This is a genomic window from Salinivibrio sp. SS2, from assembly GCF_001722075.1.
GTDB classification, from domain to species: Bacteria; Pseudomonadota; Gammaproteobacteria; order Enterobacterales; family Vibrionaceae; genus Salinivibrio; species Salinivibrio proteolyticus.
On the sequence record NZ_MEBP01000086.1, the window covers coordinates 1 to 57,671 of the forward strand.

The following is a 57,671-nucleotide window of genomic DNA, read 5'->3' on the forward strand; positions in this document are numbered from 1 at the left end:
CGGGGCAAGAAGAGGGGGTTGAAAAGGGGGGGAGAGAGGAGAGGAGAGGGGGCAGACAAGAGATGAGAGAGGAGAGCCAAAGGCGGGAGAAACAAACAACGGTTCAAGACAGCGATACTGTTCTATTTTGGGGGGCTTGATATGACTTTCCACCATGAACGATGAAGAGCCATAAATGAACAGTCTTCATCTTTTCTAGCTAGAGTTTTGGTGACAGTGCAAGAAGTGGTGTAATTATGAGAGTTGTTATTTTCTTAACATGTCTGTCCCAAGAAGTACTTCTCGAGAATAGTGAGTAGTGATGGCGTAGGAAGTCATAACAGGGACAGTCACTACAGAGTGCCTGTCCTGATAGGGGAAAAGGTTCGAACGTTGGAGAAAAACGACGAGGATAGTCATCAAGAGGTGACTGTCCTCGCTAGAAATCAATTATGGATGCGTAAAGGTGTCTGTCCTGGCAGGAAACTGTCCTCGCGAGAAATAACAAGTGCCTGTCCCTATAAGAAGAAGCTAAGCAGGGGCGCCGCTATGAAAGCGGAATTGGCTGTCGGGCGCTTGGATCAACTCGGCTTCGCGCTCGCCGATGGCTTGAATGCGGTCGCGAATGTCTCCGCCGGCGATGGTTTCTGCAAGCGTGAGGTAATCTTGATAATGGCGTGCTTCCGAGCGCAGTAGCGAGATGTAGAACTTTTGCAGTTCATCATCAAGATGTGGGGCGACTTTGGCAAAGCGCTCGCAGGAGCGTGCTTCAATGTAGGCACCAATAATCAGTTTGTCGACCAAGGTTGCCGGCTCGTGAGTGCGTGCCGCACGCATTAACCCTTTGGCGTAGCGACCTGCTTCTAACGGTTGATAAGGAATGCCGCGTGCGTCCATGATTTCAATCACTTGCTCAAAGTGATGAAACTCTTCTTTGATTAACCGGATCATTTTATCAATCAAGGCTTGGCCGTGGGCAAACCCCGCTTTAGGGGTTAAAGGCGCACTGAGACCGTTTTTGCGCGCGTGGAAGATCCCATCGCGAACGCCGCGATAGACAAAGTCTTCATAGGGTTTGGCCCATGCTAGCAGTTGCTCGCCACTCGCTGCGTCAACCGCATATTTACGGATCAACCACATCGCGGTTTGGCTGGCTTTTAATTCGCAGTTTGCGTGATCGCGTAAAAGAATCGATTGATTGTCAGGCTGAATGGCCGCGTCAATCCAACTGTCGGGGGTTTGACAGTGCAGAAAACCATGAATAGGGGTGAGTAGGGTATTAATTTCTTGGCGTAGCATGCCGGAAACACTCTCAGACTGACAACAATGGCTGGGCATTATAAACAGATGGGATGCGAGCGCAAAGAGCTGGCAGCGCAGGAGGCGCTGCCAGGTGGGCGAATTCGGCCTACTTGTTCGATGCCCAAGGGGAACGGTATTGAATACCGAACTTGTCTAAACGCGGTAACTGCGCTTTGAGTCTGGCCAGATAATCGAGCCAGTCACGGCGCTCACTGTGGCTCCAAGCCGCTTCTGCAATGGCGGTAAGTCTTGGAAATACCATGTAATCGAGCCTGTCCTGATTGGTGATCAGTTCACTCCAGAGTGCACATTGCACGCCTAGCATATGCTCACGGGCGGGGTCGTCACTGGCAAGACTTGCCAGCGGCTCATATTGGTAGGCTTTCTCTAATGGCGTGACGCCCGCCCAGTCGAGGCCAGGCTCGGTGGCAGCATAATCTTGCACCATATCGAGATAGGTCGCCTGACCGGGGGTTAAAATCACATCAAAGCCATGCTGCGCACAATGTAATGCGGCGTCTTCGCTTTGCCATGAATAGATCACGGTGTTTTTGCTGACTTTATCGCCGTGCTGCACTTCTTCCCAGCCAACCATACGTTTGCCCAAGGCGCGTAGCTTTTGCTCTGCGTAGGTCAGTATCTGCCCCTGTAGCGAAGCGGTCGTTTCTCCGTTCATGCGTCTGTCCCGATAAATTGGGCTATCGGTCCATACCCCGTCAGGGACTTCATCGGCACCAATATGGACCCATGAGGCAGGAAAAAGCTCGGCGACTTCACTTAATACCGTATCTAAAAATCTATACGTGCCATCGAGGGCTGGCGATAATACGTTATCGGTGTAGTGTTGTACGCTACGGTAAGTAGAGCGGTCGTCGGCATCGTGTAGCCAATCAGGCAGTGCTTTGATGGCTGCGCGACAGTGACCGGGAATATCAACTTCTGGAATGACGGTAATACCGCGGGCTGCGGCGTATTCAATCACGTCACGTACGTCTTCTTGGCGATAATAACCTTCGTGACGTTCTGCAATATGACTGAATTGCGGGGCAAGGCGGGTATTGGGGCCGCGTTGACTCCCATAGCGCGTCAATTCAGGCAGGGCTTTAATCTCCAGTCGCCAGCCTTCATCGTCGGTTAAATGCCAGTGAAAGGTATTGAACTTAAAATAGGCTAACTGGTTAATCAGTCGCTTTACCGTGTCCACCGAATGAAAATGGCGCGCGCAATCGAGCATCATCCCTCGGTAAGCAAAGCGTGGTGCATCGCTGATTTTGATTGCCGGTATTCGAAGCTGTGTGTTTTGCTCTTGGCAAAGTTGTAACAGCGATGCGCAGCCGTGAATAAACCCGCGCTCAGCACAGGCTTGGATGACCACGCCTTGGTCGGTGACGGTGAGCTGATAGGCCTCATCACGGTGTGCGATATCTCGAAGTGCCGAGTCGGGTAAAGGCCGTAAGATAATAGCATGATCGCCAGTGACTGCATCTTGGTGGCGCGGGTCGAGTGCAATATCAGCTTGCGGATACATGCGAACCCATTCGTTGCTTAGCCACTGCGCGGCGGGAAGGGCCTGTGAATCCACCGCGATTAACGGTGTTGTGGGTGAAAGCGTAAAGTATCCTGGCTGGTGGCGCACCGATTTGGGCACCGGAATAATGGCGTGCTCGGCGGGATGAACATCTGGAATCGTTGATCGTGTGGTATGAGTGTGTGCCAAGTTAATGGGAGTGAGCATCACTGAATATTGCTCGCCATTGGCATAGAGCAGTGCATCTTTAAAGCCCGCACAAAGAAACCGCAATGGCGGCGTGTGGGCATCAAACTCGATGTATAAGCTTTGATTGGCATCGAGAGTTTGATGTGCCGGTGTAATGACGCAATAGCTGCCAACTTGCTCAATACTGCCTTGTGACAGGGTATTGGGGTTGATGAAGCGATCAAACAGTACCGCAATGGACAGCGCTTCCAACGAACGGTCGGTGAGGTTATGTAAGGTTAACCCCATTCGGCTGCGCGGCGGGGTGTCATTGGGATACTCGTTGATCACACTAAGATCGAGGCGGTAAGTCATCACGCGTTCTCCTTGTTCGAGTGGCCGTTGCCAATCAGTGTTTGCGCACTGATGGCGAGCATAAACCAGCTTGCATGTGGCAACCACTGCTCGCCCCATCGCCAGTTTTGCGCCATATCATCGCAATTTGGCGCGGGGTTGAATGCAATCTGTGTTTCATCCTCCATTCCTGAAGTAATGCCATTGCAGATCCCCCCTTTGGCATTAAAAAAGCCCAAGTGCGGTAGGTAATCTGGGTTGTTGTGGCCATGTCCATCGAGCATACAGATGTCAAATGGGTTTAAACCGAGGATCCAATTAAGCGCCCGTTGGCTAAAGGTCTGGAGGGCAGTATTCAGCGTATCGTCATGAATATGGCGTGTGGCATGACACGCAAAAGTCGCCAGTGATCCCAAGCGTGCATTCTCGCCTTGCCACCAATAGCCGGTTTCATTGTGGTGAGGAATAAAATGACGCACCTGTTTGACGCCATCGACGGGTTTGACGTACTGACGCGGATACGCGAATGGATTATCAGCGGTTTGTGTTAGGTTGAGCTCAAACTGGCAGGCGCGTTCCAGGGCTGTTTGTGCAATAGCTTGATGGCTGGGGTCGGTTTCCACATCGAGGTAGCGAACTAATGCCAACCCGGGCAGACCCGCATCGGCGGCATGGTAAAACGGGCGACTCCCATCAGCATTTGCCGACCAATAATACTGACAGGTTTCATCACTGCACTGCCGTGCGACCAGCTTTTGCATCCAGCCTCGAGCCTCGCTCAAAAAGGGACAGTCACCGTTCGCACTAATGTGTCTGTCCCCAGAACCTAAAGGTGCCTGTCCCATTAAATAAGCGTGACTGTCCCCGGTAGATTGCTCCCCGGTAGACTGCCGAGTGGCGTGATGTAACTCGCATGCGGCGAGAAGAGCGCAGGTTTCGTCAATAATGTTTGGCTCACCGTCATCAAGATAACGGTGGTTATGTTCAACCAAATGCCAGTAGCCGCGAATGGCGGCGTCTAAATAGCGTGTTTGTTGGTCTGGCTCCGCGTAAAGCGGGGCTCGGCTTGCGGCGGCAAGGGCAGCAATCGCCATGCCGCCGCCTTGCCGAAAACCGGCTTGGTAAGCCTCACTCATCACGCCATCTTGCGTCGCGTAAGCGCAAAGGGTGCGGCGCTCCGGGTCTTTCGACCATTGATCAAACACCGTCATGTAAAAGAAGCCACTGGGGTGTTGCATACGGAGAAGAAAATCGGCGCCGTGTTTCGCTTCATCGGCTAAGCGCGTGTGCACAAACGCGGGCAGCGTGTCCGAGTTAAACTGGCTGGTAAGATCGGCCAGCCCCCAAGCCAACAGCGGGATTTGTTGCGGATTGAAGTAATTGGCATAGGAAAGGTGGCTCAGGTATTTGCTCACATCGCCAGAGGCATCGTACCAACCGCCGGACACATCCATGCGTTCATCAGAGCCAAATACCTTGGCGCGCTGATCCGCGTGCTCGTAGATACCGCTACACCGCTGCGATTTAAAGTAATGGAGCAGATCAGAGAACGTGGTGTGAAACAGACAATTATCCCTTATCTCAAACGGATGGGAATATACAGGTGTGTCTGTTAACAGCATGAGTTGATAGCGTCCGCGATGTGCAAAGGCAGAAAAATCGAGGGTATAAGCCGTGCCTATCTGCCAGTTGTTTAACTGTGTGCCTTGCTGTAATGCAAACTGCGCGACCACGTTATCGAGTGGTGCTGTGTCTGTCCCACCAACAAAAGTGTCTGTCCCGGTACTTTTTTTTGCATGTTCTGCGGCATCGTTAAAGTGTCTGTCCCCAGAAGGGGAGGCAGTTTTATCGGCAGTGTTAAATGTGCCTGTCCCCCTAAGAGGGGGCAGAGAAATCAGTGCCACGGGCGTGCCGGTGAGGCGGTCGCTGTCACTGACGATCACCGCGTATTTGTCACCGTGTAACGAGTAGCCAATGTGATTGGTCAGCACTTGCATGATGGTATCCTTATTGGTCGCTATTGCTCGTACAAATAGCAGCGCACATAGTGGTTGTCGGCGAGCTTGGTCACGCCGGGTAACTGCTCAGTGCATTTGGCCGTCGCATGTGGGCAGCGGCCAGCAAAAGGGCAGCCGACAGAATCCGGCGTCCACAGAGGAATTTCACCCTTGTTGCCCTTTAGTTTTTCGTGAATAGACTTGCTCGGGTCGGGTACGGCCGAGACCAACAGCTGGGTATAAGGGTGTTGGGGATGGTGAATAATCTCTTCGGTGTCTCCCCATTCGACCATATGGCCGACGTACATCACCGCCAAGTCTTCGGCAATGTAGCGCGCGGTGGCGATATCATGGGTGATGTAGAGCAGCGACATTTGCTTCTCCACTTTCATCTCTTCCATGAGGTTAAGCACACCGGCACGAATCGACACATCCAGCATCGAGGTCGGCTCGTCGGCGAGTACCACTTCCGCGCCCACGGCGATGTTTCGCGCTAGGTTTATCCTCTGACGTTGACCGCCCGACAGCTGATGGGGGAATTTCTCCGCCGTTTCTTTGGCCGGAGTCAGGCCCACTTGCTCGAGCAGCTCGAACACCCGCTCTTTCAACTGAGCTTTATCGCGCTTGGCGACTTTTTTGTGGATCAATAACGGGCGCGCAATATGGTGAAACACATTATGCGTGGGGTTGAGCGAGCCAAAAGGGTCTTGCCAGACCATTTGCAGGCCTTCGCGATAGCGCATCAGCTCATCACGTTTTTTAATGGTGGTAATATCGCGGCTCCGATATTCAATGCAGCCGTCGGTCGGGGCGTACATTTTTGCGATCATTTTCGCGGTGGTTGATTTGCCCGAGCCCGACTCACCCACCACGGCAAGTCCACGGCCTTTGTACATTTTGAACGAGACATCATTGATCGCTCGCATCATGGGTTGTTTAAGGGCATGACTGTTAATGGGAAAATCTTTCACCACGTTTTTCCCTTCAACCAGCAGTTCTCCAAAACCTGTACTCATCACTGACTTCCTCACATTGGCGCGTTATTAGAGTTTTTGTTGGGCGATGGGCTCGCCGTATAGATGGCAGTTGGAATACCGGCCCGGTTCGATTTGGCGCAGCGCCGTTTGCGTGGTTCGACACCGCTCATGCACCTGAGCACAGCGCGCTTGAAAGCGGCAGCCGGTTGGGATTTCGAGCAAGTTGAGCGGGTTGCCTGGGATCCCAGTGAGCTGGCGCTTAGGTCCGGTGAGTGAGGGGAATGAGCTGCCTAGTCCTTCGGTGTAAGGGTGGTAGGGATTGTTGAGCACCTGTTTGGACGGCGCGACCTCAATCAGCTCACCGGAATACATGATCCCAATCCGATCGGAAAACTCGACCATGAGCGATAAATCATGGGTGATAAACAGAATCGAAAAGCCAAACTCTTCTTTTAACGCGTAGATTTTTTGCAAGATCTCGCGTTGCACCACCACATCTAATGCCGTGGTGGGCTCATCCATGATGATCATTTTCGGGTTGAGGGCCAGTGCAATGGCAATTACCAAGCGTTGACGCATCCCGCCCGAAAACTGATGCGGATAATCGGTCAGACGGCTGGGATGAATATCGACAATTTCTAGCAAGCCTTGAGCCCGCTTCACCGCCTGTTTGCGGGTCAGGTTGGTGTGGCGCATCAGCACATCGCAAAACTGCTCTTCGAGCGTCAGCACTGGGTTGAGGGCATTCATGGCGCTTTGAAACACCATCGACATCTCGCGCCAGCGAAAGTCGCGCATCCGAGCGTCGCTGTAATCGAGGGTATTCTCGCCGTTAAAGATGACTTCGCCGCCGGTGATAAAGGCAGGTGGCTTATGCAGGCGCATCAGCGAAAAGGCAACGGTGGATTTACCGCACCCCGATTCGCCAGCCAGGCCGAATACTTCACCGGGGGCAATGTCAAAACTGACGTGATCGCAGGCTCGGACATCACCGGCATCGGTAATGTAGTCGACGCACAGGTCACGGATTGAGATAAGTGGGGTGCGACTCATGATTTATCTCCACTGATCAGCATGTGTTCGGCAACGGGATTCTCGTCGCGGGCTTTCTTTTCTTGTTGGCTGAGTTTTTTCCAGCGTTTCATCCCTTTTTGCGCACGTAATTGCGGGTTGGCAATTTCATCCACCGCGAAGTTGAGTAACGCAAGCCCCGTCACCAGTAAGGTCAGCGCAATACAAGGCGCGAGTAGCTCCCACCAAGCGCCAATCAGCATGGATGAGGAGGTTTGTACGTTGTAGAGCATGATCCCCCAGCTGATGGTGTTGGGATCGCCAAGGCCCAAGAAAGAGATAATCGACTCCATGGCAATGGCATACATCACCGAGCCAATAAAGCTAGCACCAACAATGGGCACGAGGTTAGGCAAGATCTCGACAAAGGTGATACGAAAGCGCGATTCACCCAGCACTTCGGCGGCTTTCACGAACTCTTTTTCGCGCAGGGCAAGGGTTTGTGAGCGAACCACCCGTGCTCCCCAAGCCCAGGAGGTACAGCCAATAATGATGGCGATCGTCAGCGGTCCGGCTTCGCCGATAAACGCGGCGAGCACGAACAAGAGCGGGTATTGCGGGATCACCAACATAATATTCATTGCGGCGGTGAGCACATCGTCAACCCAACCGCCTAAATAGCCGGCGGTAATGCCGATTAAGGTGGCGAGGACACACACGGTGATGCCAGCCCCAAAACCCACCGCCAACGAAACTCGGGCGCCATGTACCAACTGTGACCAGACATCGCGGCCCATACGGGTAGTGCCAAGGACATGGTCGGCCTTTTTCGACATCAGTAGGGTGCGACGATCATCCGCTAAGTGTGTGGCGACCCAGCCGTCTGGGTTGGCTTGCGCCGCTTTGACGATAAAGCTGGGGTATTCATGCGGGTTACCCGTGCGTTTGTCTGGCGCATGCTGGGTCAACAACGGCGCGAAGACCGCCATCAATATAAATAGGCCAACAATGATGGAACCGGCGCGGGCAATCTTATTGCGCACGATAAGCGTGAGGAGATCTTTCATATTATTTGCCTCCTTTGCGCAGGCGTGGGTCAAGGACCACGTACAGCATGTCAGCAATTAAGTTAAACGAGAGCATAAACAAGGTCATAATCAGTAGCTGGCCTTGTAGAACTTGATAGTCGCGCGCGTTGATCGCATTCAAAAGCACCGAGCCAAGACCGGGGTAGTTAAAAATGATTTCCACAATCAGTTGGCCCCCGATGGCAATACCCAGCGACATCGATAGCGCGGTGACACTGGGTAAGAGCGCGTTCCGCGCCGCATAGTTAAACACCACGCGGTTTTCGCTTAACCCTTTGCCGCGAGCCATGGTGATGTAGTCTTCCGCAAGCAGGTTAATCATGTTGTTACGCATGTTGACCAAAAAACCGCCTACTTGAATGATGGAGGCACAAAAAAGTGGGAGTACAGCGTGATAGGCCACATCCTTAATAAAGGTCCAGCTGGTCCAGTCTGGGGTCACGCCTGGCGTGTAGGCGTATCCGGTTGGAAACCATTTCAGCCCAATGGCGAAAATAAACAGCGCCAGCATCGCGATAACCACTTGAGGCACCGCTTGGATAATCAGCATGCCTGGGGTGATCACAGCATCGTATTTACCGCCGCGCTTCCAAGCGGCAAAAATGCCCAAAATCGAGCCCAGCGAGAACGACAGCAGCACCGCACTGCCGGCGAGAAACAGTGACCAGCCAAAGGCTTTGCCGAGGAGCTCGTTAACCGACAACGGATAAAATTGGATGGAAGTGCCTAAATCCCAGCTCAGCACGTTTTTCATGTAGGTGAAATACTGCATATAGAGGGGGCCATCGACAAAGCCCAGCAGTTGTTTCATTGCCTCAATTCGCTCTGGAGTGACTTGCACCGAGGCGTTGGCAAACATCATGGTGACAGGATCACCGGGCATGGCACGAGGAATAATAAAATTGAGTGTTGCTGCCACTAAAAGGGCAATCATGTAAAAAGTTAGCCGTCGGAAAAAATAACCCATAACCCACACCTTACACAGCGAAGTGGTGATGTTCGTGGCGTGAACACCGTGGAAAAGCGGGCGCGCAAGGCGCCCGATAGTGGTTACTGGACGGGCTTAAGGTCCAGCACGTGAAGAAGACGCTCAGGAATGCCGGCCCAGATAGAGGGGCGACCCTTCGGATTGTCTTCGTTCCACCAACCGGTGAAGCGGGTTGTGTTGTATTGATACATTTGTGCACCAGAAAGCACCGGAATGGTGACCTGATCCTTGGCGATAATCGCTTGGATTTGGTGGGCAATTTCCAGTTGCTCGGCTTTATCCGCGGTTTTGTAGAAGCTGTCTAACAGCTTGTCGAGCTCAGCATTTTGGTAATAATGCATCGCGAACCGCGGCATGCCATCCCCTTTCTGTAGGTTGGAGTTATACGCGCTATTCCAATAGGTGTAAGGGTCCGCACCGTGGAAGTAGTTGGTGTAGGCGACGTCGTAGTCGGCTTCAAGCATCGCTTGGTTATACACTGAGAAATCAGGCGTACGTGCCTTGGCTTTGATGCCGGCCTCGGCAAGTTGCTCAACCGCAAGCTGAACGGTGTTGTTGAAGTCGGTCCAGCCATTGGGAGATTGGATCTCGAGCTCAAACGACTTACCTGATGGCGTTTCCACAAAGCCATCGCCGTCTTGATCTTTAAAGCCGGCTTTCGCAAGCAGTGCTTTGGCGCCGTCTAGATCGTACGTATTGTATTGGCGATATTTTTCATGCACCGCTTCGTCGGACCAAGACTCAAAGGCATAACCTAAGCCAGACGCGAAGTCGTTTACCGTACCACCGCCATAAAATGCGATATCAATGATGGTTTGACGGTCCAGCGCCATCGAGAATGCACGACGGAAGTCGACATTGGTTAGCGCTTCACGCTTGGCAGGGTCTGGGTCATTAAAGTTGATCATAAAGGCTTGGGTGCCGGCGGCAGGATACCAATAGTGATGGTTTCGGTTGGCGGCTGCATAGGTGCGGTCAATGTCAGGAATAAACGAGGAGGTCCAGTCCATTTCGCCACTGATCACTTTACTTAAAAACTGGTCGTTATTGGCAATTTGCGGCACGCGCAGACAGTCAACATCGAGGTTGTCGTTGTCCCAATAATAGGGGTTACGACATTGAATATAGAGCTGTGATGTGAAGGTATCGATGGTGGTGAAGGGGCCAGAGCCTACTGGGTTCTCGTTGGTGTAAGATGCTGGGTCTTCGATGTTTTTCCATACGTGCTCGGGCACCACTGGCACTTTGACGATCTCATACGGCACATTGGAATTGGCCTCGGTGAGTTCAAAGCGGACGGTATAGTCGTCAACTTTTTTTACATCATCAATCCATTTATTAATCCCAGACTGATCGAGTTCAGGGTGGTTTTTGACCAAATCAAATGAATACACCACATCATCGGCGGTATAGGCCTCACCGTCTGACCATTTCACCCCTTCACGAAGAGTGAAGGTGACACTTTTCAGGTCATCCGCCATTTCATAGCCACTCGCGATACGAAAGACAGGCTGGTTGCCTTTCATTTCGTTAAACACCACTAAGGGCTCATAGACGAAATCAGTGGTTGTGTGCAGATAGGTGGCGCCAAGGAAAGGGTTAAAGTTACGGACAAAGGTATTGAATTCTTTCGGGTGGATAGTGAGCTCACTGCGCTCGGCGGCACTGACGCCAGCACTTGCGCTCAGCGCACCAATAATTGCAGAGGCAAGTAGGGTCTTGCTGGCAAATCTAATGTTACTCGAAAACATAGCCATTCCTTACTGTTGCTTTCAGTTCACGTGATGGATAGTGAGCTCGTTGCTTACAACCTTCGCGAGCTCAAGCTTGCCGATGCACCGGCATCTAGTTGTCTGTTGTCTGGTCATCGTATACATCAGCAATCGATAACACAGCGACCAGTGAACCTCTTCAAATAAGCATGCCGATAGAACGCCTCGCAACGCCATTAATCGTTAAAATCGTAAAAAACCACTTTCATGACGTTAAAACCGTTAAAATCGATCGGGATAAATTGAAGATGTATTCTGACTCGCTTTCTCTTCTGAGATAAAAACCAGAAACGGAACTAGATTATACCAATAAATATCAATGACTTATTTGTTACCTTCTCAAGGGCGACACATGTCACATGTTTCTTTGAGCTTATTTTTAATCAAGAATTTAATCTTGCCGTTTTGTTGTGATACCCCCCACAATCTTGGTTTTTAGCTCCAACTATCGCTCAGGCTTGGACTGATATCGGCATCAAAGCCCCCGTTTATTTGCGTGAATTATTATCTCGTAGGTTGGTGAATCCTTGTTGGGACAGGCACTTTAGATTTATGGGGACAGACACTTTTGTTGCTTTTGTTGGAGTGCTTAATGGGACAGGCACTTTAAATGAGTGCTTAATGGGACAGGCACTTTAAATGTATAGAGTCTGAATATTTAAAGTGTCTGTCCTGATTAATTGCTTATTGGGTAAGGAAAGAGAAAAGTGCCTGTCCTCAATAGGAGAGGCACGTTGGGGAGAAGGTGGTACAGGTTGCGTCAGTCTTCTAGCAACAGCTGACGCAGCTGTCGGTAGTAGGCCTCTAACTGAGTACGATCGGTATTGTGTTTGTCACAGTGGTCAAGGATGTAGCGAATAGAGCTGAGTACTGTGCGCCATCTCGGTGTTTTGGGTAAGGTTTCCAACAATAAGTATTTATCCAATGTGCGCGTTTGCAGGCTACTGCGGTCGAGGTATACCCGCCACAGTCCGCTTTGCTCGGCGAAGTCGAACTTACTCTTGCCTGTCGTTTTTTCCCAGTACTCAAGCCCAGCCACCATCGCATCGACAATGAGTTGTCGGCGCGCTTGCGCTTTATCCTCTTGCTGGCTCTGAGCTTGGCTCACTAAGGCTTCAAACTCACCGCCCATGGCTTTTAATTTATCCAGTTGGCGCGTATCACCACGGAACGCATAGCCAGACAAAGCCTCAATCGCACTTTCTAAACTTTGGATCCGTGCCAGCGAGACGGGTGTATCACTGTTCATCACATATAAGGTGGTGATTTCAGAAGCCGTCGGGAAACGCAAAATCATCCCTTCTAGGTCACGATGCTGGTCGCCGATATAGACAGTCAACTTACCTTGATAGCGTTCGAGCTGTTGACTCTCATCCGGTTCGTGGATCAGGGCATGACTATGCATACGTTTGAGATTGGCATCTTGCTGTTGAAATAACGTAGCGGCAGACGCATTGGCAAAGCGGATTTGACCATCGCTGCCTGCCCCGATAATCGCTTCAGGGGCGAGGGATAATTGTGAAATTAGCCATGACTGGGTTTCAAGTAGGCTCGCCTGTCGCTCAGCACTTTGCGCTAATGCGGCTTCCAATCGCTGATTTTCTTTCTGACGTCGTTCGGCATCACAGGCGGTAAGATGCGTGGCAATACGTGCGGCAAGTTCTTGCTTATTAAACGGTTTACTCAAGTAGTCATTGGCACCCACGTTAAAGCCATGAATGCGGTCATCGGGTTGATTAAGTGCCGTGAGCATAATGATGGGAAGCGCCCCATGATGATACTGCTGGCGTAATCGTTCACAAACTTCAAAGCCACTCATCCCGGGCATGAGTATATCGAGCAATACCAGCGCGGGACGTTCTTTTTCGACCTGTTGTAACGCGCTTTCGCCATCGCTAGCGGTAATAACCCGATAACCTTCCATTTGTAAAAAGCTGGTTAATACTTGCTGATTGGTGGGTTCGTCATCAACCACCAAGATCAGTAAGCCATCATCGCAAGTCACAGTGGCAGCGTGCTCCTTATTCTCGACGTCCTGTGGGGTAAGGGGTTGCCAGAGGGGAGAAGGCTGCTCGTCATGGGGTAAATGAACAACTGGTTCGTCAGGTGTTTGGGTCGCGGGTAAGGTAAAACTAAATGTGGTACCGATTTGTGGCTGACTGCTTACATAAAGCTGACCGCCCATAAGCTCAATTAGCTGACGTGTGATCGACAAGCCCAACCCGGCACCATGCTGATAGTGGTAGTGGTAGTGGTCACTGACCGCTTGAGTGAGTGGCTCAAAGATCACGTTCAGTTGCTCGGGCGGGATCCCTTGCCCGGTATCGACTAACTGAATGCGAACCCTGTCATCAATTTTTTCGGCACTCAATACTATCTTACCGGCATCGGTAAACTTAACTGCATTACCAATCAGGTTATACATCACTTGCTCAAGGCGCTGGGTATCGGCACAGACCCACAAAGAGGACGAGGGGAGCTGATTGATGATACGGATGGGCTTATCTTTTTTAAGATGTTCAGCCAAAGAAAGTACAAGACGCGCTAGGCTGGTGATATCGACCGCTTCGTTTTCAAGCGAGAGCTGGCCATAGCGCATTTTATGATAATCGAGCAGATCATCGACTAATTTCGCCAATCGTTGGCCGCTGTTAACAATGATCGAAAGCTGGTATTGGTGATCACGACTAATTGGACCATTCGCACCAGCGATCAAGGCGTCGGCAATCCCAATCATGCCATGCAAAGGCGTGCGTAATTCATGCGAGGTGGTAGCCAGAAATTCGTCTTTGAGCTTGTTAGCCAGCTGCAACTCTTGGTTTTGCTCTTGAATTGTGGCCAAACTTTGTTCAAGTGTTTGATTTTGCTGGTGGATAAGCTGAAGCTTTTCACGGATAGCGCGCCGCATACGAGAAAAGCTGACCGCCAACCGCCCAATTTCATCATGCCGACGCGTATGGTGAATTTTGGTATCCAGATCTCCCGCACTCACTTTCTCTGCGGCCCATGTCAGCTGCAACAAAGGACGAGTAATAAAATTCGACATACTGTTCGATGCGACCAACACGGCAAAGCCGGCCAACAGCATCGCTACGACGAACAGTTGTTCGAGTTGGCGAACTCTCGCAAATGCAATGTCGATAGGCACTTCGGCGACAAGCGCCCAATGCAAGCCATGGGTTGAGATAGGTGCAAAGGCCGCCAGCATGGTGTCGCCGGACGCATTGTCATAGCGTTCAACCCCTGTGTGATTATCCAGTGCCTTTTCAATCACTGCCAGACTGTTGGCAATCGTCTCTGGGTTAGATGAATGGCCACGTACTTGCAGATCGTCTCCGACTAACAAGGTTTGAATGTCGGATGAAGAGGAAGGGGTCATTAACGCGGTCAGCGCGTGATTGGGAAGCCGAAACAAGGCATAACTGTGCAGGTAGCCTTGCTGAATAATGGGGGCGCCGAGCCATGCATAGGCGTTGCCATCCGGATCTTGGGCAAAGTCTGACATTACGACATTAGGGTGAGGATCGCGCTTACCTTTCACCTGCCTATCTTGGCGCTTTAGTGCGGCAAAGGTGTGACCCAGCTCGGTATCTTGGTAAGGGCCCGTCAATAAGTTGGTCCCATAGTTCGAATGCTTTTTGACTGAATAGGTGACATTACCTTGTTTATCGACGAGTAGCAGATCGTCAAAGTCTGCACGTGCCAATAGTGCCAAATAGGCGCGATGATAACGTTTGTGCAGTAAGCGGTAGCGTTCTACACCGGGGTAGTTCGGCGAACCTTTGCTGACGGGCGTTTTTATCGCGTGACCTGAACCGGGATGGTAGCGAGTTTGTGCATACTGCCGGGCGGAATCCATGTCAGGACCTAGGCTACGGAAGGCGTTGACCAAACCATAAAAGTGGCCGCCACTGGCATAGGCGAGCTCTGATGCGACGAACCCTAACACTTCAGATTCTTTAGCATCAAAGTAATCACGCACTTGTTGTTGCTTGCTGTCGCGTATAGAAAGTAGGTGTGCGGTGCTTTGCTCTTGCAAATCCTTGCTGTGAGCATTAAGGAAAAAAAGTGCCACGAGAATCAGAGGCAATAAGCTCAGTAGGAGAAAAGCCAACATCAAGGTGTGATGAAGGCGCTTAAACGGGGGAGCGATAAACAGCTTTCTCATGATCAACAGCCTTGTCCTTAAAGCAGCTATTTAATGATTCTGTCTGCAACGCTAAACAGGCAGAAGGAATGCTACACAGTGACGTTACTTCCTTTTTTTGCTTTGACAAGCAAGTTGGTCGAGAAGCGTGTGGATCGGCGCATTTTTCTCACTTTTCCCCGATAGTTAATGGTTTTATTGAAAAAAAAGCCCCAGCGCTGCTGGGGCTTTCTCATCACGTTTAAGCGTTAGTATCGGTTTAATACTGAGGCTTGGTTGCCGGTGCTTGAGCCGCGGCTCGCGCTTCTGCGCCGCCAGCCGCTTTCGCGTTGGCATTGGGCACTTTAAAGGCGGCGATGCGCACTGGCGCATGATCAACCACTTGGTTTGGCGCAGGCGCTTTCATCATTGGTGATGTTGCGCGACGATAACGAATGGTTGATTGAGGCGCTGTGATAACCGCTTCACGCTCAATCACTTTCTCCGTCACCAAGGCCACATTTGGATCATGTTCTGGCGTGGTCGCTGGTGCCGGTGATGCGGCTACCGATGGCGTAGCCTCAACCACAGGGGTAGTTGGCACTGGCTCAACGACTGGCTTCTTCTCTGGCGTTGGCGTTGCGGCGACACTCGGTGTGCGCATCACAATCACTTTACCCATCGCCATTTCAGGGCGTGCAACACCGCTTGCAATCACAGATGCGGCTTGGCGTTTGTCTTGGCGACGACGGTCCTGTTTTACTTTGATAGGTTGCTCGGCCGACCAGACTTTACCCATCGCCATTTCTGGCGAGGACATGCCGGTGGTGAGTGGCATCGGGCTTTTCACCATTGGACGGCGACGACGACGTTGGCCGCTGGCACGCAGGTGACGAGGAGAACGACGATTGCGGCGCTTCTCTTCACGTGCAGGCTTGTCTTGCTGACTTTGGCCGTTGTCTGTTTGTTGCTGTTTGGCTTGCTGCGCCACATCGGCACCGACTTGTTGGAGATCTTTTCCTTTCGCCGGTTCTTGTGGTTGTGCAGATGCGGTTACAGCATCGGGCTGGTCTTTGTTGACACGCACGCTGCGGTTTAGCTTACGGCGTTGGCGACGTTGTTTCACCTTCTCCGTTTTTTCTGCCTTGTTATCCGCGTTATTGTCCGCTTTCTCAGGCTGTTTCTTCGCCGTTTCTACCTTGTCAGCTTGGGCTGACTTTGGTTTCTCGTTACGGTTTTTCTTGCCTTTACGGTTATTGTCGCGACGCTCATCTTGCGACTTGCTATTACGGCGCGGCTTGTTGTTATGGTTGCGATCTTGCGCGTTATCATCTTGCTCGTCTTTTTGCGGCGCGGCCTGATTTTGACGAGGCTTGTTACGTCCACCTTGATCGCGTTTGCTACGTTGTTGACGCGTCGACGAACCCGATTGACGGTTGCTCGATGGCGTGCTCGCTTGGCTTGGCGTTGCCTCAGACGTGTTATCACTTGCAAACAGGCCAAACAAGAACTTACCCAACTTGGCCAACAGGCTTGGCTGTTTAGGTGCTGTCTCGGTGGCGGGCTTTGCGGTTGGCGCTGGTGAGCTTGGCGCGGCAAATCCTTGTAAAACAGGTTCTTCACGCTTTTTCGCCGGACGCGCTTGTTGTGGTTCTTCGCGCGTTTCCGCTTCTTTTAGCGACTCAAGCTGGCTTGGCAGGTGGTACGACAAGCTTGCCATTTCTTCGCCGCCACGGATGCGCACCACATCGAAGTGTGGGGTTTGCAGATCCGCGTTTGGCACCACAACCACTTTGACATTGTGGTACTTCTCAATATGTTGTACCGACCGACGCTTTTCGTTAAGCAGGTAAGAGGCGACAGGCACAGGGACAATACCCAGAACTTGCGCTGTGTTTTCCTTCATGGCTTCTTCTTCCATGAGACGCAGAATCGACAAAGAAAGCGATTCGTTGTCACGGATAACACCCGTCCCTTTACAGCGTGGACAAATATGGTGGCTGGCTTCGGCGAGAGACGGGCTCAAGCGTTGGCGTGACATTTCCAATAGACCAAAGCGTGAGATACGGCCAATTTGTACCCGTGCACGGTCCATGCGAACCGAATCACGTAGTTTGTTCTCCACTTCACGTTGGTGGCGCACTGGCGTCATATCGATGAAATCGATAACCACCAAACCGCCCAAATCACGTAAGCGAAGCTGGCGAGCAATTTCTTCCGCGGCTTCTAGGTTGGTTTGTAGCGCTGTTTCTTCAATGTCACTGCCTTTGGTGGCTCGTGCCGAGTTGATGTCGATAGACGTCAAGGCTTCGGTCGGGTCAATGACAATAGAGCCGCCTGACGGGAGACGAACTTCGCGTTGGAAGGCCGACTCAATCTGGCTTTCAATTTGGTAGTGGCTGAACAGCGGCACTTCGCCTTCATAGAGTTTGATACGGCTGACAAAGTCTGGACGTATTAACTGGATGTGTTCTTGCGCACGTTTGAAGACTTTTTCGCTGTCGATCAAGATCTCACCAATATCGCGACGTAAGTAGTCACGAATCGCACGTGCAATCACGTTACTTTCTTGATGGATCAGGAAAGGGGCAGGGTTGGATGATGCCGCTTCTTTAACCGCTTGCCAGTGGTTGAGTAGCACTTTCAAGTCCCACTCTAACTCTTCGGCCGATTTACCGACACCAGCGGTACGTACAATCAGGCCCATACCTTGCGGTAATTCAAGACCTGACATGGCCTCTTTAAGCTGGTTACGTTCTTCGCCTTCGATACGACGCGAAATGCCACCGGCGCGCGGGTTATTTGGCATCAAGACCAAATAGCTACCTGCTAGAGAGACAAAGGTCGTCAGTGCTGCGCCTTTGTTACCGCGTTCTTCTTTGTCCACTTGGACAATCACTTCCTGACCTTCTTTCACCACATCTTTGATGTTAGGACGGCCTTGATAGGTATAACCGGAAGGGAAGTATTCGCGGGCGATTTCTTTTAGCGGGAGGAAACCGTGTCGTTCAGCGCCGTAATCAACAAATGCCGCTTCCAGGCTAGGTTCAATACGGGTGATACGTCCTTTGTAGATGTTAGCTTTTTTCGATTCATGGCCAGGGCTTTCGATATCAAGATCGTACAGCCGTTGACCGTCAACCAATGCGACGCGCAACTCTTCCTTTTGAGTTGCGTTAATCAACATTCTTTTCATCAGATTGTTCTCATTTATTTATCGTTGTTATTAGCGGTTGATGACGAGAGCAGTCGCCAATGTTGCCTGACCCCAAGTCTGATATGGTGCAGCCTCTCGGCTGGAGAAAATCAGGGGTGCGCTCGGGCAAATTTTTATCGGCCAGCTGCGACGGTTATTGTGGCTCACCGGATTATGCAGTTGGCGTCCGCCGTGTTTAAACTCATGGCGGATATCTCTGACACTGGCAAACAGCCATCGTGTCAACACACTAACGGGTGCTTTTGGCTTACGTCTTACGCCGAGTGCTGCGTAAAGCACGAAAAGCATTCGAAATTATGGATATTTTAACAGGCAAGCCCGTTATGTCGCCGAAAAGTGATTCCCTTTTCTGACTAACGCCGCAACTATAGCAGCCAGACCAGAGTCCAGCAATCGGCTTTCGCTGCTTGTGTCGGGTTGGTAGAAAAAGCGGACGAATGTGCGCGTTTTTTGCACGATTATCTTTGCTGCCATGTATTCAGCGGCGTTGAAGGCGGGGTTTAGATAGGTGCATGTCCCGTCGCTTAGAGGTACAATCACTCGCTATGACAGAACAAAAATCAAAAGTGCGATTTATCGAAATTGACGATGACATCGCCGGCCAACGTATCGACAATTTTCTGCGAAATCAGCTGAAAAATGTCCCAAAAAGTATGATTTATCGCGTTCTTCGTAAAGGAGAGGTGCGAGTTAACAAAAAACGAATAAAACCAGAATATAAGCTTCAAGCGGGCGATCTGATCCGCGTGCCGCCTATTCGGCTTCCTGAGCGCGATGAGCAAGTGGCGCCAAGTACAAAGCTAGACAAAGTGGCAGAGTTAGAAAACTGCATTCTTTATGAAGACGAACATCTATTGGTGTTGAATAAGCCATCGGGCACTGCGGTGCACGGCGGAAGTGGGCTACAGTTTGGCGCTATCGAAGCCATGCGTGCGTTACGCCCTAAAGCGCGTTTTTTAGAGTTGGTGCATCGTATTGACCGTGATACATCTGGGATCTTGCTGATTGCGAAAAAACGCTCGGCATTGCGCCATCTCCAAGCACAATTTCGTGAAAAGACAGTGCGGAAAGATTACTACGCGCTCGTGATGGGGGAGTGGCCTGCGAAACAGCGTAAAGTCACGGCACCTCTATTAAAAAATGAAGTAAATAGCATTGTGCGTGTGAACCCCAATGGTAAGCCATCGGAAACCCGCTTTAAGGTGATCGAGCGTTTTGCGGAGGCAACACTGGTGCAGGCTAGCCCAGTGACGGGACGAACGCACCAGATTCGCGTGCATGCGCAGTACATGGGTCATCCACTCGCGTGGGATGATCGCTATGGTGATCCGCGCTTTGATGCTTACACCAAACAAGTCGGGCTTAATCGACTCTTCCTGCATGCGGCGAAAATTCGCTTTGTGCATCCGGGCCGTGAAGAGACCATGGATCTCGACGCGCCGATGGAAGCAAAGTTACAACGTGCGCTTGAGGGGTTGCGGAAGAAAACCGGTAAATAAGCGCAACCGGACGGTCCCTATCAGACAATTTCCGATAATAAGTAGTGGAATAGTGAGGCATGCATGAGTGAAAGCGGACAAGTGATAGTGCAAGAGATGACGGCGATGAGTGAGGGTGAGCAATCACTCTCGGTGCATCCGTTACTTAGACCCTATTCGCTGCTTATCTTTGATTGGGATGGCACCGTCATGGACTCTATCGGACGGATTGTCTCGAGCTTAGAGGCCGCGGCTGCGCTCACCGGTCATCTACCCACGCTTGCGCCGGAACAACTCAAACAAATGATTGGGTTGAGTTTAGAGAAGGGCTATTCGTTGTTGTATCCAGACGCGGATCCTAAATGGTATCCGCACTGGACTGCACATTACCGTCAACAGTTTGTGCATGATAACCCAACCCCGTGCCAGCTTTATTCTGGGGTGAAGGCCACACTCAGAGCATTAAAGGCAAACGGATTCAAACTCGCCGTGGCCACTGGAAAATCACGTGCTGGGCTTGACCGAGCGTTAGCCGAAACAGGAACGGCTGACCTGTTTGAAGTGACACGCTGTGCCGATGAAACAGCCTCTAAGCCTGATCCGCAGATGATCGAAGAAATATTGACGCAAACAGGTGTCAGCGCAGCGCAGGCGTTAATGGTGGGTGATACACATCATGATATGCAACTGGCAGCGAATGCGATGGTCGACCGTCTTGGTGTGACATGGGGAGTGCACGACCGAAACACCTTGCAGGCTTACGCGCCGATTGTTGTGGTTGACTCACTGAATAGCCTTATCCTATGAGTCACCGGTAAAACGGCGATCTTTCACACCATACGCCGGCGCACAGCTTACAAGGGACACCGTACCAAGCGACAGGTTTTGCGGGGGCATGCGATGGCGCCTTAGACACTTATTTGGGCAAGGCGCCACTTTTCTGCAGGGTTAAATAACCGAGACGCCTTCTTTTTCGAGCATTTCGCGCACGCGGATCAGTGGCAGTCCAATTAAGGTATTGGGGTCGCGGCCGTGCATGGCATTAAACAACGCGATGCCCAACCCTTCGCATTTGAAACTACCGGCGCAATCTAACGGCAATTCTTTATCGATATAACGTGTGATCTCGGCTTCGCTGAGATCACGAAAGTCGACATGAAAGGGCTCGACATCGGATTGATGGTGGCCCGTTTTACTGTTAATGACCGCAACACCAGTGTAAAAAGTGACTTGCTTGCCACTGGCTCGCAGCAATTGCTCAATGGCCTTTTCACGTGTGCCGGGTTTACCGAGCACCTCTTCATCAATCACACAGACTTGATCAGAGCCAATGATCAACGCGTCACCATACAAAGGCATACCCGCCATGGCTTTCTCTAATGCGAGACGTTCGACCAAGTCAGTCGGGCGCTCATTTTCTTGCCGGCTCTCATCAATGGCGGGTGAAAATGCGGTAAAGGGTAGGGCGAGTTTCTTAAATACCGCTTGTCGATAAGGGGAACTGGATGCCAACACGATTTTAGGTTGCATGACATGTCCTTTAATGTGTGTGAGTCTTAATGCGCACAAAAAGCTTGGTTTATCTTCATGTTTCAGTCTAACCTGAAAGTCGTCAACGTGCGATGTGCATGATGCAGTATGGTCGGATCTCGGCCAGAACCAAGGCGTTGATGGGAAGACGGTGAGAGGAAAGCCTTCTTACTATCGTGATTCGTTGTGTCTTTTGCCAAGAAGACAATAAAGGGCCTGAGCACAGGCAACATTTTCTTTGACTCCAGCGCATTTGGAGGCTAATATTCGCGCCCTATGCAGAAGGTAAAGCTACCGCTGACGGTTGATCCATTCCGCAGTGCACAAAAGCGGCTTGACTACGATGGCATCGTAGATAAATCGCGTTTGGCGCGCCTCGGTGAGGCAGCCCAAAGCATTGATAGTGATGCTGAGGTCACGCTTTCTTTCGACATTGATGCCCAAGGGTTAAAAACCGTGTCTGGCCATGCGGCCGTCACAGTAAGCCTTGAGTGTCAGCGTTGTTGGGAATCGTTCTCCTATCGCTATGAAACTGAATTCGTTTATAGCCCGGTTTTCAATGAAGACCAGGTTGGCAACTTACCGGATGCTTATGAGCCGGCATTAGTCGACGAAAACGGTGAGATTGATCTGATTCAGCTCGTCGAAGACGAGTTGATTGTGGCCTTGCCACAGGTCGCCATGCACGAAGACACTGACTGTAAAGTGAGTGCTGACAACATGGTGTATGGGGAAATCCCACTTGCTGATGAGCGTCCAAATCCGTTTGCCGTACTAAAAAACTTAAAGCAAAGTAACGAGGAGTAGGGTCAATGGCCGTACAAAAGAACCGTAAAACCCGTTCTAAGCGTGGTATGCGTCGTTCACACGATGCACTGGGTACTCAAGCAGTATCAGTAGACAAATCTAGTGGTGAAACTCACCTGCGTCACAACGTGACTGCTGATGGTTTCTACCGTGGCCGCAAGGTTATCAACAAGTAAGGTTGAACCTTGACTGGGCTAACCATTGCACTTGATGCGATGGGTGGGGATTTCGGTCCCCAAGTGACAGTGCCTGCCTCCGTGCAGGCATTGTCTCGTTTTGCGGACCTAAATGTGATTTTAGTGGGCGACCACGCACAAATTGTCGCACAGCTCACTCGATGCGACGCACAAAATCACTCCCGACTTTCCATCGTTCATGCCCCAGACGTGATCCCTAACGACATGCGCCCGTCAACGGCGTTACGCCGTAGCACTGGCACATCCATGCGTATCGCGCTAGATAAAGTGGCGCATGGCGAGGCAGATGCTTGCGTCAGTGCCGGAAACACCGGCGCACTGATGGCACTTTCCAAACACCTTCTAAAATTGCTTCCCGGCGTTGACCGCCCCGCGCTTGTGACCGCGTTACCCGGCGCAAACCAACAACGTAAATGGTTGTTAGATCTCGGCGCGAATGTGTCTTGTGATGCAGATACACTGTTTCAGTTTGCGGTCATGGGCGCTGTGTTGGCCCAAGCAGAGCTTGGGCGTATGCCACGTATTGGCTTATTAAATATCGGTGAAGAAGAGATCAAGGGAAACGACTTGGTAAAGCGATGTGCCGATATGTTGCAATCTTGCCAAGCAGTGAACTACACCGGCTATATAGAAGGGGATCAAATATACACGGGCCAAACTGATGTCATTGTTTGTGATGGCTTTGTCGGTAATGTCGCGCTTAAAACCAGTGAAGGCGTCGCCAGCTTGGTGATTAACCAAGTAAAAACACATCTCAATCAGCATCCCATCAAGCGCTGGATCGCGAAATGGCTATTTTCTGATCTTTTTAATCAACTAAAACAGCTGAAACCCGACCAGTACAACGGCGCAAGTTTGCTAGGATTGCGCGGCATCGTTGTCAAAAGCCACGGACGCGCTGATATCGCCGCTTACGAAAATGCTATTTGTGAAGCGGTGCACGAGGTCGAACGGCAGATACCAACCAAGATAAGTGACCGTTTAGAGGCAGTTCTTCTCGAGAGGCATTAGTAGTCTTCATGTATAGTAAGATTTTGGGCACAGGCAGCTACTTGCCTGAACAGGTTCGCACCAATGCTGACCTTGAACAGATGGTAGAAACCAGTGATGAGTGGATTGTCACTCGCACCGGTATTAAAGAACGTCGTATTGCTGCGCCAACAGATACTGTTGCCTCAATGGCTTATCAAGCTGCTGTGCAAGCAATTGACATGGCTGCCATCGATAAACATGACATCGATCTGATTATTGTAGCGACCACCAGTGGTGAACGCGCTTTCCCAGCGGCGGCCTGTGATGTGCAAGCCATGCTCGGAATTCAAGGCTGCCCGGCGTTTGATATTGCCGCAGCCTGCTCTGGCTTTGTGTATGCGCTGAGTGTCGCTGACCAATATGTCAAAAATGGGCTAGCTAAAAATGCCTTAGTGGTGGGGTCTGATCGCCTTTCACACACCTGTGATCCTGATGATCGTTCAACCATCATCTTATTTGGTGATGGTGCTGGTGCCGTGGTGCTTTCTGCCGATGAAAATGATGGCATCTTGTCCACTCACCTCAAAGCCGACGGTAAATTTGGTGAGTTATTGAAACTTAAATACCCTGAGCGTGGTCAGTCCTTACCAGCCGATGAGGCTTGGCTGTACATGGCCGGCAATGAGGTATTTAAAGTCGCGGTGACCCAGTTGGCGAATATCGTGACCGAAACACTTGCCGCCAACCAACTAGAAAAATCAGACATTGATTGGTTGGTGCCGCATCAGGCTAATTACCGGATTATTAAAGCGACAGCGAAGAAGCTGTCGATGTCGATGGATCAAGTGGTATTGACGTTAGACCGCCACGGTAATACGTCGGCAGCATCCGTACCGACCGCACTCGATGAAGCCGTACGGGATGGGCGTATTCAACGCGGACAAACCGTGTTACTCGAAGCCTTTGGCGGTGGTTTTGCGTGGGGTTCCGCGCTGGTAAGGTTTTAAAATTAATAGGAAAACAGCTATGTCTGCTACTGCGATTATTTTTCCCGGTCAAGGTTCACAAGCCGTGGGTATGCTGAGTGAATTGGCCGACCAATATGGCGTTGTGCAACAAACGTTTGCCGAGGCGTCAGAAGTCTTAGGGTACGATTTGTGGGCGCTTGTGCAACAAGGGCCAGAAGCGGATTTAAATGAAACGCATCGCACACAGCCTGCGTTGCTGACCGCATCTGTCGCTATCTGGCGTGTATGGCAATCACAAGGCGGTGCAACACCGTCATTGCTTGCAGGCCATAGCTTGGGCGAGTACTCAGCCTTGGTTTGTGCAGGTGTATTGGACTTTAAAGAAGCCGTTAAGCTTGTCGAGCTGCGCGGTCAGTTGATGCAAGAAGCCGTCCCTGCAGGTGTAGGGGCGATGTCAGCGATTATTGGCTTGGATAACGATGCGATTGCGGCAGCCTGTGAGCAAGCCGCGCAGGACCAAGTTGTTTCACCCGTTAACTTCAACTCGCCTGGCCAAGTTGTGATTGCAGGTAACAAAGAAGCGGTTGAGCGTGCCAATGTACTGTGTAAAGAAGCAGGCGCCAAGCGTGCACTGCCATTGCCGGTGTCTGTTCCATCGCATTGTGCGTTGATGAAGCCGGCAGCGGAGAAATTAGCGCAAGCGCTTGAGCAAGTGAGCTTTAATACCCCTGACATCCCAGTGATCAATAATGCGGATGTAGAAACACCGACTGATCCGGCGGCGATCAAAGATGCTTTAGTACGTCAGTTGTATGGCCCTGTTCGCTGGACAGAAACTGTGGAGCGTATGGCTGCAGAAGGCGTTGAGCAGTTGTTGGAGTTTGGCCCGGGCAAAGTGCTGACTGGGTTAACAAAACGCATCAATAAATCGCTAAGCAGTGCGGCGGTTAACGATAGCGCGAGCTTAGCGTCTGCCAACGCGTAAGCGTTGAGCTGGCAATAACATTCTGTGACTGCCGACCGAGGTCGGCAGAATCAACTAAAAGGGTAACCGAATGAAACTAGACGGAAAAGTAGCGCTAGTGACTGGCGCGAGCCGAGGCATCGGCCGTGCAACGGCAGAGTTGCTTGCTGAGCGTGGTGCCACTGTGATTGGTACGGCAACCAGCGAAAATGGTGCAGCAGCGATTAGCGACTATCTCGCTGAAAAGGGTAAAGGGTTGGCGTTGAATGTCACCTCACCGGAGTCGGTCGCTGAGGTGCTCGACACAATTAAAAAAGAATTTGGCGATGTTGACATTCTGGTTAACAACGCAGGCATCACGCGTGATAACCTATTGATGCGTATGAAAGACGACGAGTGGCAGGACATTATGGACACCAACTTGACGTCGATTTTCCGTTTATCTAAAGCGGTATTACGTGCGATGATGAAAAAACGCTGTGGCCGTATTATTAATATTGGCTCAGTGGTTGGTGTAATGGGTAATGCGGGTCAAGCAAACTATGCTGCAGCGAAAGCGGGTGTGATAGGCTTTACCAAATCCATGGCACGAGAAGTGGCTGCACGTGGGATCACCGTTAACACAGTTGCGCCTGGTTTTATCGAAACCGATATGACCAAAGCACTGAACGATGATCAGCGTTCAGCAACACTGGCACAAGTGCCAGCTGGTCGTTTAGGCGACCCTCGAGAAATTGCTGCAACTGTTGCATTCTTAGCCTCTGACGATGCTGCCTATATCACAGGCGAAACATTGCACGTCAACGGCGGTATGTACATGATTTGATCTCTAACGTTGCAATCTCGAATGACACACGTCAAACTCCGATTGATTTGTCCCCAAATCGTGGTTTGACCAGCGGTGGGGGTCTTGCAACTTCCACATTAATGAATAAACTACAGCACATATCGCATCTGCGAATCTTGTAAGGACTAGTATTAATATGAGCAACATCGAAGAACGCGTAAAGAAAATCATCGTTGAGCAACTGGGTGTAGACGAAGCAGAAGTGAAAAACGAAGCTTCTTTCGTAGACGACCTAGGCGCGGACTCTCTGGATACCGTAGAGCTAGTAATGGCTCTAGAAGAGGAATTCGATACAGAGATTCCAGATGAAGAAGCCGAAAAGATTACCACTGTTCAAGCGGCTATCGACTACGTAGTTAGCGCTTCCGAGTAATCCCTGATTCCCACCAGGCGGTCTCCTTGACCGCCTGTGTTCTTTTTAAGCTATTCTAATTTCCAAACTTATATTCTCCGGAGAACATCATCGTGTCTAAGCGTCGTGTTGTTGTGACTGGCATGGGTATGCTATCACCCGTGGGTAACTCAGTTGAGTCGTCATGGAAGGCCCTGCTGGCTGGCCAAAGCGGTATTTCGGCTATCGAGCACTTCGATACCACCAACTTTGCCACTAAGTTTGCCGGCATGGTAAAAGACTTCAACTGTGAAGATTACATGTCGAAGAAAGATGCACGCAAAATGGACTTGTTCATCCAATACGGCATTGCTGCCAGTGTTCAAGCCATTCAAGACTCCGGACTAGCTGTAGATGACAACAATGCACACCGTATTGGTGTGGCAATTGGTTCTGGCATCGGTGGTCTTGGTCTGATTGAACAAAACCATCGTGCATTGGTGGAAAAAGGCCCACGTAAAATCAGTCCTTTCTTTGTTCCTTCTACCATTGTGAACATGATCGCCGGTCATGTTTCTATCAACTATGGCATGCGTGGCCCGAATATCTCGATTTCAACGGCTTGTACCACAGGTCTTCACAATATTGGTCATGCTGCTCGTATGATTGCGTACGGTGATGCCGACGCAATGGTTGCCGGTGGCGCAGAAAAAGCCTCCACAGAGCTCGGTATTGGCGGCTTTGCGGCGGCGAAAGCACTGTCAACTCGCAATGACGATCCTCAAGCGGCGTCGCGCCCTTGGGATAAAGATCGTGATGGTTTCGTGCTCGGTGACGGTGCAGGTATTATGGTGCTGGAAGAGTACGAACACGCCAAAGCGCGTGGCGCGAAAATTTACTGTGAACTGGTTGGCTTCGGCATGAGTGGTGACGCTTATCACATGACCTCACCGAGCGAAGACGGCTCAGGCGCTGCATTAGCGATGGAAGCGGCGATTCGCGATGCGGGTATTACGCCAGACCAAATCGGTTATGTGAATGCCCATGGTACATCGACGCCTGCGGGTGACGTGGCTGAAAGTAAAGCCGTTCGTCGTGCGATGGGTGACGCAGCAGACCGTGTTCTGGTGTCTTCGACCAAGTCGATGACAGGACACCTTCTTGGCGCAGCAGGCTCCGTTGAGTCGATCATCACTGCGATGTCATTGATTGACCAAGCGGTACCGCCAACGATTAACCTTGAAAATGTCGACGAAGGTTGCGATCTGGACTATGTTCCGCATGAAGCCCGTGACGTGAAAATGGATTACGCATTGTGTAACTCATTCGGCTTTGGTGGCACCAATGGGTCTCTGATCTTCAAGAAAATCTAATTGCGCGCTTGTTGAGCGCAAAGTGATTAAAGATTTTGATATAGTAACGGTCCGATTTATCGGGCCGTTTTTATTTGTGGAGTGACGAGGCATCATGCAGTGGGTCAATGGACAACCGAGCGCAACAGTACCGATCAGCGATCGGGGGCTGCAATTTGGTGATGGTTGTTTTACCACGGGCCAGAGTGTTCAAGGTGTGCTGCAGCAGGCTGATGCGCACTTCGAACGATTGATGGCGACCTGCCAACAGCTCGCGATTGATGGTGTCGATTGGTTACGGCTACAGCAAACGGTCGCTCACGCTTGTGCGCAGTCAAACCAAGAGCAGGTGGTCAAAATCGTGATCACGCGAGGGCAAGGTGGGCGCGGCTACAGCCCCGCAGGGTGCCAGCAGCCAACCGATATTGTGACCCTTTATGCTTTTCCTCAGCATTACTATCAATGGCAGCAGCACGGGATTTCGTTGGCGACCACAGAAAGACAGTTGGGTGCCTCCCCATTGGCAGGCCTGAAACATCTGAATCGGTTGGAGCAAGTGTTACTCAAGCACGAACTTGACCAACGCAATAAGCTGTCTTCAGCCACCGTCGACGATCTGGTGGTATGCGATCTGTTTGGCAACCTTGTCGAGACCACGGCATCGAATCTTTTTTGGCGTCAAGGCGCCGATGTGTATACGCCCGCTCTGCACTATGCCGGCGTGGATGGGCTGATGCGTCAGCGCGTTATTGCGATGCTTGAGGACATCCCTGACTATCACTGTCACGTGGTGCAACAAGGACCGGATGCGCTTTATCAAGCTGAGGAAGTCTTTATCACCAATACCCTAATGAAAGTGGTCCCTGTGAATCATATTGACCACATATCGTATTCTGATCATACGCTGGCAAGCGCATTACAGCAGAGGTTAAACGCGTGCTAAAAAAGCGAATATTCGGGCTGATCAGCCTACTCATGTGTCTGCTTGTCGCGCTGGCAGGCTGGACGCTTTGGCAGACAAAAGCCTATGTGGCGTCACCGTTAAACCTTGAGTCACCACAACTGGTGACAATTGAGAAAGGGGCGCATTATCATAAAGTTATCAATCAGTTTGAAGAAAAAGGCTGGCTGACTGCGACAGTGTGGGCCAAGGTGGCGCCTCGGGTGTATCCTGAGTTGACACGGATTCAAGCGGGTACCTTTCAAATTCATCCGGGACAAAGCTTAAGTGAGGCATTCGCCACCTTGCGTGAGGGACAGCAATATCAAGATGCCATCACCTTTATTGAGGGAAGCACCTTCGCGCAGTGGCAGTCACAAATGGTATCGGCACCACATCTCGAACAAACATTGATGGGACTCGATGAAGCTGACATCGCCAAACAGTTAGGCGCTGAGTACACCAAGCTTGAGGGCTTGTTACTCCCCGAAACCTATGTCTACGATGTGGGGGATACGGATTTGTCTTTGTTGCGTCGCGCATACCGAGCGATGCAAGCGTCGCTCAATAAGGCATGGCAAAATCGGGCTGATGACCTGCCGATCGACTCGCCGTATGAGCTGTTAATCTTGGCCTCCATTATCGAGAAAGAAACCGCGATCGATGCCGAGCGCACCAAAGTGGCTTCGGTTTTTGTCAATCGGCTGCGTCGGGGGATGCGTTTACAAACCGACCCGACGGTGATTTATGGCATGGGTGACAACTATGATGGCAATATTCGTAAGCGAGATTTACGCACCCCGACGCCTTACAATACCTATGTGATAAAAGGGCTACCGCCAACGCCGATCGCCATGCCGGGTGTGGCATCACTGATGGCGGCGGCACAGCCTGCCACCACTCAATACTATTATTTTGTCGCGACAGGGAAAGGCGGCCATCAATTTTCTACCACGCTGGCCGAGCATAATCGAGCGGTGCGTGATTACCTAAAAGTGTTAAAGAGCCAATGAAAAACCATTTTATTGTTGTAGAAGGCCTCGAAGGAGCGGGTAAAAGCACGGCTATTGCAAAGGTGAAGCAGGTGCTACACCAGCACGGCATCGATGACGTGATCACCACCCGTGAACCTGGTGGCACCCCGCTGGCCGAGCAAATGCGTACCTTGGTTAAGCAAGGTCATCCGGATGAGCCTCTCACCGACAAAGCCGAGTTATTACTTTTGTATGCGGCGCGCGTACAGCTGGTAGAGAACGTCATAAAGCCGGCTTTGGCGAATGGCCAATGGGTGATCGGCGATCGTCATGATATGTCCTCGCAAGCCTATCAAGGTGGTGGCCGCGGTATGGATGCAGCTCTGATGCAAAGCCTTAAAGCCACGGTATTGGGCGACTTTTCGCCCTCGCTGACCTTGTATATGGATATTGAGCCTAGTCAGGGGCTAGCGCGTGCTCGCGGTCGTGGCGAACTGGATCGAATTGAAACCATGCAGCTCGACTTTTTTGAACGGACACGAGCACGTTATTTAGCACTTGCTAAGGCGGATCCGAGCGTGGTGACTATCGATGCGGGACAGTCGCTCGACACGGTTTCTCGCAGCATTGAACAGGCTTTAACCCAATGGCTAACGACACAAAACACGCCATGAGTGACGCAGTAACGCTATCTATCCCAGCACCTGAGGTGTTGCCCTGGTTTGCACCAATGTGGTCTCACTGGCAACACTTACTGACGCAACAACGCTTGCCGCATGCTCTTTTACTCGCGGCGCCAACCGGCAGCGGACGTGGTGAGCTGGTGAGCTTGTTGGCAAAAACACGCTTATGCCAAACACAGACAGAGCAGCCTTGTGGGCACTGCCATAGCTGTCAACTGTATGCAGCTGGTAATCACCCGGATGTACATTGGCTGAAGCCAGAAAAACCCGGCAAACAAATCAGTATTGACGCGGTGCGCCAAAGCCAACGCAAAGCCACTGAAACGTCTCAACTGGGTGGTGCACGATTCATTATTATCGAACCGGCTGAGATGCTCGGTGAAGCTGCCGCGAATGCATTGCTCAAAACCCTTGAGGAGCCACCCTCAGCCTGTCATTTTGTCTTGCTCAGTGACTCGCTAGACACCTTACTGGCGACCATCATCAGCCGTTGCAGCGTATGGAAAGCGCCCCAGCCGGAGATGCAGGTTGCCAAGCAATGGGTCGAGCAAGCATTGCAGCGAGACGTGCCTTATCATGCGGTGGCGCTATATCGTGGCGCACCAATGGCGGCCAAGGAGTTTGTGGCCAAAGGGGGATTGGATCATCACCATGCGGTTGTGACTCAGCTAGCGGACTACTTGGTGACGCGCTCGGGCCTATTTGACACGCTTGACCAGTTGGTTTCACACTATCCCGCTTCTTTGGACTGGGCCAGCTACTTTTTGCTTGATGTGATGAAGTGGCGCCAAGGGGCGACCAATGCACTCATTCATCACCATCACCAACCCGTGGTAGTGAAAGTGGCTGAGGCGCTACAAACCCATCAATTACACAGTCAGCTGCGTGCGCTGCATCATATGCAACGGCAACTGACCAAGCATTCAGGACTAAACACTGAGCTTGTGATTAGCCAGTGGTTATTAACGATTGGAGAATAACGTGTTAATAGACTCTCATTGCCATCTCGACAAACTGGATTATGACGCACTACACCAGAATGTCGCCGATGTATTAGATAAAGCGAAGGCAAGAGGTGTCGATTACTTTCTCTCGGTGGGGGTGACGCTGGATAGCTTCCCCGCGATGTTGGAGATGATTCGTCCTTACCCCGAAGTCTTTGCCTCATGTGGTGTTCACCCACTCGATATTGAAAACGGGTTCGATTATGACCGTTTAAAGGCCCTTGCCGCTGATGATCGTGTGGTGGCTATTGGCGAGACAGGGTTGGATTACCATTACCAGCCCGAGTTGGCCGAACAGCAACAAGAGATTTTCCGCCAGCACGTGCGTTTAGCGGTAGAGCTTAATAAGCCACTGATTATTCATACCCGCACGGCACGTGAAGATACACTGACGATTTTACGTGAGGAAGGGGCTGAACGTGTTGGTGGCGTGCTACACTGTTTTACAGAGAGTTACGAGATGGCCGAGGCGGCTATTGAGCTAGGCTTTTATATTTCTATCTCAGGTATCGTGACCTTTAATAAGGCGACCGAGCTTAAAGAGGTGGTACGCCGTTTACCGCTAGAGCGCTTGTTGGTAGAAACTGACTCGCCCTATTTAGCGCCGGTGCCTTATCGCGGTAAGCAAAACCAGCCTGCCTACGTGCGGGAAGTTGCCGAGTATATCGCGTTGCTTAAAGGGGAAACGGTTGAGACGGTTTGTGATGTCACAAGCCGCAACTTTTTTGCGCTTTTTAGCGGTGCGAAAGCTAATTAATTCAAAAAGCCCGGCGACAATGCCGGGCTTTTCCTTCTTTTGCCATTTCATTGTATATCGGGCGGGTAAAATAAAATCATTTCACGCCTTATGATGTATGTGGCTTGCCTGATGACATGCAGATACGGTTGTTATTTTTTGGTCAAAATTGCGTCATATTGACGTCAAAGTGACCATGCTGACAATGTCGTTATCGATTTTTGATTTGAATCAAAAACGCCATAAGTTATTGAAATTCTATAAGTAATAGGTTTTTCCGTGTCTCTATTACGCAATGTATTAATTCGTTACGTAAAATAACTTTCCACTTTGTTCTCATTGCACTTGTTGCACTTTTTCAATTCTTGCTTTTTAAAATAAAAGTAACTTTAAAATCATTTACTTACGAGTATTTTTGCTGATTTTGTCAGCAGGTTTAATTGTGATCTATATTTACTTTTTAATCAGTAAAATCATCGTACGTAGGCAGGGTGATGATTCGCACCTTATAGTTTGGGTGAGTTCAATAATCACAAATCGCAATGACTCTCAGGCGTCCGACGTTTTCGGGCCACCTGTAGCGGGGGAGCCGAATGGTTAGCCACGAGAGCATGCATTGTTAACTTCCTTGTCAGGAGCAAGACTATGTCAAAAAACCTCTTTGCTAACCTGCAAAAAGTCGGTAAGGCGCTGATGCTACCAGTATCCGTGCTACCGGTAGCAGGTATATTGTTGGGTGTTGGTGCGGCCAACTTTAGCTGGATGCCAGATATTGTTTCTCATCTGATGGAACAAGCTGGTGGGTCTGTGTTCGGCCAAATGGCACTGCTGTTCGCCGTGGGTGTCGCGCTGGGCTTTACTAACAACGACGGTGTTTCCGGTCTGTCTGCGATCGTCGGTTACGGCATCATGGTGGCAACACTTAACGTGATGGCTCCTGTGATGGGCGCTGAAGAAATCAAGACGGGTGTACTCGGCGGTATTCTCGCCGGTGCTGTGGCTGCGTGGACGTTTAATCGCTTCTACACCATTCAGCTGCCTGACTACCTTGGTTTCTTTGCGGGCAAACGTTCGGTGCCAATTATCACCGGTTTCCTCTCTATCGCACTGGGTGTCATCCTTTCTGTTATCTGGCCACCAATCGGTGGTGCGATCGCTACCTTCTCTCACTGGGCTGCAGAGCAAAACCCTGTGACCGCATTTGGTATCTACGGTATTGTAGAGCGTGCATTGATCCCATTCGGCCTGCATCACATCTGGAACGTACCTTTCTTCTACGAAGCAGGTAGCTGTGTGAACAATGCAGGCGAGCAAGTGAATGGCATCATGACTTGCTTCTTGACCGCTAACGACGCGACTCGTGAAGCAGGCAACGGCTTCGGTCAGTTAGCCGGTGGTTACTTGTTCAAAATGTTCGGTCTACCAGCCGCTGCGTTTGCGATTGCACATTCTGCAAAACCAGAAAACCGCGCCAAAATCATGGGTATCATGGCGTCAGCAGCACTGACTTCATTCCTTACTGGTATTACTGAACCTATCGAATTCTCGTTCTTGTTCATCGCACCTGTACTGTACGGTATTCACGCGGTGATGGCGGGCTTGGCTTATGTGTTGACCAACGCACTGGGCGTGGTACACGGCCATACTTTCTCTAACGGTTTCATCGACTTTATCGTACAAATGCCACGTGCTGAGAACGTGACTACACTGGTACTGCTTGGCCTGGGTTATGGTGTTCTTTACTACATCGTATTCCGCGTGGTGATCCGTGCTCTTGACCTGAAAACCCCAGGTCGCGAAGACGAAACCACTGAAACCTCAACAGCGACTGGCTCTGAGCTAGCGGGTGACTTGGTTGCAGCCTTCGGTGGTAAAGACAACATCACAGGTCTTGACGCATGTATTACACGCCTACGTGTTTCTGTGGCAGACACTGAAATTGTTAACCAAGACAAGCTTAAGCAACTTGGTGCAGCGGGTGTTGTAGTTGTATCTGGTGGCGTACAAGCTATCTTCGGTACGAAATCAGACAACCTGCGTACGGAAATGGATGATTGGATGCGCAGTCACTAACCAGTGACATCGTCCAAGATGATCAAGGAGAGCCATTGGCTCTCCTTTTTTTATGTGTATTTGCCACGATGAAAAAAGGTGAGGGAGCGTTATGCGCCGAGCGAGAGAAAGAATAGCATTAGTACCGGAACCAGCAGACTTAAAATAAAGCCGCTGACGATCGCGATCGGCACACAGCGAATCCCGCCGGTGCTTTGAATAATGGGTAAGGTAAAGTCCATTGCGGTTGCGCCACCATAGCCAATCGCTGTGAGTGGATAACGGCTAATAATCATGGGAATCAACATAATGGCCACCAGCTCGCGGGCAAGTTCGACAATAAATGAAGCGCCACCATAGACGGGACCGAGCCCATCCCCCATTAAGATCCCTGCCAATGAATACCAGCCGAACCCGGATGCCATCGCAAGGCCGTGATGATAGGGCAGATCGAGTAACCATGCGGCTAATAAACCACCCGGCAGTGAGGTGATGACGATGAGCGCGGCGATCACCACACCTTTTTTATTCAGCACAATTTGTTTAAGGGTCATGCCACTATTGCGTAATTGAATACCAATCAAAAACAGCAGAAGTAGCAGAATGATCTCGCTGGCGGTATCGACCCAAGATAAGTCCATTTCTACGATCAGTCCAACGGCGAGCCCCACGAAGACGGCGGCTATCAGTTTGCCAGATTCAGACATCATGGTGCGTAGCTTTAGTTTGTGTTGATGGCCCTGCGTATCCGTCGGCCAGATTTTATCTAAAATCGGTAAGGCGAGGAGGTTGGCTCCCCCAATACAGACAAAGAAAGTTGCCGCGTAGACACCAATAGTGGAAATGTTACTCCCTAGGTTGTCGAGAGCAGCTAAGCTCAGGCCCATCAGCAATAAAATCACGATCACCAGTCGGACGGTTAGCGTATTAACCCAATGAACATGCTGAGGCCGCTTAAGGGGTATGAGGTAGCCCACGATAAGGGGTAAAAAGATCAGTAACATCCCTGAGAACATCGATTTTGCTCACAATAAAGAAAGAGTCCATCGAGGTTATCAATCGGTTAATAGTCTGGTCAATAAAATCAGACAGCTGTGATATGGAATCACACCACAGCGTGATAGGTGCATTGGCAGTTAGATGCTGCTCGCTTCGATGACAGCGTCAAGTTCACGGGTAAAGTCCAACTCGTTCAAGTTAGACAGTTCATAAAGGGCTTCAGCCCCGGGCGCGGTAAGCTCAACGTCATGGTCGTCAATGGCGTCATCATGGTTACGGAACATGAGCAAGTGATTCGCCATGCGTGCAATATCTAAATAGGTAATGTCTGGGCGAGCCTGTGTGTATAGCTTGGTATTAATTGCCACTTCAATGTAATCACGCTCAAAGTGCCAATTTTGAAGGATGAGTCGACTGCTATCGCCCGATAAGTTGAAGAATACTTGTTCGGCAATATCAAACTTAAGGTAGTGGCCTTCATCGAGAAAACGTTGGAATTCGCCAATGATGCTGTACAAACCAATATCAGCGAGTAGGCCAATGATTAAGGCTTTTTCTGGCTCAACCGACAAGGGCTCATCACAATAGCTATGAATTTTCTGAGTCACCAACGCCATAGCAGCCGCAAACTCACGGGATTTTTGCGCGCTTCGCTTCAAAATATGATTGCACTGAGGGCCAAATTTGGCTTGGCTTTTTAATTGATAAATGGCTGCCGCAGTCACGATCCCTAGCACACGGTCGACTCCTAATCGGGAAACCGCAGTTTGGATATCTTTGCATTTGCCGGTGGCCCGCGGTGCAAATAAAGCGGAGTTTGCTGCTTTGAGTACTGCACCACAAAGGCTAGGGTCATCGATCAACAAGTTGGCAATGTCGCGCATCGTGGTATGAGGCTGTTTGCTGGCACGCTGGATTGACAGAACGACATCCGGTAAAGGAGGAAGGGCAAGGCGATTGACACGGATGGTTTCAACGGCGCGTTTGTAAAACTCAGTTTCTATGCCGCGTAAGTATTTATCGCGATCGGGGGAGACCCAAAAGAATGACAGATGGTCCATAAGTCCTGATTCTATTTTTTACCGTCTTGTATGGTAATGCGGACGCACAGGAAAGAGAACCGCGAACACGTGGATTACTCGTTTTTTCCGTTCCTTTGTTGATACTTTGAACAACTTGGAGTAGGTGCTAGCGTTACTCGTCGTTTTCGAGCGGGTAACGTAGCAATTTATCGATAAACTCCGCGACCTGATTTGGGCTAGGTTGTGACAGCAATAGCTGTTTTTGTTTGACTTCAATAGGTAGCAGCTCGAGCCAACGCAAACACACCCACCCAAGTTCGTCATATTGCGCGAGGTTAAAATGGTGATGTAATGCAGGGTTGGAACGATAGTATTGCGCAAGTTTGTTGCTTAAATATTCATATTCCTGTGGTGTATTTTGCTGTCGCCATTGGGGGAGTGGCGAATACGTGCCTAGCTTTACGTCATTGTCACCCAGTGTAATCGATTCGACTTTTACACATTCGATGCCTTGCAGTGTTAGCGCCATATGATGGGTATCGTGGCGATCAAAATCCGCAACGTGGCAGAGGGTCACGATGGGAGAAATCGCACTGGGTGTCTCGAGCTCGCACCCTTCTTCTTGCATCGCAATCAGAAGTTCAGGCGGGTTACCCGCTTGCGATAGCACACTTAGGTAAAAGGCTTCTGGCACAATATAAGTGTGCAAGCCTCCGGGGAGTAAGTGACTGGTTTTAATTAATACGGGCTTCGTTGACATCGTATCCTCGAGTAGAAAACATCCTTTCTTTAAATTTAGCGCACTTAGCTAACTTGGTTAAGTCTTCATCACTATTCCTGTCTGTTTAAAACGAAATACGAATGCTTGTTAAAATACCCTTGATAATTCCATGTCTTTTTAGGGGTCAAATTTCTGTACAGTGATCTAATGCATAGAATTTCATATTCACATCATGCACTATTTCGCGTGTCGAATTATTAGGCTTAGTGACCGTTTTTTTGGTCACCACTTTTTCGCTCAGGAGAGAAATAGGAGTTACCGATGAGTGTGGTATTTAAAGCCCATATTGTTAAGTACTTGAGCAACTTCGGTGCGATGGAACAACGCTCAATGTTTGGCGGAACAGGGTTTTTCTACGACGGCGCGATGTTTATGTTGCTGACAGATAAGCGACTGTATTTGCGAGGCGGTGGCGCGTTATCAGAAAGACTACTCGATAAAACCTGTCGCAAATTTGTTCATGTCAAAAAGAGTTCAACCGCGGTTGTTAATTATTACGAAATTACCAGCTTATACATCCAAGACGATCCCGAATTAGGTCAGCTTGTCAAAACATCGATTGATATTGCGGTGGCAGATAAAAAACGTAAAGAGAGCTTAGATAGCCGACGACTTCGCGACCTGCCTAACCTGCGATTGACCATTGAGCGCATGTTGAAGAAATCGGGCGTTGAAGATGTGCGCACATTTAATCAGCTTACGCCCGAGGAGCTGTTTCGTCGTGTACAGATGACTCATGGCAAAGATGTGGACGTCAGTCTGTTGTGGAAATTTGCTGGTGCGCAACAAGGTTGTCACTGGAAGCTGATTGAAAAAGAAGAGCGCGATCGTTTACTTGCCGCTGTTTAATACCCATTTTTCGCGTATACAGCCGACCGAATAGGTCGGATTTTTTATGTTTAGGGTCTAGCAAAGTGAGGCGGGTGGCGCGAATATACTCAGATTGTGCGAAAAATGTGACGCTTGGATAAATAATCGACGGTTAAACCATAAAAGTGCAATTTATACGTGACAGGCGAAAAAAGTTATGTAGAATTCAAACCACTTAGCCGAGAGGTGAAACGTAAAGGCGCGTTGGCAGAGTGGCTATGCAGCGGATTGCAAATCCGTGGACCTCGGTTCGACTCCGGGACGCGCCTCCATGCACTTGGCTAAAACAATACGGACGCGGGATGGAGCAGTTTGGTAGCTCGTCGGGCTCATAACCCGAAGGTCGTCGGTTCAAATCCGGCTCCCGCAACCAATGTTACAAAGCGTTATTAAACGCTTGTTAAAAAGCGACATTAGCTCAGCTGGTAGAGCGCAACCTTGCCAAGGTTGAGGTCACGAGTTCGAACCTCGTATGTCGCTCCAAATTACAACAGTGGCGTAAGCGGCTGAAAGAATTGTGTGCCCCGGTGGTGGAATTGGTAGACACAAGGGATTTAAAATCCCTCGGCGTTCGCGCTGTGCCGGTTCAAGTCCGGCCCGGGGCACCATTAAAAAAGAAAACGGCGACCAGATTGGTCGCCGTTTTTTCGTTTAACGGACAGCGAGTTTGCACGCTGTGTTAAAAGCCCTATCCCAGTCACAATATTGTCTAACTGATAAACATATCACCATTGAATTTAGATGCTTTTTTGCCTAAAATTTAACCATAACGAACGAGGGCAGTATGCACAGGCCAGTGATGCAAAAAAAAGCAAAACAAGTCACACAAAAAATGATTGATCGCGCGGTGGCAAGCTCGACGGCAATCGAAACGCAAGCAACCACGGAAGAAGTAGAAGCTAAATTAAAAGAAAACCGACAAAAGTACCAAGCGCTCGCATTGGCGGATTAGCCATTCACTGCAATAAGGATGGCGAGAAGCCAATGGTTATCGGCAATAGACGATGACCTTGTTAACCCTGTGGGGAGCTGGGTGGCAATACATCTTTTACCAAGCGTTCCATATGCTGGTAATCATGACCGACGCCTGCCTGAATAGCGGCAATATAAAAATCTTTGTTTTCCTCCCATAGCCGGTAATCTAGCAACCCTATCCCTGCCTTTTGACACATCACATCAATCAATAAGCGAGAAATGCGTCCATTTCCCTCTCTGAATGGATGGATAAGAATGAATTCAACATGGCTTTGCGCTAAAAATTGAATGAGCTCTGTGCGTGTCATCGTTGGTAAATTGGGATAATCCGTTAAGTAATCTCGTTCAAACTGAGTGAGACAAGGACCAATTTGTTTCGGTGAGGTGAAGCGAAATCCCGCCTTACTCAGTTCGACATTTCGTACCTGTCCGGCCCACAAATAGACGTTCCCGAGCCATTGCCGGTGCCAACTGGCCATAGTGTTAAAGCGCAGTGCGCGAGGAAAGTGTCCACCGGTAAAAACCCTTTCGTAGAGTTTAGACAAAAGCACTGCCTCAATATCTTCTATGTCGTGCAATTGCGTGATACCGAGTAAGTTACGCAAGACTTGCTCATTCGAGCCAGGTTGATATTGCGCCTCTGAGGCTTGCGTCTCATAACGTGTCATACCTGTCTTCCTTGCTTATCCACAACCATGAACGTGAGAGGATGTCACTTGCCTTTATCCGCCCTGTTACGGTGGCACTGGCTGTTATGTCATATATGTCATAGGCTTTAAGTATAGTGGATAGACAATGGGCTTTACGCTGGATACAGGAGTAAAAAAAGCAGCGTCGAAACGCTGCTTGAAAAGGGAAGGGGTTAGACCATGCTGAGACAATGGATCTCATTGTGATGTGCCAAGCGATAATGAATATCGGCCGGATCCTGACAGGGGCACTGACGAACGATGGTCCCCCGTTTTATCCACGTTTCCATCATGGCGTCCACGCCGTCCGGGGTCAGACCATACTCTTTGGCAAGCGCCTCGGCACTAATGACACCCGCCTGAGTGACACTGGCTTTGAGCTTTTGCAGGATCATAATAGGTCTCCTTAAACCAATGAGGATGCTTACCGATGTAGCGCATTGCGGCAACTACCGCGATGAGTAGCGCCGAAATACCGCCAATGTAGAGTGAAGCTGAAACCGGTGAAACACTGATCTGACTGAGTTGGAAACACAGGGTCGCACCGCTGACGGCCAGTAACATTGACCAACTGGCAATGAACATGGCGAAACGGCGACCAAACTCGCGAGTGTAAGCGCCCATCGCAGCCACACAGGGGGTATAGAGCAAAATAAACATCAAGTAGGCCAGCACGCTGGCGGTGGAGCTAAAGTGGTGATGCAGGTTATCGAATGTGGCGAGACTGACTTCTTGCTCTTCTGCTGCCAATTCGGGATTATCGATATCACCCACGCTCACTGCCAGTGGATCACTAAAATCAATATCAAACAAGTTGGCTGGAATGCTTTGTACCGCTTCTAGTAAGGCATCACCAATCGTGGTGGAGGCTTCCTCAACATCTGAGGGTGCGTAGAGGTTATTAAGCGTACCAACGACGGCTTCTTTGGCAAACAAACCGGTGACAAGGCCTACGGTTGCCGGCCAGTTATCTTCTTCAATACCAATTGGGGCGAGGGCAGGCGTCACGACTTGCGCGGCTTTAGACAGCACGGACGTATCGCTGTCTTCGTGTCCGAACGTGCCATCTGTGCCGAGCGAGTTGAAGAAGGTTAAAATGGTTACCACCAGTACAATGGTTTTACCGGCACCCAACACAAAACGGCGTAGCTTCTGCCAAGTATTGCTCATCACATGGCGTAATCGCGGCAATTCATAGTCTGGCAGCGTCATGAGCAGGCTTTCACTGTGCCCGGGGTAAAGCGTGTGACGCAAAATCAGACCGGTGATGATCGCCACCACAATGCCCAGTAAATAAAGGCCAAAAACGAGGTTTTGCCCTTGTTGTGGGAAGAAAGCGGCAGCAAATAAGGCGTACACCGGTAGTCGTGCACCACAGGACATAAAGGTAGCCATGGTAGCTGCGGTTTTGCGCTCATTGATTTGTTCTAAGGTCCGAGTTGCCATCACCGCTGGTACCGTGCAGCCAAAGCCCAAAATTAAAGGGACGAAGGCCTTGCCCGGCAAGCCGATCTTTTGCATTAAACCATCGAGTAAGAATGCGGCGCGTGCCATATATCCTGTGCTTTCGAGAACAGTGAGGAACAGGTACAAGCCCGCAATGACGGGAATAAAGGTTGCGACAGTTTGGATCCCGCCGCCGAGACCATCTGCGATAACGGTGACGATGGCGGTCGGAAGCACCCCATCCAGTAGCTGATGGGTGCCATCGACAAGAATCGCGCCAGCGGCAATATCAAAAAAGTCGATAAATGCGCCGCCGATATTAATCGCAAACACAAACATGGCGTATAGCACGGCGAGCAAAATAGGCAGCGATAAGAAGGAGTTAAGAATAACCTTATCAAGCTTTTCAGTATTATTGCGACTTAAATGGCGATGCTCACGACGGGTGTCATGCACCAAATCGCGGATATAGCTGTAGCGTGCATCGGCAATCAGAATATCAGTATCATGCTCGGCGAGCGATTGGCAGGCTTGCGCAAAGATATGTTGTTGCGCCTCGTCACTGCCATCAGGCAGGCGACCACGTTCGAGACATTCTAACAGGTGCGCGCGTTGGTTCACTTGTCCGGTCGCGGTACGAATAAAGCTGGCGCCAAGGTGGGCTTGTATCCAAGCTTCGATGTGCTCACCGTAGTTCAGTTGCATGGCGTCGCACTGAGGGATGTCGCTCACAATATGGGACAGTTGATGGCGAAATGTCGCGACACTGTCTGCTTGGCAGGCGGTGACGGTGAGGACAGGACAGCCTAACCACGCTTGCAGTTTAGCAATATCAAGCTGTTGTCCGTTCCTATCGAGCAGATCCATTTTGTTGATCAGCACCACCATAGGCACACCACGCTCACGGAGCTGCAGCGTTAAGTACAGTCCACGCTCTAGGCTGTTAGCATCCAGTACGTTAATGATGATGTCACTGTCGCGGCTATCAATCGAAAAGGTAGCGATTTGCTCATCTAAACTCGCATCAAAGCCAGCATTTAGCGCGTATAAGCCAGGCAAGTCGGTGATCTCGGCCTCAGCATTATCGAGTGAAAGCTGGCCGACTTTTTTATCTACCGTGACGCCCGCCCAGTTACCAACCTTTTGGCGAGAACCGGTTAATGCGTTAAACAAGGTGGTTTTACCGCAGTTGGGATTACCGGCGAGAAGAATGCGTGTTTTACTCATTACATGGCCTCCACATCGATCAGCTTGGCGATTTCACGACGGACGATGAGTTGTTCGTTGTCGAGGCGTATTTGCAATGGGTCGCCCAGGGGTGCACGCCGAACCAGCTCAACGGCGGTGCCTGGGATCAATCCCATAACGGCAAGACGATGGCGGATAACAGCTGGCACATGATGGACACTGGTAATGCGTGCGGCCTGGCCGCGACCGAGAGTCGACAGTTTCATAGTGCGAGATCCAAATAAGAATGGTTTGCATTGGATATTACGCTTAAATTTCACGTGGTTTTTTGCTTAGGATCAAGCAATTTTTAGTGAGCATCTTGTCTTGAAAGTAAGACGATGAAAGAAATGGTGGCAAAGAGGTAGATATATGAAGGGAAAAAGCAAAAATTAGCCGCTAACTGTGTAATAAAATATTTCACTCGCTGGCAATCAAACCACTGCCAGCGAGTGATAGGTTAGCGTGCGTGATGTGATGATGACTCTTTTTGTGCTTTACGCCGTTGATCATTTAAGTTGGCTTTGGCGGTTGCAAGCAGGTTGTCTGTGGTGATTGCATCTGGGCCAAACCCTGCGTTTTGTCCGGTAAGCAGCGAAAGCGCTTCGGCCACATGGGAGACCGCATAGATGTGAAACTCGCCTTTCTCTACCGCATGGACCACATCCTTGCGCAGCATCAGGTTTTGGATATTGGCGGCGGGAATGATCACCCCTTGCTGCTCGGTGGGACCTTTAATGGTGCATACATCAAAGAAGCCCTCGATTTTTTCGTTCACGCCGCCAATCGGCTGCGCCTCGCCAAATTGGTTCATGGAGCCTGTAATCGCCAGATCTTGACGCAAGGGCACGCCCGTAATCGCCGAGAGAATCGCACAAAACTCTGCCATTGACGCACTGTCTCCATCGACGCCTCCGTAAGATTGCTCAAAAGTGATATGCGTTTTGAGCGGGATTTGTTCTGTTTTGCCGAGTAGGGTGGCGAGGTACGCGGACAAGATCATCACCCCTTTAGAGTGAATTCGTCCACCGAGTTTAACGCTGCGCTCAATATCGAGCACTTCGCCTTCACCATAAGCGGTAGTGGCAGTAATCCGGTTGGGGAGTCCGAAGCTAAAATCTGACGTACTCAATACCGATAAGCCGTTGATTTGGCCTAGTGCAGAGCCGGTGGTATTGATCAAGGTGACGCCGTTTTCAAAGTTCTGCATCATGCTATCGCGCACGCGGCTCACCCGCATATTGCGGCTTGCTAGAGCTTTCTCGACATGCAAAGCACGAATGCTATTGGCGTTGGCTTGCGTCGCCCAGTAGTTGGACTCGCGCAAAAGATTAGCAATGTCAGCGGAGTGCAGCGACAAGCGATTTTGATCTTCGGCTTGACGGGCACTGTGCTCAATGATGCGCGCAATCGCTCCGCGACTACAGTGCAGTAAACCGCCGTCGTGGATAATGCTGGAGATAAACTTCGCGTACTGCTGCTCTGTGCTATCGTTGCGTGGCATATCGTCTTCGAAGTCGGCGGTTACCCGAAATAGCTCGCTAAACTCGGCATCATAGCGTTGCAGCAATTGATAAGTTTGGTAATCACCAAATAAGATGATCTTTACATCAAGCGGAATGGGGGCGGGATCGAGCGATACAGTGCCACTAAGGGTGACTTCGCGTTCAAGGGCGCTCACACTGAGCTGTCTTGTGCTTAGGGCGCGCTTGATGCCGTCCCAGACGTAGGGTTTCTCGAGTACCTTGATGGCATCCATCAGCAGCACGCCGCCATTAGCGCGGTGAAAACTGCCCGCACGGATCAGCGAGAAGTCGGTGAACACTGTGCCTTTAAAAGTAGCATTTTCAACATAACCAAAGAGGTTGTGATAACTGGGGCTGTCTTCCACCACGACAGGTGCTTGGTTGTCGTCTTGGCTCACCAAGACATTAACTTGGTAGCGGCGCGGTAGTTTTTTATCGAGTGCGGCATAAGCGAGCGCCGCTTGATCCTCGCTGTCTTCGAGAAAGATGTCCAAATGCTCTAGCATATCCGCTTGCATCGCCTCTAGAAATGCCAGCACGTCAGGGAGATCTGCAAACGCTTTGGTGACGGACTTCATTTGGGCGGCAATCACATCGCGCGCTACTTCTTCATCCAGCGCTTGTTGCTTTTCCGCGTAGTCTTCTTCCCATTCGCCGAGTTGACGCACAACGCTGCGCAGTTCGGTTTCGAGTTTATCAATCACCTTGCCGAATGCCATTTGCTCATCTTGAGAGAGCGCATCGAAGGTGTCCTCAGTGTGAGGCTCTTCGCCGTTAAGGGCAACAAACTGGTAATCGCCTTGCGGGGTGATCGTCAAACTAACATTGTTTTGTTCTGCACTATCGCTGAGTGCTTTTAACACGGTTTGTTGGCGCTCGGTGAGCTGGTTTTTGAGTGTTTCCGCACGCTGGTAATACATTTCGTTGTCGAACGCGAGGGGCAGCGCATTGGCGAGTTTTCCCATCAACTGCTCAACGTGCTTTTTGAGTTCATTTCCTCGCCCTGCAGGAAGCTTCAGGACTTCAGGCGCGCGGGCTTCTTGGAAATTAGCGACGTAACACCAATCATGGACCGGCGTATCATTTTTCCAATGGTGGTTTAAATAGCGCATCACCATGGTGCGCTTGCCTAATCCGTTCTGACCGATGGCGTAAATGTTATAGCCCTTTTCCTTGATCGACATGGCAAACTCAACGGCATGTCGTGCTCGGTCTTGGCCAACAATCTCATCCAACGGCGCAAGATGCTTCGTTGAGGTGATGTCACTGTGTTTAAAGCTAGATTCGCGATACAAACGTTCGCTGTTCACCACGGTAGTCGCCATAATCGATCCTATTTGGCCTTTTATCGATTGATGCTTTCAGTGTAGCGAGTGTAAGTGACTGTTTTAGTGATGCTGGTGGAGAAAGTCGCGACAGGGTCACAGTTTAATACTAGGTGGTGAATAAATGAGCAGAAAAAAGGCCCATTGAAGGCCCTTTTGAGTACGTTGTTAAAGTAGGACTGATTAGAGCGATTTTTTCATTGCGTTTATCAATGCGTCGATATCTTGGCGATTGACGTCTTTGTGGGTGACAAAGCGAGCCGGTGCGCCATTTAAACTCACTCGAAAGCCGTTATCCATCAGGCGCATATTGAGACGAACCCGATCGATGTTGTCGGCAATATCAACATACACAATATTGGTTTGCACGTCATAATTGTGGGTAGAAAAGCCTTCAATCTCATTGATTTTATTGGCTAAGTAATGGGCATTAGCATGATCTTCAGCGAGACGTTCGACATTTTCTTCGAGTGCTTTTTGTCCGGCAACGGCGAGAATACCGGCTTGACGCATACCTCCGCCCAGCATTTTTCGTAGCCGTCTAGCCTTTTCAATGAAGGCTTTCGAGCCCAATAGCAAAGAGCCAACCGGTGCGCCTAATCCTTTTGACAAGCAAACAGTCATCGAATCGAAATGGCAGCTTATCGCGGTAATATCGACATCCAGTGCCACCGCCGCGTTGTAAACACGTGCGCCATCAAGGTGAAGGCTTAGCTGATGCTTGTTGCAAAACATGCGTGCTTCGGCCAAGTAGGAAAGGGGTAGAACACGGCCGCCGATGGTGTTTTCTAAACTGAGCAATTTGGTGCGTGCAAAATGAAAGTCATTAGGTTTAATGGCTACGGCAAGCTTCTCAAATGGCAACGTACCGTCTGGGGCATTTTCAATGGGTTGAGGCTGAATAGAGCCTAATACGGCTGCACCACCGGCTTCATATTTGTAGTTATGTGCTTGCTGACCACACAGGTATTCGTCACCGCGCTCACAGTGCGACATCAGCGCTAATAGGTTGGCTTGCGTACCTGATGAGGTAAAGAGGGCGGCATCAAAGCCATGGCGCTCTGCGGCCCAGCGTTCTAATGCATTGATACTTGGGTCATCACCATAGACATCATCGCCGACGGGGGCATTGGCCATCGCGTCTCGCATGGCTTGGTCGGGTTTGGTGACGGTATCAGAGCGAAAATCAATCATGTATTACATCCTTGCTGAGTGAGGATCGTCGAGCGTGTTGCCTAATAATACACACAACGCTTGTTGGTTGGCAGTCGAGACCGGCGATTATCTTTGAGGCCCAACGAAAAAGAATAGACAAATATACGCGCACGAAAAAGGCCATACCCGTGGGCATGGCCTGGTTAATTACTGGGGGAGCTTCCTAGACATTTGGTGAGAATACCAAAGAGGTGAGGCTCTCCGTCGATGATTAGCTTTTTAGCATCTGCCAGTATTTTTGGTAGATTTTCACCGCTTCACCTACATCGTCGGTGAATTCGCCACTGTTGACCGCATCATCAGTAGGGAAAATGGTGGTGTTTTCTTTCAGTTCGTCATCCAAGTACTCTGCCGCACGTGTATTCGGGGCCGGATAGCCAAACTCTTCGACCAGTTTGGCTTGATTTTCAGGACGATACATAAAGTCGATGAACTGATGAGCCAGCGTCTTGTTCTCTGCATTTTTAGGGATAATATAGTTATCCATCCAGAGAATCGCGCCTTCTTGCGGATAAACAAACTCGATGCCATCAATTTCTTGCTGTGCCATGTAGGCGTTGCCGTTCCATTGCTGACCAATAGTCACTTCACCGGTCACAAAAGGAACGTGAGGCGCATCTGAGTTATAGACCACAACGTTGTCACGCAATTGACGAAGATACTCGTACGCTTGCTTGATCTCGTCTTCATCTTTGCTGTTAATACTGTGTCCTTGCGCTTTTAACGCCATGCCAAAGACATCACGCACATCGTTGAGAAGCATCACTTGTGCGTTGAAGTCATCACGCCATAGATCGGCCCACTTAGTGACTTTGTCCCCGTCGACATACTGATTGTTATAACTGATACCCGTCACACCGAATACATAGGGTAGGGAGTAGTCATTCGCTTTATCGAACGGCTGACCCAGTAGGCCGGGACGTAGCTCATCGAAGTGGCTGATCTTTGATTTATCAATTTTGGCCAGCATGTCTTCTTTGATCATGCGATCGATGAAATAGGTTGAAGCGAAAGCGAGGTCATAGCCTTTTCCATTCAGTAGCTTCAACTTGGCATACATGGCTTCATTACTCTCAAAGGTCGAGTAATTGACCGTCACCTTATATTCTTCTTCAAACGCATTGATCACATCCATGGGCATATACTCCGCCCAGTTGTAGATATTCAATACTTTATCGTCAGCGCTGACTCCAGTTGCAAATACAGCTGAAAGTGCGAGTGCGGTCGCGGTAATTCCGTGAGTGATTTTGTTCATTATCATGGTCCTTCAATGGCTTGCTGGCCGAGTACACGTCGGGGCGCATCATATTGCACCCAGCCCTTGTGTCAATGACTTTTTTTTAACCAAAGCGCGTTTCGTGAAACGTTCCGCTAACGGTAGCATAACCCTTGCGTGACCCCCCAAATTATTGGGCAGTATCCGGTCATTTTTGGCTTGCGAGTCGCGCACGACAATGCGACTATCAGCGCGCTTTGTGTGCAAGCTTTACACTGACACCTTGAGCTTGTACCCCATTTATTGAATCACCTAAATGAGTAACCATTGAGAGCATGGTCAAAACGTACCGCCCTGACACCAATTACTATGTTGCGACGCAAAATCAGTCGTTATCTTTTCCGCCTTTAACCGGTAGTCACCAAGCCGATGTTTGTATCATTGGCGCCGGATTAACCGGATTAAACGCCGCGATTGAATTACGCCAACGCGGCTATCAAGTGATTGTATTGGATGCTAAGACGATTGCGTGGGGTGGCTCTGGGCGTAATGGCGGCCAATGCTTAGTGGGATATTGTCTCGGGCTCAGAGAGGTACATGAAACCTATGGCGTGCAGTGGGGTAAGCAACTTTGGGACCTGTCCGTTGAAGCGGTTGATATCGTGCGTGAAAGGATTCATACCCATCAGATAGCCTGCGACTTCCAACCGGGATACATTGAGCTGGCGTTAAACAAAGCACAACAAACCGAGTTACAAAGTTGGCACGCCTTAAAGCAAGGTGACTATCAGTATCCGATGGCGCAATGGTGGGATCAGGCTAAGGTGGCAGAAGTGGCGAATACGGAGCGCTATTTAGGGGGATTATACGACCCGAATAGTGCGCATATCCACACCCTCAATTACACACTCGGGTTGGCGAAAGCTGCGCAGGATTTAGGGGTGCAAATCTTCGAGCACAGTCCGGCGCAGTCGATAAAGAAGGGGCCGACTCACTGTGTTCGTACCCCTCAAGGTGACGTGAATGCTCCCCGCATATTGCTGGCATGTAATGCTTATCTCGATGGCCTAGAACGCAAGGCGCAAGCGAAAGTCCTCCCTGTTGCTTCCTTTATTGCGGTGACCGAGCCATTAGGCGATCGCATGCCCATTACTAATCGCATGGCCATGTCTGATCTCAACAACTGTCTTGATTACTACCGTCCCACCGCAGACGGACGTCTCTTATTTGGTGGCGTGAACCACCCGTTTAATCGTGAGTATAAAGACTCCGCTCAACGTCTACACCAACGGATGACAAAGGTTTTTCCTCAGTTAGGCGATGTGAAGATGGACTACCATTGGGGCGGGTTGTTTGCCGTGACGCGCAGTTACATGCCACACATTGATCACCTTGGCCAAGATATTTATACCGCACATGGATACACAGGTCATGGGGTGGGACTGACGAATATTGCAGGACGCGTGATAGCCGAAGCGATGGACGGACAAGCCAGTCGCTTTGATGTGTTTGCACGTTTGAAGCATGGTTGGATCCCGACCCCGAAAATGCTGCGTAGCCCTGCATTGGCTCTCGCGATTTGGAAAGCGAAGCTTGCCGATCTGCTCGGTGGGTAACCACGACGTACAAACCGTTAACGATTAAAAATACTTGTCGTCACGATAAAGTTCTCGTGTTGCTCCCCGCTAGGAAGACAGTAAGGTAGCCCTTCAAATAGCGGGGGGTAAGTGCTTGAACACTCTTAGCATCATTGATGATTTAGCGACACACGGACTAAGCGTGTGCGACCAATTCTTAACAGCACAAGAAGTGGCTGATTTACACGCATGTTTGCCAGAGCAGTGGACGCAAGCCAGTATTGGGCGCGAGCAGAAGCAACATACTAATACTCAAATCCGCACCGATAAGATCCATTGGTTAGAGCGCGGCCATGCCCCAGCCATTGATTTGTTACTCGATAAGATGTCTGAACTGCAGCTTGCGCTTAATCGTCACCTCTTTCTTGGTCTTTTTGAATATGAAGCGCATTTCGCCAAGTATAATCCCGGTGATTTTTATGCTAAACACGTGGACGCATTCAAAGGCCGCTCAAACCGAAAAGTCACCACAGTGCTCTATTTGAACCATGACTGGTGTGAAGAAGACGGGGGCGAAATCGTTATTTACCATGCTGATGGGAGCCACCTGAAAACATTATGGCCTCAGGCCGGTCGCCTTGTAACCTTCTTATCGGAAGAGTTTCCTCACGAGGTATTACCCGCGAAACGACAACGATTTAGCATTGCGGGCTGGTACCGTATTAACGGCATGAGTGGCCATCGGGTTGATCCAATTCGCTGACAAACTGCATACTGACAGCTACGAGTGATAACCAGCAAGCGGTCAGTATGAGGGGTTCTCCGCAACAGCAAAGCTTTTTTAACCATGCCGAGTTCGACGCTCAGCAAGCCGTTGCTATGCCACAAGCGACTGTCCATTGGCAGCCAGATTGGTTGCCATTGGTCGATGCCGATAACCTAATGGCGGCATTGCATCAGCACACACCTTGGCAACAATTACCCATTTCGATGTTTGGTCGTACCGTGATGCAGCCGCGTTTATTAGCTTGGTACGGCGATCATGCATACACCTACAGTGGACTCACATTATCTCCCCGCTCTTGGACACCTGAGCTATTGGGTTTGAAAGCCCGTGTTGAAGCTGCCACGCATGCGCGTTTCAATACTGTATTACTCAATCTCTACCGAGATGGCAGTGATTACATGGGATGGCACAAAGATGATGAAGCCGAATTAGGGGAGCAGCCGACGATTGCATCGGTGAGTTTGGGCGCAAGTCGACGGTTTTTATTCCGTCATACCCAAAGTAAAGAAAAACGCGAGTTTTTGTTGAGTCATGGCGCGTTACTGGTCATGGCTGGGCAAACACAAACGTATTGGCAACATGCGCTACCCAAAACACAAAAAACCGTGGGCGCTCGGATTAATTTAACCTTCCGATGGATAACGCCATCTTCAGCAAGAGAATAGAACCACTGCCGCTGAGCGGCAGTGGTTATGGGGCTACTCGACAATCAGGCTGACGTTGTCATAGGTACGGTACCCTCGCAGCATCACTGCATAGTTACCGGGCGTTGCATTGTCGAACCGGCAAACTTCATCATTGCAACTGCGATAAGGGCGGCAATCCCAGTTCCCGGTACTGACATCGCCATTGGCTTTGACATACAAGTCCACGTCACCCGAGCCGCCATAGGTTCGGATCATCAGTTCACCGGATTGATCTAACCGGTAGTTAAAGTACTTTTCATTCCCACGAGCGCCAGAGAGTCCGTTGATAGGCTCACCGAGTTTCAGCTCGTTACCCGGGTTGGGCGAGCTGTCGGCGTTCGCGAGCTCCACCGTATAGGCCAAGCCGAGTTTAGTGAACTTCGCGGCGTGAGCCGCTTCGCTATCGCTGTTTGCCAATGTGTCTTGAGGCGTATGGATGTTAGGGTTGTAGTCATTAAATTTGGCTTCAAACGGCATGGCAGCTGGATAGCCGACTTGGTGCCATGAGGCATGATCGGAACAGGCATAGCCACAAGTATCGAATCCGTAATTTAAAGTAGGCAAGTATTCGTCAAGCAACTGCGTGAGATACTGAGTGAGCTGACTGTCGGTATAGTCGGTGATAAAGACAATGTCTTCAGCAGACCCTTGATAGTTTGTCATGTCCAGTTGTAAGACACCGCGAACATCTTTACCCGCTTGCTTAAATTGGTTGGCAACGTCTTGCGAACCACGCAATCCAACTTCTTCTGCTGCGTAGGCAACAAATGCGATGCTCCGCTTGGGCTGGAAGTTGTTTTGAGCAAGTACGCGGATCACTTCTGTGACAGCAGCAATCCCCGAGGCATCATCATCGGCGCCAGGCGCAATACTTTGCTCATTGGTGCGTGAGCCAATCGTCGAGTCGAGATGCCCGCCGACGACGACCCATTCGTCGGGTGATTCTGAGCCCTCTATGGTTAACATCACCGACGCTTGATTATACCCACTGTGTGAAATTTGAGTGACGGACGCACCGGCTAACCCTGCACTGAGCGATTGCCAACGGTGTTTTATCCAATCTGAAGCCTGGGCCCCTGATGTTGTGGTGTAGAAACGGTTGGGGAAATCGGTAAGGCGATCAATGGTATTAACAATGAGTGCGCTATCAATTTGGCTAATCCAAGGGGTCACTAACGCTTGCTGGCTAATTGCTGGAGCGATAAAGCTTGCGCGCGAAAGTGGCATGTTACTCGCTGCCATCGCACTTTGGGCGGATGAATGCACGATATAACCACCGCAGCGGTGATGGTTTTCGTGCATTTTGTGGGAGAGGGCGGCTAACTCAGACTCACTGACTTCACCAATCCATGCTTGACCATTATGAGCAACTGATTGTGCTAATAAAGGCTCTGCCCCAGAAGATAAAGCAGTTTGTTGTGCATCTGCACCGATCGAGATCCAGACTTTTTTATCTTCAGCCTGCGCGAGGGTGCAGCTTGTTGCAAGGACAACGGCCAGAGCCGTGCGTTTATAATGCATAGTTCCTCCTTGAGTGAATAAGGGTCGCTAAACTCCATGCGACCTTTTGACTGTAGAGCAAAAACACAAATTGTTGATAAATTTATAAAACCATTAGTGGATGGTTTGGTTGTCACAAAATTGTTAATAGCGATAGTTTTGTTTTTAACAGAGGAGGAGAGAGGAAGGTAGGTTTATGCACGTAGACCTAATCATCCCCAGTGTTGCACAAAGGAAAACGCGGATTGGGTTGATGACAATAAAGATAAAATGCTGAAAACTGCATCAAATCGCGCGAAGTTTGGCTTTTTCGTTTACAAAGCAGGCAGTTGAAACTTTTATTAAATAATAAGTGTTGACTCGATCACGTTAATCCGTAGAATGCCTCCCCGTACCGCAGCGGCGGAAACAAAAAGAAAGGCGCGTTGGCAGAGTGGCTATGCAGCGGATTGCAAATCCGTGGACCTCGGTTCGACTCCGGGACGCGCCTCCATGTTTCCCCACTGGGCGGAGTAAAAATCGGACGCGGGATGGAGCAGTTTGGTAGCTCGTCGGGCTCATAACCCGAAGGTCGTTGGTTCAAATCCAGCTCCCGCAACCAATTTTATAAAGCGTTATAAAACGCTTGCGACAAAGCGACATTAGCTCAGCTGGTAGAGCGCAACCTTGCCAAGGTTGAGGTCACGAGTTCGAACCTCGTATGTCGCTCCAAGTTTTGCCCACATCAAGCAATGATTGATGTTACGGACGCGGGATGGAGCAGTCTGGTAGCTCGTCGGGCTCATAACCCGAAGGTCGTCGGTTCAAATCCGGCTCCCGCAACCAAATTTTAGGTATGTGAAGTCATTAACGTAGGCAAGGTTATCAATAAGACCTGCGGTCGTCGCAATTACATTGCGCGACAAATTCGACTACCGTAACCAAGTTTTTAAAGCGTTATAAACGCCTGTAACAAAGCGACATTAGCTCAGCTGGTAGAGCGCAACCTTGCCAAGGTTGAGGTCACGAGTTCGAACCTCGTATGTCGCTCCAAGTTTTGCCCACATCAAGCAATGATTGATGTTACGGACGCGGGATGGAGCAGTCTGGTAGCTCGTCGGGCTCATAACCCGAAGGTCGTCGGTTCAAATCCGGCTCCCGCAACCAAATTTTAGGTATGTGAAGTCATTAACGTAGGCAAGGTTATCGATAAGACCTGCGGTCGTCGCAATTGCATTGCGCGATAAAATCCGGCTCCCGCAACCAAGTTTCTAAAGCGTTATAAACGCCTGTCACAAAGCGACATTAGCTCAGCTGGTAGAGCGCAACCTTGCCAAGGTTGAGGTCACGAGTTCGAACCTCGTATGTCGCTCCAATTTCCTTCCTTAGCACTTATCTTTCTCTTGGTAATGGGTAATGTCTTACTTCATTGCTAGCATCGAGCAACATAGTATCCAACGTGACCGTATGGTCAACGGCACTGAAGTGCGCAAGTCCCGCGGTATAACTAAATGGGTAGCGATACGAAGAAAGCTGTCGTGAGAGCCTGCTATATAGTTGTTCTAGCTGATTATCAACGGCATCTGCATCTTGTTGTATCAATAACGCAGCAAACTCACACCCCTCTATACGTCCTATCCAGCCCACATCATCAAACACATCATTCAAACAACGCGCAAAGGTTTTGAGAATCTGATCGCCGGCGAGCTTACCATAGTCATGATTAAGTTGGTGGAGTTGGCGAACGTCGAAGTGTAATAGGGTGTAGCGCTCTTCGATCACTAAATCATCATTGAGGTATTCGCTAATTTCTCGCTTAAAGCCGCGCCGGTTTAACAGGCCGGTTAAGGGGTCCAGCACATTTTGTTGAGTCATGGTCAACTCGTGTTCCACAATGTGGGCAAGATCTGCCAATGCGCGCTGGCAGGGGCCATCGAGTTCACGAGGCTGTCTATCTATCACGCAAAGCGTACCGAGAATGTGCTCGTTATCTAGACTAAATGGGAAGCCGGCGTAAAAGCGAATAAAGGGAGGCCCCGTGACTAAGGGGTTGTCGGCAAAGCGCTCATCAAGATATGTGTCATTAACCACAAGCGGCTCTAGCTGGTGGATAGCGTGTCCACAAATGGACTCTGAACGTCCTGTCTGATTCACCGCCAGTCCGCGCTTTGCTTTAAACCACTGACGATGCTCGTCTACTAAGCTGATCGCCACAATGGGGCACGCTGATATATAGGCTGCAACGCGAACAATGCGCTCAAACCTGTCTTCACGACCGGTGTCTAAAATGCCTAAATCATGAAGTAAATGAAGCCGTTGCACTTCGTTGTTCGTTGGCTGCGCCGGTGTCATTTTATGCCCTCCATGCCTGTCTATTCAGTATAGACCCTCAGTTCAATGGCTATACAAAAAGCGCAATCGCTGTTTGTCGGATACCGACGGTCCACTTTATAGGTGACTGATAACTTAATTACACTCAATTACCGTCAGTTATTTTAATGTCACCGAGAGGTGTCATCGTTATTTGGCTACATTATTAATACGACAGATAAGAGGCCATTTAATGAAAGCATTGATTTTAGGCATAATTTTCGCCTTTGGGATGCTGAGTCAAGCCGTCGCTCAGGATCACAAATTATTGATTATTGATAGCTATCACAAAACGTTCTCGTGGACCGAGAGTTATACCCTTGGCTTGAACAAGGTGCTCGATAAAAGTATCCACGTATCGCGTTTTGAGATGAACGCCAAAAAGCTACCTGTATCAGCGCATCAACGCAAAGCAGACGAAGCATTTGACTTTTATAAAAAGGTAAAGCCTGATGTGGTGTTGCTTTGTGATGACATTGCACTGAATCATATGCTGCCCAGGCTACAGCATGAAAATATTGATGTTGTTTTTCTTGGCGTAAATGGCGATCCCCAGCCGTTGATTGAGAGACTAAATGGTCCTGTTCGTGTGACCGGGGTTCTAGAGCGGCCTCATTTTTATCGCTCACTGTCTGATGTGATTCAGCTTTATAACCAACCAATTAAAAACATTAAAATTCTCTTCGATGATGGCCCCACTGCAAAAATCAATACCGCTTATTTGCAAAGCCAGGCCAACCTTTTTTCCAAGTTAAATCAAACGGTCACGAGAATTGAAAGGTTTACAACATTTCCTGATTGGAAGAAAGCGGTCCTGGAGGATGACTATGATGTGCTTTTTGTGGGCAGTTACCAAACATTACGCGATGGAATGGGAAAGAATATCGACGCAAACCAAGTGATTACTTGGACGAATCAAAACACGAAGCATCCTGTTTTTGCTTTTTGGAAAGTGGCGGTTGGTGAGGGTATGGCGGCTGGTGGATATGTGTTAGATGGCGAAAAGCATGGCATTCACGCTGCGGTCTACATCCATAAAGTGTTTGCTGGAATGCCTGCTGATCATATCCCTATTTCTGTCGGGCACCAAGGCACCGGTATTTACAGCAAAGCGGAGTTTGCTCAGTTGGGGCTAACCCCTCCTCGAGAGTGGGTGCCGATTCGTTAATGCTACCTTATAGTTACTTTGACGGTGCACTAACGTTGGGCGAATACTGATTCAGTTCGGAAACCACACAATTACGTCCCTTTCGCTTGGCTTCGTAAAGTCTAAAATCAGCGATAGAGAGTATTTCGCTGCTTGTCGCGGGATAGGTAAAGGTTGCGACACCTGCACTAATAGTGATGGATTTCCCTTCGCCATTAAAAGAGTGAGATTCAACTGCCGCGCGAATAGTTTCGGCCAATTGGCTGCATTGGGGGCTAGTGACATTGGGACAGATCACTAAAAAACTCTCGCCTTCCCAACGCACAACCGTATCAGTTCGTCGCGCATGATAGGAGAGCAAGCTACCGACCTCTTTTAGCATCATATCGCCTTCTTCTTGCCCATAGGTATCATTAATACGTTTGAAGTTATCAATATCGAATAATATCACCCCAAATGGCGTGTTTTCTTTCATCGCCAATTCAATGTGATGTTCGAGAATATGATTTCCTTTCAAGCGATTATACAGGCCTGTCATTGCATCAAATTCTGCTCGACGAGCAAGACGCTTGCTATCGGTTATGTCATTAGAAATAGCGAGATAGCTGATGGTGTTGCCTTGTTCATCTTTGTTATGCGTGATGTGTGTATACAACCAAAAATCGTCTCCTTGCGCGGTCTGATTTTGAAATTCGCCTTTCCAGTCTGAGCCGCTATTCAATGTATCCCAGAGGTCATGAAAGTCCTCCGGTTTTGCATCTTTGTGCTGCAAGATAGACACGGATGCTCCCAGTAGCTCTCTTCGCTTGTATCCAGAGAGGTTGATCATGGCTTTATTACAGTCTTTGATCATGCCTTCTTTAGTGGTTTCTATAATGGGGATGTGGCGATCAATGATGGTGGCAAATCGTTCTTTTTCTTTAATATTGGAGCGAAGCTTCATTGCTATTTTTGTTAATGAAGAAGAAAACAAGACTGCGATAGGGAGCGATGCTAAAAGCAGTAAAGCAATAGACTGCAATGCACTGGTTGCGGCTTCTTTATGGAGTGCCTCGACATACCCCGTAGAGGCTCTAGCATAAAGCGTGAGTTGTGCATCGTTAGGGATAAGATCCGTGAGTGTAAAGGTATAAATGTCTTGACTGGGGGAGAGCAATTCACTGCTTACGCGTTCGGCGCGCCGCTGTGTTTCCGTTGACTTATTGATAAACCTGTTGAAGTTGAGTTCACTATCGCTAGAAGCAATAAAGAACCCATCTTTATCAAGTATATAAAGATCTAAGTTGTCATTGCTAACCCAAATGCTGAGCAGATATCTCGCATCCATGTTCGCGATCACATAGCCTGCTCGTCGCGCATTCTCACCGACAGGGACAGGGGTAGCGACGCGCAATGTTGGCCGAATAGGACGCTCCAGAACACCAAACTCCTTGTTGAGGTTGATAGCAGAGTAATAAAACTCTCCATCAGGGGTGCGTAACATTTCGCGCATGTAATTACGATCGGATTTGCTTTGAAGTTGTTCAGGTGGCTCAATTCTGTAATTGTTCTCAGTATTTGGCTGATAAACATCAACAATTTCATTGCCATTGGTGTCTAGGAAGCGAAGCTGGAAGATGCTTGGGTTAGCCTTGGCTAAGCCCAACATATGCGCTTCGAGCTGTGCTTGCGTGACTTCAGATTTAGCGTTGATATATTCGGACAAAAAAGGGCTTGCCGCTAAGCTAGAAACGACTTGCTCTGTGGTACCAACCAACGACTGTGTGGAACTCTCCACACGACCAAATTGAAAATCAATCTGATCACGCAGAACGCTTTGCGACATTTGATTGAGATGATAATAGTTGATCACATTCGTCATGCTGACGATAAAAAGCCCGAAGAAACAGAAGACGGAAAAATACTTATAAAAGGTCAGATCCTTGAAAATTTTGTTCATGCGTCATGGCCCAGCTCGTAAGCACGTATTAGTACAGCATAGCAGGCTTATCT

At 49.9% G+C, this 57,671-nt stretch carries 46 protein-coding genes and 11 tRNA genes; 33 read left to right on the forward strand and 24 right to left on the reverse strand.

Features of this window, described 5'->3' with window-relative positions; translation table 11 throughout:
- Nucleotides 1-510: 510 nt before the first annotated feature.
- The 10 genes from miaE to rne form a co-directional block, all read right to left on the reverse strand.
- Entirely contained in the window at nucleotides 511-1,278 is a 768-nt protein-coding gene (miaE, locus tag BGK46_RS10210; RefSeq protein ID WP_069589082.1) for a tRNA isopentenyl-2-thiomethyl-A-37 hydroxylase MiaE, read from the reverse strand.
- Between the two features lie 109 nt (nucleotides 1,279-1,387).
- Nucleotides 1,388-3,352, reverse strand: coding sequence for a beta-N-acetylhexosaminidase (locus BGK46_RS10215; protein ID WP_069589084.1), 1,965 nt, complete (start codon nucleotides 3,350-3,352; stop codon nucleotides 1,388-1,390).
- A complete protein-coding gene (locus BGK46_RS10220; RefSeq protein WP_069589086.1) occupies nucleotides 3,352-5,328 on the reverse strand; it encodes a glycoside hydrolase family 9 protein in 1,977 nt (658 codons plus the stop codon). Before BGK46_RS10220 ends, BGK46_RS10215 begins: the two co-directional genes overlap by 1 nt.
- 20 nt (nucleotides 5,329-5,348) lie before the next feature.
- Nucleotides 5,349-6,344: an ABC transporter ATP-binding protein gene (locus BGK46_RS10225; RefSeq protein WP_069589087.1), complete on the reverse strand. Its 996-nt coding sequence runs from the start codon at nucleotides 6,342-6,344 to the stop codon at nucleotides 5,349-5,351.
- 27 nt (nucleotides 6,345-6,371) lie between these two features.
- Nucleotides 6,372-7,358: an ABC transporter ATP-binding protein gene (locus BGK46_RS10230; RefSeq protein WP_069589089.1), complete on the reverse strand. Its 987-nt coding sequence runs from the start codon at nucleotides 7,356-7,358 to the stop codon at nucleotides 6,372-6,374.
- Nucleotides 7,355-8,383, reverse strand: a complete 1,029-nt coding sequence (locus BGK46_RS10235; RefSeq protein ID WP_046075427.1) for an ABC transporter permease — start codon at nucleotides 8,381-8,383, stop codon at nucleotides 7,355-7,357. The genes BGK46_RS10230 and BGK46_RS10235 overlap by 4 nt, the downstream gene beginning before the upstream one ends.
- Before the next feature lies 1 nt (nucleotide 8,384).
- Nucleotides 8,385-9,371 (reverse strand): ABC transporter permease, encoded by a 987-nt coding sequence (locus BGK46_RS10240; RefSeq protein ID WP_046075428.1) that lies wholly within the window; start codon nucleotides 9,369-9,371, stop codon nucleotides 8,385-8,387.
- Between the two features lie 83 nt (nucleotides 9,372-9,454).
- Complete coding sequence (locus tag BGK46_RS10245) at nucleotides 9,455-11,143, reverse strand: ABC transporter substrate-binding protein (protein ID WP_069589091.1); 1,689 nt, start codon at nucleotides 11,141-11,143, stop codon at nucleotides 9,455-9,457.
- A 781-nt stretch (nucleotides 11,144-11,924) separates the two neighbouring features.
- The gene (locus BGK46_RS10250) at nucleotides 11,925-15,332 is read right to left on the reverse strand and encodes a response regulator (protein ID WP_069589092.1); all 3,408 of its coding nucleotides are present in this window, start codon (nucleotides 15,330-15,332) and stop codon (nucleotides 11,925-11,927) included.
- Between the two features lie 238 nt (nucleotides 15,333-15,570).
- The gene (rne, locus tag BGK46_RS10255; RefSeq protein ID WP_175418651.1) at nucleotides 15,571-18,486 is read right to left on the reverse strand and encodes a ribonuclease E; all 2,916 of its coding nucleotides are present in this window, start codon (nucleotides 18,484-18,486) and stop codon (nucleotides 15,571-15,573) included.
- A gap of 566 nt (nucleotides 18,487-19,052) precedes the next feature.
- Here rne and rluC point away from each other — a divergent pair.
- On the forward strand, nucleotides 19,053-20,006 hold the full coding sequence (gene rluC, locus BGK46_RS10260; protein ID WP_069589136.1) for a 23S rRNA pseudouridine(955/2504/2580) synthase RluC: 954 nt from the start codon (nucleotides 19,053-19,055) through the stop codon (nucleotides 20,004-20,006).
- Nucleotides 20,007-20,069: 63 nt separating this feature from the next.
- The gene (locus tag BGK46_RS10265) at nucleotides 20,070-20,792 is read left to right on the forward strand and encodes an HAD-IA family hydrolase (protein WP_254659683.1); all 723 of its coding nucleotides are present in this window, start codon (nucleotides 20,070-20,072) and stop codon (nucleotides 20,790-20,792) included.
- Nucleotides 20,793-20,933: 141 nt separating this feature from the next.
- Here the strand turns inward: BGK46_RS10265 and BGK46_RS10270 are convergent, their stop codons facing one another.
- On the reverse strand, nucleotides 20,934-21,515 hold the full coding sequence (locus BGK46_RS10270; RefSeq protein WP_069589093.1) for a Maf family protein: 582 nt from the start codon (nucleotides 21,513-21,515) through the stop codon (nucleotides 20,934-20,936).
- A gap of 276 nt (nucleotides 21,516-21,791) precedes the next feature.
- Here BGK46_RS10270 and yceD point away from each other — a divergent pair, with 276 nt between their 5' ends.
- The 14 genes from yceD to ptsG all read left to right on the forward strand — a co-directional run bounded on the left by yceD (nucleotide 21,792) and on the right by ptsG (nucleotide 34,363).
- Nucleotides 21,792-22,322: a 23S rRNA accumulation protein YceD gene (yceD, locus tag BGK46_RS10275; protein ID WP_069589094.1), complete on the forward strand. Its 531-nt coding sequence runs from the start codon at nucleotides 21,792-21,794 to the stop codon at nucleotides 22,320-22,322.
- Between the two features lie 5 nt (nucleotides 22,323-22,327).
- Nucleotides 22,328-22,498, forward strand: a complete 171-nt coding sequence (gene rpmF / locus BGK46_RS10280; protein ID WP_069589095.1) for a 50S ribosomal protein L32 — start codon at nucleotides 22,328-22,330, stop codon at nucleotides 22,496-22,498.
- A gap of 9 nt (nucleotides 22,499-22,507) precedes the next feature.
- Complete coding sequence (plsX, locus tag BGK46_RS10285; RefSeq protein WP_069589097.1) at nucleotides 22,508-23,530, forward strand: phosphate acyltransferase PlsX; 1,023 nt, start codon at nucleotides 22,508-22,510, stop codon at nucleotides 23,528-23,530.
- A gap of 8 nt (nucleotides 23,531-23,538) precedes the next feature.
- Nucleotides 23,539-24,498 (forward strand): beta-ketoacyl-ACP synthase III, encoded by a 960-nt coding sequence (locus BGK46_RS10290; RefSeq protein WP_069589098.1) that lies wholly within the window; start codon nucleotides 23,539-23,541, stop codon nucleotides 24,496-24,498.
- Between the two features lie 19 nt (nucleotides 24,499-24,517).
- Complete coding sequence (gene fabD, locus BGK46_RS10295; RefSeq protein ID WP_069589100.1) at nucleotides 24,518-25,444, forward strand: ACP S-malonyltransferase; 927 nt, start codon at nucleotides 24,518-24,520, stop codon at nucleotides 25,442-25,444.
- A gap of 70 nt (nucleotides 25,445-25,514) precedes the next feature.
- Complete coding sequence (gene fabG, locus BGK46_RS10300; protein WP_069589101.1) at nucleotides 25,515-26,249, forward strand: 3-oxoacyl-ACP reductase FabG; 735 nt, start codon at nucleotides 25,515-25,517, stop codon at nucleotides 26,247-26,249.
- Nucleotides 26,250-26,406: 157 nt separating this feature from the next.
- Nucleotides 26,407-26,643, forward strand: a complete 237-nt coding sequence (gene acpP, locus BGK46_RS10305; RefSeq protein WP_002541727.1) for an acyl carrier protein — start codon at nucleotides 26,407-26,409, stop codon at nucleotides 26,641-26,643.
- Between the two features lie 92 nt (nucleotides 26,644-26,735).
- Nucleotides 26,736-27,974 (forward strand): beta-ketoacyl-ACP synthase II, encoded by a 1,239-nt coding sequence (gene fabF / locus BGK46_RS10310; protein WP_069589102.1) that lies wholly within the window; start codon nucleotides 26,736-26,738, stop codon nucleotides 27,972-27,974.
- 94 nt (nucleotides 27,975-28,068) lie between these two features.
- The gene (gene pabC, locus BGK46_RS10315; protein WP_069589103.1) at nucleotides 28,069-28,896 is read left to right on the forward strand and encodes an aminodeoxychorismate lyase; all 828 of its coding nucleotides are present in this window, start codon (nucleotides 28,069-28,071) and stop codon (nucleotides 28,894-28,896) included.
- Complete coding sequence (gene mltG, locus BGK46_RS10320; RefSeq protein WP_069589105.1) at nucleotides 28,890-29,906, forward strand: endolytic transglycosylase MltG; 1,017 nt, start codon at nucleotides 28,890-28,892, stop codon at nucleotides 29,904-29,906. The genes pabC and mltG overlap by 7 nt, the downstream gene beginning before the upstream one ends.
- The gene (tmk, locus tag BGK46_RS10325) at nucleotides 29,903-30,541 is read left to right on the forward strand and encodes a dTMP kinase (protein ID WP_069589106.1); all 639 of its coding nucleotides are present in this window, start codon (nucleotides 29,903-29,905) and stop codon (nucleotides 30,539-30,541) included. Before mltG ends, tmk begins: the two co-directional genes overlap by 4 nt.
- Complete coding sequence (gene holB / locus BGK46_RS10330; RefSeq protein ID WP_175418652.1) at nucleotides 30,514-31,530, forward strand: DNA polymerase III subunit delta'; 1,017 nt, start codon at nucleotides 30,514-30,516, stop codon at nucleotides 31,528-31,530. The genes tmk and holB overlap by 28 nt, the downstream gene beginning before the upstream one ends.
- A gap of 1 nt (nucleotide 31,531) precedes the next feature.
- On the forward strand, nucleotides 31,532-32,311 hold the full coding sequence (locus BGK46_RS10335; RefSeq protein ID WP_069589108.1) for a TatD family hydrolase: 780 nt from the start codon (nucleotides 31,532-31,534) through the stop codon (nucleotides 32,309-32,311).
- 624 nt (nucleotides 32,312-32,935) lie between these two features.
- Nucleotides 32,936-34,363: a PTS glucose transporter subunit IIBC gene (ptsG, locus tag BGK46_RS10340; protein WP_069589109.1), complete on the forward strand. Its 1,428-nt coding sequence runs from the start codon at nucleotides 32,936-32,938 to the stop codon at nucleotides 34,361-34,363.
- 89 nt (nucleotides 34,364-34,452) lie between these two features.
- On the opposite strand, the gene BGK46_RS10345 is transcribed toward ptsG, so the two are convergent.
- The 3 genes from BGK46_RS10345 to BGK46_RS10355 all read right to left on the reverse strand — a co-directional run bounded on the left by BGK46_RS10345 (nucleotide 34,453) and on the right by BGK46_RS10355 (nucleotide 37,123).
- The gene (locus BGK46_RS10345; protein ID WP_069589110.1) at nucleotides 34,453-35,358 is read right to left on the reverse strand and encodes a lysine exporter LysO family protein; all 906 of its coding nucleotides are present in this window, start codon (nucleotides 35,356-35,358) and stop codon (nucleotides 34,453-34,455) included.
- A 120-nt stretch (nucleotides 35,359-35,478) separates the two neighbouring features.
- Nucleotides 35,479-36,402, reverse strand: coding sequence for an HDOD domain-containing protein (locus BGK46_RS10350; RefSeq protein WP_069589112.1), 924 nt, complete (start codon nucleotides 36,400-36,402; stop codon nucleotides 35,479-35,481).
- A gap of 133 nt (nucleotides 36,403-36,535) precedes the next feature.
- On the reverse strand, nucleotides 36,536-37,123 hold the full coding sequence (locus BGK46_RS10355; RefSeq protein WP_069589113.1) for an LON peptidase substrate-binding domain-containing protein: 588 nt from the start codon (nucleotides 37,121-37,123) through the stop codon (nucleotides 36,536-36,538).
- 282 nt (nucleotides 37,124-37,405) lie between these two features.
- Between BGK46_RS10355 and BGK46_RS10360 the strand changes: the two genes are divergently transcribed.
- The 6 genes from BGK46_RS10360 to BGK46_RS17620 all read left to right on the forward strand — a co-directional run bounded on the left by BGK46_RS10360 (nucleotide 37,406) and on the right by BGK46_RS17620 (nucleotide 38,966).
- Nucleotides 37,406-37,993, forward strand: coding sequence for a TfoX/Sxy family DNA transformation protein (locus BGK46_RS10360; protein ID WP_069589115.1), 588 nt, complete (start codon nucleotides 37,406-37,408; stop codon nucleotides 37,991-37,993).
- A gap of 219 nt (nucleotides 37,994-38,212) precedes the next feature.
- Nucleotides 38,213-38,286: transfer RNA gene (locus tag BGK46_RS10365), tRNA-Cys, on the forward strand.
- 24 nt (nucleotides 38,287-38,310) lie between these two features.
- Nucleotides 38,311-38,387: transfer RNA gene (locus BGK46_RS10370), tRNA-Met, on the forward strand.
- Nucleotides 38,388-38,421: 34 nt separating this feature from the next.
- Nucleotides 38,422-38,497: transfer RNA gene (locus tag BGK46_RS10375), tRNA-Gly, on the forward strand.
- Nucleotides 38,498-38,535: 38 nt separating this feature from the next.
- Nucleotides 38,536-38,622: transfer RNA gene (locus tag BGK46_RS10380), tRNA-Leu, on the forward strand.
- Between the two features lie 176 nt (nucleotides 38,623-38,798).
- On the forward strand, nucleotides 38,799-38,966 hold the full coding sequence (locus BGK46_RS17620) for a hypothetical protein (protein WP_167313777.1): 168 nt from the start codon (nucleotides 38,799-38,801) through the stop codon (nucleotides 38,964-38,966).
- A 61-nt stretch (nucleotides 38,967-39,027) separates the two neighbouring features.
- On the opposite strand, the gene BGK46_RS10385 is transcribed toward BGK46_RS17620, so the two are convergent.
- From BGK46_RS10385 to BGK46_RS10415, 7 genes are all read right to left on the reverse strand, one after another.
- The gene (locus tag BGK46_RS10385) at nucleotides 39,028-39,657 is read right to left on the reverse strand and encodes a Fic/DOC family protein (protein WP_069589116.1); all 630 of its coding nucleotides are present in this window, start codon (nucleotides 39,655-39,657) and stop codon (nucleotides 39,028-39,030) included.
- 194 nt (nucleotides 39,658-39,851) lie between these two features.
- Complete coding sequence (locus tag BGK46_RS10390; RefSeq protein WP_069589117.1) at nucleotides 39,852-40,073, reverse strand: FeoC-like transcriptional regulator; 222 nt, start codon at nucleotides 40,071-40,073, stop codon at nucleotides 39,852-39,854.
- Nucleotides 40,024-42,351, reverse strand: a complete 2,328-nt coding sequence (feoB, locus tag BGK46_RS10395) for a Fe(2+) transporter permease subunit FeoB (RefSeq protein WP_069589118.1) — start codon at nucleotides 42,349-42,351, stop codon at nucleotides 40,024-40,026. The genes BGK46_RS10390 and feoB overlap by 50 nt, the downstream gene beginning before the upstream one ends.
- Nucleotides 42,351-42,578, reverse strand: coding sequence for a FeoA family protein (locus BGK46_RS10400; RefSeq protein WP_069589119.1), 228 nt, complete (start codon nucleotides 42,576-42,578; stop codon nucleotides 42,351-42,353). Before BGK46_RS10400 ends, feoB begins: the two co-directional genes overlap by 1 nt.
- 233 nt (nucleotides 42,579-42,811) lie before the next feature.
- Nucleotides 42,812-45,202, reverse strand: a complete 2,391-nt coding sequence (locus BGK46_RS10405; RefSeq protein WP_069589121.1) for a Lon protease family protein — start codon at nucleotides 45,200-45,202, stop codon at nucleotides 42,812-42,814.
- Nucleotides 45,203-45,385: 183 nt separating this feature from the next.
- Nucleotides 45,386-46,396, reverse strand: a complete 1,011-nt coding sequence (ltaE, locus tag BGK46_RS10410) for a low-specificity L-threonine aldolase (RefSeq protein WP_069589122.1) — start codon at nucleotides 46,394-46,396, stop codon at nucleotides 45,386-45,388.
- Between the two features lie 232 nt (nucleotides 46,397-46,628).
- Nucleotides 46,629-47,672 (reverse strand): ABC transporter substrate-binding protein, encoded by a 1,044-nt coding sequence (locus tag BGK46_RS10415; protein ID WP_069589123.1) that lies wholly within the window; start codon nucleotides 47,670-47,672, stop codon nucleotides 46,629-46,631.
- Between the two features lie 296 nt (nucleotides 47,673-47,968).
- On the opposite strand from BGK46_RS10415, the gene BGK46_RS10420 reads away from it, so the two are divergent.
- From BGK46_RS10420 to BGK46_RS10430, 3 genes are all read left to right on the forward strand, one after another.
- Nucleotides 47,969-49,249, forward strand: a complete 1,281-nt coding sequence (locus BGK46_RS10420; protein ID WP_069589125.1) for an NAD(P)/FAD-dependent oxidoreductase — start codon at nucleotides 47,969-47,971, stop codon at nucleotides 49,247-49,249.
- 115 nt (nucleotides 49,250-49,364) lie between these two features.
- Nucleotides 49,365-49,973 carry a 2OG-Fe(II) oxygenase gene (locus tag BGK46_RS10425; RefSeq protein WP_069589126.1) on the forward strand — a complete coding sequence of 203 codons (609 nt, stop codon included), beginning with the start codon at nucleotides 49,365-49,367 and terminating at the stop codon, nucleotides 49,971-49,973.
- Between the two features lie 116 nt (nucleotides 49,974-50,089).
- Nucleotides 50,090-50,662, forward strand: a complete 573-nt coding sequence (locus BGK46_RS10430; RefSeq protein ID WP_069589140.1) for an alpha-ketoglutarate-dependent dioxygenase AlkB family protein — start codon at nucleotides 50,090-50,092, stop codon at nucleotides 50,660-50,662.
- A gap of 33 nt (nucleotides 50,663-50,695) precedes the next feature.
- Here BGK46_RS10430 and BGK46_RS10435 read toward each other — a convergent pair whose 3' ends face one another.
- A complete protein-coding gene (locus tag BGK46_RS10435) occupies nucleotides 50,696-52,204 on the reverse strand; it encodes a M28 family metallopeptidase (RefSeq protein ID WP_069589128.1) in 1,509 nt (502 codons plus the stop codon).
- A 398-nt stretch (nucleotides 52,205-52,602) separates the two neighbouring features.
- On the opposite strand from BGK46_RS10435, the gene BGK46_RS10440 reads away from it, so the two are divergent.
- From BGK46_RS10440 to BGK46_RS10470, 7 genes are all read left to right on the forward strand, one after another.
- Nucleotides 52,603-52,676 (forward strand) — tRNA-Cys (locus tag BGK46_RS10440).
- 31 nt (nucleotides 52,677-52,707) lie between these two features.
- Nucleotides 52,708-52,784 (forward strand) — tRNA-Met (locus BGK46_RS10445).
- A 34-nt stretch (nucleotides 52,785-52,818) separates the two neighbouring features.
- Nucleotides 52,819-52,894, forward strand: a tRNA-Gly gene (locus BGK46_RS10450).
- Between the two features lie 37 nt (nucleotides 52,895-52,931).
- Nucleotides 52,932-53,008: transfer RNA gene (locus BGK46_RS10455), tRNA-Met, on the forward strand.
- 131 nt (nucleotides 53,009-53,139) lie between these two features.
- Nucleotides 53,140-53,215, forward strand: a tRNA-Gly gene (locus tag BGK46_RS10460).
- Nucleotides 53,216-53,252: 37 nt separating this feature from the next.
- Nucleotides 53,253-53,329, forward strand: a tRNA-Met gene (locus BGK46_RS10465).
- A 132-nt stretch (nucleotides 53,330-53,461) separates the two neighbouring features.
- Nucleotides 53,462-53,537 (forward strand) — tRNA-Gly (locus tag BGK46_RS10470).
- Between the two features lie 17 nt (nucleotides 53,538-53,554).
- Here the strand turns inward: BGK46_RS10470 and BGK46_RS10475 are convergent.
- On the reverse strand, nucleotides 53,555-54,514 hold the full coding sequence (locus BGK46_RS10475) for a GGDEF domain-containing protein (RefSeq protein WP_069589129.1): 960 nt from the start codon (nucleotides 54,512-54,514) through the stop codon (nucleotides 53,555-53,557).
- Nucleotides 54,515-54,725: 211 nt separating this feature from the next.
- On the opposite strand from BGK46_RS10475, the gene BGK46_RS10480 reads away from it, so the two are divergent.
- Complete coding sequence (locus BGK46_RS10480) at nucleotides 54,726-55,700, forward strand: ABC transporter substrate-binding protein (protein ID WP_069589131.1); 975 nt, start codon at nucleotides 54,726-54,728, stop codon at nucleotides 55,698-55,700.
- 13 nt (nucleotides 55,701-55,713) lie between these two features.
- Here BGK46_RS10480 and BGK46_RS10485 read toward each other — a convergent pair whose 3' ends face one another.
- Nucleotides 55,714-57,618 carry a sensor domain-containing diguanylate cyclase gene (locus tag BGK46_RS10485; RefSeq protein ID WP_069589133.1) on the reverse strand — a complete coding sequence of 635 codons (1,905 nt, stop codon included), beginning with the start codon at nucleotides 57,616-57,618 and terminating at the stop codon, nucleotides 55,714-55,716.
- Nucleotides 57,619-57,671: the final 53 nt, after the last annotated feature.

Bases quoted from the DNA above. Each gene is read 5' to 3' on its own strand.
- BGK46_RS10400 (WP_069589119.1), bottom strand. From the start codon at position 42,578: ATGAAACTGTCGACTCTCGGTCGCGGCCAGGCCGCACGCATTACCAGT.
- fabG (WP_069589101.1), top strand. From the start codon at position 25,515: ATGAAACTAGACGGAAAAGTAGCGCTAGTGACTGGCGCGAGCCGAGGC.
- ltaE (WP_069589122.1), bottom strand. From the start codon at position 46,396: ATGATTGATTTTCGCTCTGATACCGTCACCAAACCCGACCAAGCCATG.
- BGK46_RS10345 (WP_069589110.1), bottom strand. From the start codon at position 35,358: ATGTTCTCAGGGATGTTACTGATCTTTTTACCCCTTATCGTGGGCTAC.
- rpmF (WP_069589095.1), top strand. From the start codon at position 22,328: ATGGCCGTACAAAAGAACCGTAAAACCCGTTCTAAGCGTGGTATGCGT.
- BGK46_RS10230 (WP_069589089.1), bottom strand. From the start codon at position 7,358: ATGAGTCGCACCCCACTTATCTCAATCCGTGACCTGTGCGTCGACTAC.
- feoB (WP_069589118.1), bottom strand. From the start codon at position 42,351: ATGAGTAAAACACGCATTCTTCTCGCCGGTAATCCCAACTGCGGTAAA.
- BGK46_RS17620 (WP_167313777.1), top strand. From the start codon at position 38,799: ATGCACAGGCCAGTGATGCAAAAAAAAGCAAAACAAGTCACACAAAAA.
- pabC (WP_069589103.1), top strand. From the start codon at position 28,069: ATGCAGTGGGTCAATGGACAACCGAGCGCAACAGTACCGATCAGCGAT.
- ptsG (WP_069589109.1), top strand. From the start codon at position 32,936: ATGTCAAAAAACCTCTTTGCTAACCTGCAAAAAGTCGGTAAGGCGCTG.
- BGK46_RS10290 (WP_069589098.1), top strand. From the start codon at position 23,539: ATGTATAGTAAGATTTTGGGCACAGGCAGCTACTTGCCTGAACAGGTT.
- holB (WP_175418652.1), top strand. From the start codon at position 30,514: ATGGCTAACGACACAAAACACGCCATGAGTGACGCAGTAACGCTATCT.
- BGK46_RS10475 (WP_069589129.1), bottom strand. From the start codon at position 54,514: ATGACACCGGCGCAGCCAACGAACAACGAAGTGCAACGGCTTCATTTA.
- BGK46_RS10415 (WP_069589123.1), bottom strand. From the start codon at position 47,672: ATGAACAAAATCACTCACGGAATTACCGCGACCGCACTCGCACTTTCA.
- BGK46_RS10435 (WP_069589128.1), bottom strand. From the start codon at position 52,204: ATGCATTATAAACGCACGGCTCTGGCCGTTGTCCTTGCAACAAGCTGC.
- rne (WP_175418651.1), bottom strand. From the start codon at position 18,486: ATGAAAAGAATGTTGATTAACGCAACTCAAAAGGAAGAGTTGCGCGTC.
- BGK46_RS10430 (WP_069589140.1), top strand. From the start codon at position 50,090: ATGCCACAAGCGACTGTCCATTGGCAGCCAGATTGGTTGCCATTGGTC.
- miaE (WP_069589082.1), bottom strand. From the start codon at position 1,278: ATGCTACGCCAAGAAATTAATACCCTACTCACCCCTATTCATGGTTTT.
- BGK46_RS10390 (WP_069589117.1), bottom strand. From the start codon at position 40,073: ATGATCCTGCAAAAGCTCAAAGCCAGTGTCACTCAGGCGGGTGTCATT.
- BGK46_RS10270 (WP_069589093.1), bottom strand. From the start codon at position 21,515: ATGCAACCTAAAATCGTGTTGGCATCCAGTTCCCCTTATCGACAAGCG.
- rluC (WP_069589136.1), top strand. From the start codon at position 19,053: ATGACAGAACAAAAATCAAAAGTGCGATTTATCGAAATTGACGATGAC.
- BGK46_RS10220 (WP_069589086.1), bottom strand. From the start codon at position 5,328: ATGCAAGTGCTGACCAATCACATTGGCTACTCGTTACACGGTGACAAA.
- BGK46_RS10245 (WP_069589091.1), bottom strand. From the start codon at position 11,143: ATGTTTTCGAGTAACATTAGATTTGCCAGCAAGACCCTACTTGCCTCT.
- tmk (WP_069589106.1), top strand. From the start codon at position 29,903: ATGAAAAACCATTTTATTGTTGTAGAAGGCCTCGAAGGAGCGGGTAAA.
- BGK46_RS10485 (WP_069589133.1), bottom strand. From the start codon at position 57,618: ATGAACAAAATTTTCAAGGATCTGACCTTTTATAAGTATTTTTCCGTC.
- BGK46_RS10420 (WP_069589125.1), top strand. From the start codon at position 47,969: ATGGTCAAAACGTACCGCCCTGACACCAATTACTATGTTGCGACGCAA.
- BGK46_RS10385 (WP_069589116.1), bottom strand. From the start codon at position 39,657: ATGACACGTTATGAGACGCAAGCCTCAGAGGCGCAATATCAACCTGGC.
- BGK46_RS10360 (WP_069589115.1), top strand. From the start codon at position 37,406: ATGAGTGTGGTATTTAAAGCCCATATTGTTAAGTACTTGAGCAACTTC.
- acpP (WP_002541727.1), top strand. From the start codon at position 26,407: ATGAGCAACATCGAAGAACGCGTAAAGAAAATCATCGTTGAGCAACTG.
- yceD (WP_069589094.1), top strand. From the start codon at position 21,792: ATGCAGAAGGTAAAGCTACCGCTGACGGTTGATCCATTCCGCAGTGCA.
- BGK46_RS10250 (WP_069589092.1), bottom strand. From the start codon at position 15,332: ATGAGAAAGCTGTTTATCGCTCCCCCGTTTAAGCGCCTTCATCACACC.
- BGK46_RS10355 (WP_069589113.1), bottom strand. From the start codon at position 37,123: ATGTCAACGAAGCCCGTATTAATTAAAACCAGTCACTTACTCCCCGGA.
- BGK46_RS10225 (WP_069589087.1), bottom strand. From the start codon at position 6,344: ATGAGTACAGGTTTTGGAGAACTGCTGGTTGAAGGGAAAAACGTGGTG.
- BGK46_RS10350 (WP_069589112.1), bottom strand. From the start codon at position 36,402: ATGGACCATCTGTCATTCTTTTGGGTCTCCCCCGATCGCGATAAATAC.
- BGK46_RS10235 (WP_046075427.1), bottom strand. From the start codon at position 8,383: ATGAAAGATCTCCTCACGCTTATCGTGCGCAATAAGATTGCCCGCGCC.
- BGK46_RS10265 (WP_254659683.1), top strand. From the start codon at position 20,070: ATGAGTGAAAGCGGACAAGTGATAGTGCAAGAGATGACGGCGATGAGT.
- BGK46_RS10240 (WP_046075428.1), bottom strand. From the start codon at position 9,371: ATGGGTTATTTTTTCCGACGGCTAACTTTTTACATGATTGCCCTTTTA.
- BGK46_RS10480 (WP_069589131.1), top strand. From the start codon at position 54,726: ATGAAAGCATTGATTTTAGGCATAATTTTCGCCTTTGGGATGCTGAGT.
- fabD (WP_069589100.1), top strand. From the start codon at position 24,518: ATGTCTGCTACTGCGATTATTTTTCCCGGTCAAGGTTCACAAGCCGTG.
- BGK46_RS10405 (WP_069589121.1), bottom strand. From the start codon at position 45,202: ATGGCGACTACCGTGGTGAACAGCGAACGTTTGTATCGCGAATCTAGC.
- BGK46_RS10215 (WP_069589084.1), bottom strand. From the start codon at position 3,352: ATGACTTACCGCCTCGATCTTAGTGTGATCAACGAGTATCCCAATGAC.